This window comes from Mesorhizobium sp. W050 (assembly GCF_054719535.1).
The window spans coordinates 4,157,465-4,215,135 of record NZ_JBTTIH010000001.1; the positions used below are offsets into that span (position 1 = coordinate 4,157,465).

At 62.1% G+C, this 57,671-nt stretch carries 35 protein-coding genes and 3 pseudogenes (1 of these 38 cut by a window edge); 16 read left to right on the forward strand and 22 right to left on the reverse strand.

All coding sequences use genetic code 11. From position 1 onward, the window contains the following. Positions 1-37 precede the first annotated feature (37 nt). The 3 genes from ACYG9Y_RS20255 to ACYG9Y_RS20265 all read right to left on the reverse strand — a co-directional run bounded on the left by ACYG9Y_RS20255 (position 38) and on the right by ACYG9Y_RS20265 (position 3,704). Positions 38-1,165, reverse strand: a complete 1,128-nt coding sequence (locus tag ACYG9Y_RS20255; protein WP_023695155.1) for an NAD(P)/FAD-dependent oxidoreductase — start codon at positions 1,163-1,165, stop codon at positions 38-40. A gap of 60 nt (positions 1,166-1,225) precedes the next feature. Continuing rightward, complete coding sequence (locus ACYG9Y_RS20260) at positions 1,226-2,767, reverse strand: amino acid ABC transporter permease/ATP-binding protein (protein WP_023695154.1); 1,542 nt, start codon at positions 2,765-2,767, stop codon at positions 1,226-1,228. A gap of 94 nt (positions 2,768-2,861) precedes the next feature. Continuing rightward, positions 2,862-3,704, reverse strand: coding sequence for an ABC transporter substrate-binding protein (locus tag ACYG9Y_RS20265; RefSeq protein WP_023738312.1), 843 nt, complete (start codon positions 3,702-3,704; stop codon positions 2,862-2,864). A 213-nt stretch (positions 3,705-3,917) separates the two neighbouring features. On the opposite strand from ACYG9Y_RS20265, the gene ACYG9Y_RS20270 reads away from it, so the two are divergent. Then, positions 3,918-5,012 (forward strand): LacI family DNA-binding transcriptional regulator, encoded by a 1,095-nt coding sequence (locus ACYG9Y_RS20270; protein WP_023667753.1) that lies wholly within the window; start codon positions 3,918-3,920, stop codon positions 5,010-5,012. Between the two features lie 177 nt (positions 5,013-5,189). On the opposite strand, the gene ACYG9Y_RS20275 is transcribed toward ACYG9Y_RS20270, so the two are convergent. The 8 genes from ACYG9Y_RS20275 to ACYG9Y_RS20310 all read right to left on the reverse strand — a co-directional run bounded on the left by ACYG9Y_RS20275 (position 5,190) and on the right by ACYG9Y_RS20310 (position 13,729). Further along, positions 5,190-6,662, reverse strand: coding sequence for an NAD(P)/FAD-dependent oxidoreductase (locus tag ACYG9Y_RS20275; protein WP_245260388.1), 1,473 nt, complete (start codon positions 6,660-6,662; stop codon positions 5,190-5,192). Next, positions 6,605-7,468 (reverse strand): PfkB family carbohydrate kinase, encoded by an 864-nt coding sequence (locus ACYG9Y_RS20280; protein WP_023738310.1) that lies wholly within the window; start codon positions 7,466-7,468, stop codon positions 6,605-6,607. Before ACYG9Y_RS20280 ends, ACYG9Y_RS20275 begins: the two co-directional genes overlap by 58 nt. Beyond that, positions 7,465-8,319, reverse strand: coding sequence for a sugar phosphate isomerase/epimerase family protein (locus ACYG9Y_RS20285; protein ID WP_023738309.1), 855 nt, complete (start codon positions 8,317-8,319; stop codon positions 7,465-7,467). Before ACYG9Y_RS20285 ends, ACYG9Y_RS20280 begins: the two co-directional genes overlap by 4 nt. 21 nt (positions 8,320-8,340) lie before the next feature. Then, complete coding sequence (locus ACYG9Y_RS20290) at positions 8,341-9,201, reverse strand: carbohydrate ABC transporter permease (RefSeq protein ID WP_023667749.1); 861 nt, start codon at positions 9,199-9,201, stop codon at positions 8,341-8,343. Then, positions 9,198-10,157, reverse strand: a complete 960-nt coding sequence (locus ACYG9Y_RS20295; protein WP_023738308.1) for a carbohydrate ABC transporter permease — start codon at positions 10,155-10,157, stop codon at positions 9,198-9,200. Before ACYG9Y_RS20295 ends, ACYG9Y_RS20290 begins: the two co-directional genes overlap by 4 nt. Before the next feature lie 11 nt (positions 10,158-10,168). Beyond that, a complete protein-coding gene (locus ACYG9Y_RS20300; RefSeq protein WP_023738307.1) occupies positions 10,169-11,491 on the reverse strand; it encodes an ABC transporter substrate-binding protein in 1,323 nt (440 codons plus the stop codon). A 28-nt stretch (positions 11,492-11,519) separates the two neighbouring features. After that, positions 11,520-12,533: an SIS domain-containing protein gene (locus tag ACYG9Y_RS20305; protein WP_023738306.1), complete on the reverse strand. Its 1,014-nt coding sequence runs from the start codon at positions 12,531-12,533 to the stop codon at positions 11,520-11,522. 173 nt (positions 12,534-12,706) lie between these two features. Further along, positions 12,707-13,729, reverse strand: a complete 1,023-nt coding sequence (locus ACYG9Y_RS20310; protein ID WP_023686868.1) for a LacI family DNA-binding transcriptional regulator — start codon at positions 13,727-13,729, stop codon at positions 12,707-12,709. Positions 13,730-15,424: 1,695 nt separating this feature from the next. On the opposite strand from ACYG9Y_RS20310, the gene ACYG9Y_RS20315 reads away from it, so the two are divergent. Genes ACYG9Y_RS20315 through ACYG9Y_RS20330 form a run of 4 tightly spaced genes read left to right on the forward strand, consistent with a single transcriptional unit; the run spans position 15,425 to position 21,007 of the window. Next, positions 15,425-16,873: a TolC family protein gene (locus tag ACYG9Y_RS20315; RefSeq protein ID WP_023738304.1), complete on the forward strand. Its 1,449-nt coding sequence runs from the start codon at positions 15,425-15,427 to the stop codon at positions 16,871-16,873. A 37-nt stretch (positions 16,874-16,910) separates the two neighbouring features. After that, positions 16,911-19,043: a type I secretion system permease/ATPase gene (locus ACYG9Y_RS20320; RefSeq protein WP_023738303.1), complete on the forward strand. Its 2,133-nt coding sequence runs from the start codon at positions 16,911-16,913 to the stop codon at positions 19,041-19,043. A 43-nt stretch (positions 19,044-19,086) separates the two neighbouring features. Further along, complete coding sequence (locus ACYG9Y_RS20325) at positions 19,087-20,376, forward strand: HlyD family type I secretion periplasmic adaptor subunit (RefSeq protein ID WP_023738302.1); 1,290 nt, start codon at positions 19,087-19,089, stop codon at positions 20,374-20,376. After that, a complete protein-coding gene (locus ACYG9Y_RS20330; protein WP_023712249.1) occupies positions 20,366-21,007 on the forward strand; it encodes a ribbon-helix-helix domain-containing protein in 642 nt (213 codons plus the stop codon). The genes ACYG9Y_RS20325 and ACYG9Y_RS20330 overlap by 11 nt, the downstream gene beginning before the upstream one ends. A gap of 85 nt (positions 21,008-21,092) precedes the next feature. On the opposite strand, the gene ACYG9Y_RS20335 is transcribed toward ACYG9Y_RS20330, so the two are convergent. Next, complete coding sequence (locus tag ACYG9Y_RS20335) at positions 21,093-22,037, reverse strand: transglutaminase-like cysteine peptidase (protein ID WP_023738301.1); 945 nt, start codon at positions 22,035-22,037, stop codon at positions 21,093-21,095. 323 nt (positions 22,038-22,360) lie between these two features. Between ACYG9Y_RS20335 and ACYG9Y_RS20340 the strand changes: the two genes are divergently transcribed. From ACYG9Y_RS20340 to ACYG9Y_RS20370, 7 genes are all read left to right on the forward strand, one after another. After that, positions 22,361-40,591 carry a tandem-95 repeat protein gene (locus ACYG9Y_RS20340; RefSeq protein ID WP_352609097.1) on the forward strand — a complete coding sequence of 6,077 codons (18,231 nt, stop codon included), beginning with the start codon at positions 22,361-22,363 and terminating at the stop codon, positions 40,589-40,591. Between the two features lie 26 nt (positions 40,592-40,617). Next, positions 40,618-40,986 (forward strand): hypothetical protein, encoded by a 369-nt coding sequence (locus ACYG9Y_RS20345; protein WP_023738297.1) that lies wholly within the window; start codon positions 40,618-40,620, stop codon positions 40,984-40,986. Positions 40,987-41,067: 81 nt separating this feature from the next. After that, the gene (locus ACYG9Y_RS20350; RefSeq protein WP_245260387.1) at positions 41,068-41,778 is read left to right on the forward strand and encodes a lytic transglycosylase domain-containing protein; all 711 of its coding nucleotides are present in this window, start codon (positions 41,068-41,070) and stop codon (positions 41,776-41,778) included. 98 nt (positions 41,779-41,876) lie between these two features. Next, entirely contained in the window at positions 41,877-43,076 is a 1,200-nt protein-coding gene (locus tag ACYG9Y_RS20355; RefSeq protein ID WP_023738295.1) for a type 1 periplasmic-binding domain-containing protein, read from the forward strand. A gap of 354 nt (positions 43,077-43,430) precedes the next feature. Next, positions 43,431-43,796, forward strand: coding sequence for a thermonuclease family protein (locus ACYG9Y_RS20360; RefSeq protein ID WP_245260386.1), 366 nt, complete (start codon positions 43,431-43,433; stop codon positions 43,794-43,796). A gap of 165 nt (positions 43,797-43,961) precedes the next feature. After that, the gene (locus ACYG9Y_RS20365; protein ID WP_023738294.1) at positions 43,962-44,714 is read left to right on the forward strand and encodes a GGDEF domain-containing protein; all 753 of its coding nucleotides are present in this window, start codon (positions 43,962-43,964) and stop codon (positions 44,712-44,714) included. A gap of 77 nt (positions 44,715-44,791) precedes the next feature. After that, positions 44,792-45,808: an IS630 family transposase gene (locus tag ACYG9Y_RS20370; RefSeq protein ID WP_023738293.1), complete on the forward strand. Its 1,017-nt coding sequence runs from the start codon at positions 44,792-44,794 to the stop codon at positions 45,806-45,808. On the opposite strand, the pseudogene ACYG9Y_RS20375 reads toward ACYG9Y_RS20370, so the two are convergent. Continuing rightward, positions 45,695-46,071, reverse strand: a pseudogene (locus ACYG9Y_RS20375) (ABC transporter permease); the annotation flags it as partial. The gene ACYG9Y_RS20370 and the pseudogene ACYG9Y_RS20375 sit on opposite strands and share 114 nt — an antisense overlap. A gap of 15 nt (positions 46,072-46,086) precedes the next feature. Between ACYG9Y_RS20375 and ACYG9Y_RS20380 the strand changes: the two are divergent. Then, positions 46,087-46,377, forward strand: a pseudogene (locus ACYG9Y_RS20380) (GMC oxidoreductase); the annotation flags it as partial. A gap of 152 nt (positions 46,378-46,529) precedes the next feature. Here the strand turns inward: ACYG9Y_RS20380 and ACYG9Y_RS20385 are convergent. Continuing rightward, positions 46,530-46,694, reverse strand: coding sequence for a hypothetical protein (locus ACYG9Y_RS20385; RefSeq protein ID WP_023715648.1), 165 nt, complete (start codon positions 46,692-46,694; stop codon positions 46,530-46,532). On the opposite strand from ACYG9Y_RS20385, the pseudogene ACYG9Y_RS20390 reads away from it, so the two are divergent. Next, a pseudogene (locus ACYG9Y_RS20390) lies at positions 46,654-46,907 on the forward strand (MBL fold metallo-hydrolase); the annotation flags it as partial. The gene ACYG9Y_RS20385 and the pseudogene ACYG9Y_RS20390 sit on opposite strands and share 41 nt — an antisense overlap. Positions 46,908-46,931: 24 nt before the next feature. On the opposite strand, the gene ACYG9Y_RS20395 reads toward ACYG9Y_RS20390, so the two are convergent. From ACYG9Y_RS20395 to ACYG9Y_RS20425, 7 genes are all read right to left on the reverse strand, one after another. Then, positions 46,932-47,675 (reverse strand): ATP-binding cassette domain-containing protein, encoded by a 744-nt coding sequence (locus ACYG9Y_RS20395; RefSeq protein ID WP_023738290.1) that lies wholly within the window; start codon positions 47,673-47,675, stop codon positions 46,932-46,934. 9 nt (positions 47,676-47,684) lie between these two features. Further along, positions 47,685-48,884, reverse strand: a complete 1,200-nt coding sequence (locus tag ACYG9Y_RS20400; RefSeq protein ID WP_023738289.1) for an alanine racemase — start codon at positions 48,882-48,884, stop codon at positions 47,685-47,687. A 12-nt stretch (positions 48,885-48,896) separates the two neighbouring features. Continuing rightward, positions 48,897-49,865, reverse strand: coding sequence for an ABC transporter permease (locus ACYG9Y_RS20405; protein ID WP_023692325.1), 969 nt, complete (start codon positions 49,863-49,865; stop codon positions 48,897-48,899). 35 nt (positions 49,866-49,900) lie between these two features. Beyond that, positions 49,901-50,962 carry a substrate-binding domain-containing protein gene (locus tag ACYG9Y_RS20410; RefSeq protein ID WP_023729114.1) on the reverse strand — a complete coding sequence of 354 codons (1,062 nt, stop codon included), beginning with the start codon at positions 50,960-50,962 and terminating at the stop codon, positions 49,901-49,903. Positions 50,963-51,029: 67 nt separating this feature from the next. Next, the gene (locus ACYG9Y_RS20415; protein ID WP_031253326.1) at positions 51,030-52,091 is read right to left on the reverse strand and encodes a substrate-binding domain-containing protein; all 1,062 of its coding nucleotides are present in this window, start codon (positions 52,089-52,091) and stop codon (positions 51,030-51,032) included. A gap of 31 nt (positions 52,092-52,122) precedes the next feature. Next, positions 52,123-53,376 (reverse strand): M20 family metallopeptidase, encoded by a 1,254-nt coding sequence (locus tag ACYG9Y_RS20420; RefSeq protein WP_023738287.1) that lies wholly within the window; start codon positions 53,374-53,376, stop codon positions 52,123-52,125. Further along, positions 53,373-54,587 (reverse strand): ROK family transcriptional regulator, encoded by a 1,215-nt coding sequence (locus ACYG9Y_RS20425; protein ID WP_023738286.1) that lies wholly within the window; start codon positions 54,585-54,587, stop codon positions 53,373-53,375. Before ACYG9Y_RS20425 ends, ACYG9Y_RS20420 begins: the two co-directional genes overlap by 4 nt. A gap of 712 nt (positions 54,588-55,299) precedes the next feature. Here ACYG9Y_RS20425 and ACYG9Y_RS20430 point away from each other — a divergent pair. Next, positions 55,300-56,646 carry a family 1 glycosylhydrolase gene (locus ACYG9Y_RS20430; RefSeq protein ID WP_023738285.1) on the forward strand — a complete coding sequence of 449 codons (1,347 nt, stop codon included), beginning with the start codon at positions 55,300-55,302 and terminating at the stop codon, positions 56,644-56,646. 329 nt (positions 56,647-56,975) lie between these two features. Then, positions 56,976-57,227: a MucR family transcriptional regulator gene (locus ACYG9Y_RS20435; protein WP_084014281.1), complete on the forward strand. Its 252-nt coding sequence runs from the start codon at positions 56,976-56,978 to the stop codon at positions 57,225-57,227. Between the two features lie 172 nt (positions 57,228-57,399). On the opposite strand, the gene ACYG9Y_RS20440 is transcribed toward ACYG9Y_RS20435, so the two are convergent. Beyond that, positions 57,400-57,671 carry the final stretch of a hypothetical protein gene (locus ACYG9Y_RS20440; protein ID WP_023738284.1) on the reverse strand. The gene runs 277 nt beyond the window's last position, so the window shows 272 of its 549 coding nt (coding positions 278-549); the start codon falls outside the window, past its right edge; its stop codon occupies positions 57,400-57,402.

Sequence of the window (57,671 nt, forward strand, 5' to 3'; positions counted from 1 at the left end):
TGCCACATTACATCCCATTCCGAGGCGAATTGGCAGGCTAAAGTGAAAATCGAGACGGTCGAAAGCTTGCAAGGAGTGGGTGCTCTGTTCCGGTGGCGATCTCGGTTGCAAGCAGTTCGCCGGCAATCAAGCCAAGTGTTGCGCCGCTGTGGCTGAAGGCGACGTAATACCCCTCGATCTCCCGCAACTGGCCGAAGACCGGCTCGCCGTCTCCGGGGATCGGCTTGGGCCCGACACCGTAGCTCTCCAATTCCAATTTCGGATGACCGTCGAGAACATTCGACGCTTCGTCGAGAAGCCCCTGGATGGTCGATGCTTTTACGCGATAAGTCCCGTCCGGATTGACTACCACCTCTTCTTCCGACCAGGCAGAATCGAGCGCGAGGGCGCCATCAGGCGTCGGCCGGATGGCGACGCGCGGCGTGTTGAGCACGGCGCGTAGAGGCAAGTCGACTGGCTTGGTCCTGACCAGCAGCGCGATTGGTGTCCCATCGGCAATACGCTGACCGGCCACGGCGACCATTCGCGGCACATCCGCACCGGTCGCCAGAAGCACCGCGTTGGCGGCGAAGCTGATCCCGCTGGTGGTGGTGACGCCGGTGGCGCGGCCGTTGGCGACGGTGACGGTAGCGCTTCCGGCCTCGGTGACCACCTGGCCGCCCCGCTCCACGAATTCCGCGATCAATATTTCGATCAGCGACGGCAGGTCGACCCAGCCCTCGCCCGCGTTGAAGATCGCGCCTTGAGGCGTGACAGCGCTTGCGCAGACACCCGGCGTGACCAACCTTATGGCGTCCGCGGACAGATGCTGCGCATCATAGCCGAGACGTTTTTCGTGAGCGAAGACATCGGCGATCTCGTTTGAGGCATCGTCCGCATCCCACGTCAGGCCACCGTCGAAACGCAGCCAGGCGGCATCCGGGCATCGCGCCGACAAACTGCGGTAGCGGTCGATACCGATCATGCGCAGGCGATGATATTCAGCCGAGCGCCTGCGCGCCGAATTGATCCAGGCGAGCGAGCGGCCGGAAGCTCCCTTGGCGAGCGGTCCATCATTGACCAGCACGGTCTCGATGCCGAGCCTTGCAAGATGAACGGCCGAGGAGACGCCAAAAATGCCGCCGCCGACAACAACGACCTTGGAAACCTGATGTGATGCAGCCATGAGATATCTTTCACTGGTGGAGGTTGGTTTGGGCGGCCGTCTTGAAGGGCTCATGCGTGATCAAAGCACTTCGGCAAGGAAGTGCTTCAGACGCGGGCTTTTCGGCGTGTCGAAAATCGCGGCAGGCGTGCCGGCCTCGATGATGCGGCCTTCATCCATGAAGACGACCTGATCGGCGACCTTGCGGGCGAAGCCCATTTCATGCGTCACCACGACCATTGTCATGCCGCGCCGGCCGAGATCCGCCATGAGGTTGAGCACACCCTTCACCAGTTCTGGATCGAGTGCGCTCGTTACCTCATCGAACAAGATGACCTCCGGGTCCATCGCCAATGCACGAGCGATTGCCACACGCTGCTGCTGGCCACCGGAAAGGCTCCCTGGACGATGGTGTTTGCGGGTCGCAAGCCCGACGTCGGCAAGGCGCGCCTCGGCGATGCGCTCAGCTTCCTGTACAGGGAGGCCCTTTACCTTGGTCAGCGACAGCATGACGTTTTCGAGCGCGGTGTGGTCGGGAAACAGATTGAACTGCTGGAAAACCATGCCGACACGCCGGCGCAGTTTTTCAGGCTTCATCGCCAGGATGCTCGCACCATCGAGCAACACCTCACCGCCCTTGGGCTCGACCAGGCGGTTGAGGCAGCGCAGCAGGGTCGACTTGCCCGAACCTGATGGGCCGATCACGCATGTGACCGTGCCAGGCTTGACTGCCAGGCTGACGCCTTTGAGAACATCGAGGTCGCCATAGGCCATGTCGAGATCGGTAATGGCGAGACTGCCGCCCTTGAAGCGGGGCAGCGCTGAGCGGGCATCAGAGCCGGCCTCCGAAAGTGCACTGCCGGTGGCGCCCTCCAGTTCGCTCACTTCGGCCAGGCCGCTGATGACGAGGCCTGCCTTTTGCTTTCCGACCCGCAGCGAGTTGTCGATGTAGTTGACCACATGGGTCAACGGCACGGTGATGACGAGATAGAACACGCCGGCCAGAAGCAATGGCGAGAGATTTCCGGTGACCACTGCCTGGTCCTGACCGACACGGAAGATCTCGCGCTCCGAGGCGAGCAGACCGAGGAAGTAGACAAGGCTTGAATCCTTGACGTTGCCGATGAACTGGTTGACGAGGGCCGGCAAGACGCGGCGGATGCCTTGCGGGATCACGATCAGGCGCATGCCTTGGCCGTAGCTCATGCTGAGCGCCCTGCAGGCCTCCATCTGCCCGCGCTCGACGCTCTGGATGCCCGAGCGGAAGATTTCGCCGATATAGGCGCCGGCGATCAGGCTCAGCGCAAGAATGCCGAGCGGAAAGGGCGAAGGCCCGAAGATTTCACGGCCGATGCGGGCAAAGCCCTGGCCGATCAGCAGGATGGTGACGATCGCCGGCAGGCCACGGAAAATATCCGTGTAGACCCGCGCCGGAATGCGCAGCCAGCGCGATTGCGAGATGCCCATGACCGCCAGGATCATGCCGAGGATGACTCCCAGTACCGTCGACGCGGCGGCGAGGATCAAGGTGTTCTTCAATCCGATGGTGATCATGCTGGGCAGCACGTCCGCCATTGCCTGCCAGTCGAGGAAACTGCGCCGCAGGTTTTCGAGCCAGTTCATTCGCCCCCCTTTTGGTTGCGCTATTTACATCGTCCGCATCAAGGACGGCGGCGTAATCCGGCCGCCGGCATGAAAGCCAGCGGCCGGGTACGGTCTACTTCTTGGGAAGATACTGGTCGGGCATCGGCGAGCCGGGGAACCACTTTTCATAAAGCGTCTTCCAGGTGCCGTCCTGCATGGCCGCGTGAAGGGCGGTGTTCAGCGCATTGCGGAGCTTGTCGTTGCCCTTGCGCAGGACAAAGCCGGCCGGCGCGTCAAAGGAAGGAATATTGACCGCGATCTTCAGGTTCGGGTAGCGAAGGCCATAGTCCTTGGCGGCCTCGTAATCGAGGAAGTGGGCATCCACGGTTCCGTTGTTAAGCGCCGAAACGGCGGAGTTGTTGTCGGGGAATTTGACGAGATCGGTTCCGACAAAATTCTTCGCCGCGTAGATTTCCTGGAGCGTGCCTTGTACGACGCCGAGACGTTTGCCCTTGAGCCCGTCCGCCGCCGTGATCGCCTTGTCGGCGGTAAGCACGGAGAGATAGCCTGCGATATACCCGTCGGAAAAGTCGACGGTCTTTTTGCGTGCTTCCGTCGTGCCGATTGCCGCGACCGCGACATCGAAGCGCTCGTTTGCAACGGAAGGCATCAGCGCCGAGAATTCCTGGCCGGTGAAGATCACCTGGTCGGGCTTGAAGCCAAGGCGGCTCGCGACGTTGCGGAACAATTCGATGTCGAAGCCGGTGAACGACCCATCGGCCTGGGTGAAAGCGTAGGGTTTGGCATCGCCCATGGTTCCGACGCTGATGACCTTCGCATCAATGAGGCCATAGGGATTGTCATCCGCGGCGGCCGCTCCTGAAACCAGCCCAGCGCCGACGCACATCGCCATAAGAGCCATTGCGCCGGTTCTGACCGGGCACATCAACGACTTGAGAATTTCTTTCCTGCTCATGTCTTTCTCCACTCTGAAGGTCTGTTCTTCTTGGTATTTCCGTCGAGCCGCCATCTGGCGCGCCGACATGCCCTTGCCGAAATCACGGTCCGTCACGCCTCTCGGCTCCACTCCTTTTAAAGAGACCGGTCTCATATTGCGTGAGACCGGTCTCTTTGTTAATCGTTATCGCCACGTTGACCTCCCGTCAACAACTCTTGTAGTCGTCATCCGATGAAAAGAACCGCCCCCAAGACCCCGTCGATAACGGTCAGCGACGTCGCCCGCGCGGCCAACGTTTCGAAAGCGACAGCCGCGCGCGTGCTCGGCGGATACGGCGTCGTCAGCGACATGATCCGCGCGGAAGTCATGGCCGCGGCCAAGGCCTTGGACTATCGTGCGAACGAGCTCGCCCGCAGCATGACGACCGGCCGCTCCGGCATCATCGGCGTGGTTGTCGGCGACATCGAGAACCCGTTCTTCAGCCTCGCGGTACGCGGCATCAGCGACGCGGCAAAGGCAGCCGGGTTCAACGTCATCCTGGCCAATTCCGGCGAGAAGATCGAGGCGGAAAAGGCGGCCGTGAAACTGCTCATCGGCAAGCGCGTCGACGGGCTGATCGTCACGCCGTCGGAATCGCGCGACATCGCGCACCTGCGCGATATCCACCGCTCGGGCCGACCGCTTGCCCTGCTGGATAGGGCGCTGGCAGATCTGGATGTCGATACGGTCACGACCGACGATCGCGGCATCGCCATGCTGGCGACCCGCTTTCTAGCCGATGCCGGCCACCGCAACATCGCCTATGTGACCGCGGTCGACGCCGAAGGGCACGAGTACCGCGATCTCGGGCAGATCTACACCTCGTCGGTCCGTGAGCGCATCGACGGTTTCCTCACCGTGTGCCGAGAGGCCGGACTTGATCGGCCAGAACGCTTTGTTCGCCTTGGCGCGACAAGCCCCACCGAAACGCGCAGGGTTGCCGGCGAGATGCTGTCGGCGCCGGATCGGCCGACGGCGATCCTCGCCTCCGACAGCGTCATTGCGCTGGAGATCTTCAAGGTGACCCGCGAGCGCGGCCTGCGGGTTCCCGACGACATTTCGCTCATCACTTTCCATGATGCGGACTGGACGAGCGTCACCACGCCGCCCATCACCGTTATCGACCAGCCCGTCTACGCGCTTGGCAAGAGCGTCGCGGAATTGCTCATCCGGCGATTGAAGGGAGATTCCCGCCCGGCGGAAAGGCTCGTTTTGCCGACCGCCATCATTGCACGCGGATCCGTTGGCCCGCCCTCGGATGGAAAGCCGCAAGTGCGCCAAGCATAGGCCTGACGGCGGTACGGCCCACATGAATACGTTAGAACAAGGTCGACGCACTCCGCTTTAAGAATGTACGTCGATCAACCCAGCAAGCACCCTGATCGCAATGCCGCGTCCACCGTCATCGGGACGGCACGTGCCGGCTCATGGTTTGAAGAGCGTGACGATGAGCGAGATGCCCGGCTACTTCTTGCGCCTGCCTGGCTTCAGGGCCGCCAGAAGACTGGTGATCCTGCCGGCGTTTCGGTTGCGGATCTCGGCCTCGTTCTTGCGGCGCACCGCGGCGCGGACAAGCCTGGCGCCGAGATAACGCAACGGCTCGGGCGGCAGCGACATGCGCCGCTCGATGCCGACCAGACCGCTTTCGCTCCAGCGATCCTTTCGCTCGAGCACCAGGCTCGCCAGAATGCGTCCGGCTATCGGCGTCTGCGCGATGCCGGTGCCGTTAAATCCCATGCCGTAGAAGATATTGGGATGATCGCGCAGGTGGTCGAAGACAGGAACGTGTTCAGGCACGCAGTCGATCGGCCCCGACCAGTCATATTCGATCGCCACACCGCGCAGCGACGGGTAGACCCGATGCAGCTCTCGCATATTGTCGCGGCCGTGCTCCGGGCTGCGGTTGAAGCTGGCGCCGAAATTTCCACTGAAGGCGACGTTGCCGCTGCCACGACCGAAGACCACCCTGCCCCCGATGGTGCGCTGGTAGTAGAGCACCTGGGCCTGGGAATCGCAGATCGAGGCACCGTCGCGCCAGCCGATGCTGTCGAGCAGTTCGGGAATGGCGGCAGTGGCAATCACCTCGCTGCCGACCACATAAAGATGCCGCCGCAGTTCCGGCAGCGCCGAAAGCCAGGCGTTGGCGGCAAGCACGATTTTGTCAGCCCGTACCGCGCCATGCCCCGTGCGCACCGTGCATGTCATGCCGGGTTCGATGGCGAGGACCGGGCTGCGCTCGTGGATGATGACGCCGCGTGCCAGTGCCAGCTTGCGCAATCCGATGGCAAGTTTGGCGGGATGGACCGTGCCGGCGGTGGTCTCGACGACGCCGACATAGGAGGCCGATGAACCGGTGCGGCGTTGAATGTCCTCGGCCGTCAGCGGGCTGAAACGGTTTTCTCCAACAGCCGCCGTCAAGGCCACGGCGGTCTCCCAGGCGCCTTCCTGCGCAATGGAGCTTGCGGTCCACAACCATCCGTCCAGCCTCAGGTCCATGTCTATGGTGCCGTTTTGCTGCAGCGCCTTCAGCTCCGCGATCGATGCCACCGTGTCGGCGCACAGCAGGCGCGCTTCCTCGAGACCGACGACCGCACTGATCTGGTCGATTTCGGCGAACCATGAATGGACCTGACCGCCGTTGCGCCCCGAGGCCCCCGATCCGCACAGATCGGCTTCAAGGATGACCACCCGCGTTTGCGGCGCCAGTTCAAGGATCCGCAGCGCGGTCCACAGACCGGTATAGCCGCCACCGACGATCACCACGTCGGCGCGCTCGTCGCCTCGCAATGGCTCGGTCGCAGGGGCGGCGGTAATGTCCTGCAGCCAAAACGACCGGTCAGATGCAAGCGCGACCGCAGGCTGCCGCAAACGAAGTGTACTCACGCTTGGGCTCCCTGCGCATCGACAATGAAGCTGGCATATTTGGCTCGCAGCCAATCGGGTATCGGACGCGGTCTCTGGGGAAACCCGCCGAGATGGGTGCAGGTCTGTGCCGCCGCGATCGACGCCCTGTGCAATGCCTCCAGGGCGCCAAGGCCGCCGAAATGGAAGCCGGCGAGGAAGGTGGCAATAAAACTGTCGCCGGCGCCACACGTATCCACGACATCGACAAGCGTCGCCGGCGCATGCACGACATTCGTGCCATCGTCGAAGTAGGAGCCGCGTCGACCACAGGTCAAAACCACCTGCCTTGCGCCGGCCTTCCTGAGCGCGCCCAGCGACGGCTCGATGGGAACATCGACATCGTCCGGTCCGGACGCAAACAAAAGCGGGACACCGTCGAGCGCCAGCGCCATATGGGCGGTCGATAGATCGATGCTGAAAGGCACATGGTCCGCCACCAATCGTTGGACAAGGTGCTTGTTGGCGTTGGTGCCGAGATGCACCCAGTCGGCCGCGGCGATGACCGCATAATGCGCGGGCGCCGGCATGTAGTTTTCGCCCACACCGAAGGATTCGTGCAGGAACTTCCGGTCGCCGGATTCATCGCGCAGCAAGGTGACGGCCGTATCGCCGCGACGCCGTTCGACGTCGTCGGGGGATAGGCCGGCACCTGCCAGCTCAGCAAGCACCACGTCGCCTTCGGGATCGTTCCCGACGGCGCCGAAATAGCGCGCGGACCAGCCGTTGCGCCGCCATTGCGCCGCGACATTCAAGGCGTTGCCGCCCACCGTCATCAAGTTGTTGGTCAAATAGGCATCAAGGCAATTGTCCCCGACCGCGATAAGCTTCTTCGACGTCATGCCGGCACCGTTGCGCAAGTGAGGTATGGCGCGATGGCGCCAAGGCAGCGTGTCCAGGCTTTTACCGGATCGAGCGCGTAGGAGCCGTTGCCGAACGGCTCGAAGGTGAACTTTCCGGCATAGCCCAGGCGCGCGAGCTCGCTGACATAGTGGCCGAGCGGCAGCGTACCATCCCCCCACACCAGATGCCCGCCTGGTGTGCCGTCGACCAGATGGACATGCGCCAGCCGCGAGCCGAACAGGTCGACATAGCCGGCCACGGTGTCGCCGGCCGTGGCCATGGCGACAGTGTCCAGCACGACGTCGATGTTTTCAGCGCCCACCTCGTCCAGCATTTGGCGCAGGCCTGCCGCATCATTGACGAGGTTGCTCTCGAACCGCTGCAACGGCTCGAGCAGGCAGCGCACCCCGTTTGCGGCGGCGCGCCGGGCGATCTCGCCGATCGAACCGACCGCGCGGTCCCATGCCGGTTGCCGGGGTTCGCTCTCGTAGCCCCGGCCGGGCGTCAGGAAGAGATAGCGGGCGCCAAGCGCCGCGCAGATGTCGGCTGCACGGCAAAACCGCTCGATGCTGTCCTGGCGCAGTGCGGCGTCGCCGGAGGCAATGTTGATTGGATACAACACCTGCTCAGGCGTAAAGCACCAGGCCGACAGCTCGTTGCCGGCGAGTACCCGGCGAACGGATTCGACACGCGCGTCCGTGGCGTGGAACAGGTCCAGATGCTGGGCAATCCCCCACAGTTCGATCTCGCGCAGGCCAAAGCCTCGGATCGTCCTGGCGACCTCATCGAAGGGGAAGTGCTGGAAGCTGAAATTGGCTCCGATCAGCTGATGAGCAGCGAGCTGCGGCATGAAGGCTCCTTTCGGGAATTGTTATTTGCCGATGCCTTCGGCCAAGCCACGGATGAAGTAGCGTTGTGCGGCAAAGAACACGATCACGATAGGCAGCGCCGAGATCGTCATGGCCGCGAACACCACGGCATAGTTGGTCCCGTGGGTTGCCATGATCGACGTCAGTCCGACCGGCAGCGTCTGCACATCCGAGCCGCTCGTGAAGATCATGGCGAAGAGATATTCGTTCCAGGCGAACAGGACGTGCAGGATGACGCAGGAAATGATGATCGGCCGGCACAGCGGCAAGGTGATGCGCCAGAATATCTGACCCTCGCTGGCGCCATCCATCGTCGCCGCCTCGTCGATGTCTTCAGGCAGATCCAGCATGTAGGCGCGGATGAGGAAGGTGGTGAACGGCACACGGAACGCCGTGTAGAGAATGATCAGTGCCCAGTAGGTGTTGTAGAGACCGAGCGCCTGCAACATCTTCACCAGTGGAATGATCGCCACGGTGGGGCTCAGCATCAAGCCGCCCAGAACGATGGCAACAACCAGCGGCTTTGCCGGCATCTTGGTGCGGGTCAGGCCGAAGGCCGTCCAGGCGCTGATCAGCACGGTGCATATAGCCGAAGCGACGGTCACCAGCACCGAGACTGTCACGTAGCCACGCACGCCCTGGTTCCACGCTTGCAGGTAATTGTTCCACGACCAACGGGTGGGCAGGGCGAAGGGATCGCCGAAGATCTGTGCATTGTCCTTGAAGCCGCTCAGCGCCATCCAGATCAGCGGATAGATGACGACGACACCGAGGCAGACCAGGAACGAATAGAGCAATGTCCTGGCTATGACCGACCACACATTGACGTGCCGGCTGCGACCGGCTGCGACCATCGCACTCATAGCTGCACCCGGCGGCGCTTGGTGTACCAGAGCTGTGCCGCGCCTGTGAGCATGGTCAACATGAAGATGACGGCGGCAATCGCCGCGCCATAGCCGAAATTGTCCTCGATGAAGGCCTTCTGGTAGAGCCACGTGCCCAGCACCTGGCTGCTGTTGTTGGGCCCGCCCGCGGTCATCACCATAACCTCGTTGAACACTTGGAACGCGCCCGTGATGGTGACGATGATCATCAACCCCGTCATTTCCCGGGTGAGCGGAAAGGTGATGCTCCACAGGCGGCGAAGCGGATCCGCGCCGTCGATCGTTGCGGCATCGTAGAGGTCGCGCGGGATCTTCTGGATGGCAATGGCGAACAGCAGCGTCGAATAGCCAAAACCCTGCCATTGGCTCATGGCGATGATGGCATAGATGGCGGTGTGCTCATTGCCGAGCCAAGGCATGACGAGCTGGCTCAGTCCAACACGGCTGAGCGCGGCATCCAGCAAGCCGATCTGCGGCTGGTAGATGAAATAAAACAGCAGGCCGGTCACTGTGATCGAGATTGCCGACGGCACGAAATAGACGGCGCGCCACAGCCGGCGCCAGCTTTCGCTTTTCAGGTCCTCGATAATGGCCGCCAGCAGGAACGCGCCGAAGACCTGGAAGATGACGGAGATGAGAGCGTAGAGGCAGTTGTTCCACAGCGCCAGCAGCACGACCGGGTCATGCAGCAGCCGGTCGTAGTTGGCGAGGCCGACATTGGTGACCTCGCCGGTGTAGATGTCCTGGTCGGTGGTGCTGACGATGAAATTGTCGACGATCGGATAATAGACGAACCAGCCGATGAGGATGAGCGCGATCGCCGCCCATCGCAACGACAACAGGTTGGCGAAGCAGGCCCGCCGGCTCTTTGGCCGTTGCGGCCTGGCGACGCCGATGTCGGCGCCGCTGTCCACTGTGTCCGAGGCCCTTGCCATGCTCGCCTGCTTTATTTGGCCGCGGATGCGGCTTTGCGCACCTCGTCCATCACTTGCTCGGGCGTCATCGAGCCGCCCGCCAGCGCCTGCAGGCTGGACAGCCAGACGGCGGCGACGCGCGGTGGGTTGGCCGTATCCAGCCAGGGCATGAGGTATGAGGCGGCGTTGATATCCTTGAGGCCATCGACCACAGCCGCGCTCATGTTCGATTCCGAGGCGCCGCCGATGGTGGCGCTCGGCTGGCCATAGGGTGGCGCAGACAGCACCTGCGCATTTTCCTTCGAAGTCACGAACTTCATGAAATCGATCGCCAGCGGGATGTTCTTCGATGCCGCATTGATCATGTAGCCCTCCGGCGCGCCCTCGATCGACTTGGCGTCACCCTTGGCGCCGGCGGGCACCGGCAGCCGGAAGAATCCGAAATCGGCGGGCTTTAACGCCGACTCCGGCGTGGCGGCCTGATCGAACTCGATGATCTCCTGGTAGTACATGGCCGACTGGGCGTTGGTGAAGGCCTGGAGAGCCGAGGCATAGGATGTGCCGTTGACGCCGGCGCCATCGGTGCAGCGCTCGACAAGCTGGCTGAACTGCTTGAGTGCTGCGATATAGCCTGGGTCGGTGTATTGGGCGGTGGCCGGATCGAAGTCGCGTTCCAGCGTTGCCTGCGGCACGTTGTAGGCGAGCAGCTGGCCTGCAAAGTGGATTGCCGGCCAGGCCTCCTTGTTGCCGAAGGAGATCGGTGTCACGCCGGATTTGCGGATGGCGTCGCAGCTGGTCAGCAATTCCTCGAAAGTGCCGGGTGCCTTGAGGCTGAGCTTGGCGAAGATCTGCTTGTTGTAGCCCATGAACTTGGCATCCTGGTAAAGCGGAATGCCATAGAACTTGCCGTTGTACTGGAACGCCTTGACGGCGGCTGGAGACAGCGACTTGCCCCACTCGGTATCGGCAGCAATGACGGGCGTGAGATCAACGGCGCGATTGCCGCGCACGAAATTGCCACCCCAGCTGCCTGTCCAGGAGAAATAGATATCGGGCAGCGAGTTGGAAGCGACCAGCGTCTTGGTCTTGCCCTTCACGCTGTCGTCGCTCTCCTGGATAAGTTCGACCTTCACATCCGGATGGAGCTTCTCATAGGCCTGTGCCAGGTTGACGAAATAGGGCGACAGCTGTTGCAGCCCGAACTTCGTCAGGACCGAAAGCGTGCCGGTGTATTCCACCTTGGCGTTTGGGTCGGCCGTGACAGCCGGCGAAGCGGCGGAACTGCCGCTTATCGACAACCCCAATGATGATACCGCGGCCACCGTGACCGCCACGATTTGCAGCGAACGTTTCATGGATAGCTCCTTCAGAGGTGAGAGGGGATCAATATTCCACGCGTTTGTAGTAGCGACGGGTGGTCAGCGGGTGGTTGCGCAGCACCTCGAGATGGGCGCTCAGCCGCTCGAGCAAGGTGGCGAGCAGAACCGGCGAGATCATGCCGCGGACCTTTGCGGAGATGCCCGGCAACTTGACCGAGGCCGCGTCCAGCGTGCGAACGCGGTCCGTGTAGCGCTTGGCGAAGTTCTCGACCCGGTCGGCCAGGGGCCGAAGGGCATCTTCGCCCTTGAACACGAAAACGCTGACGCCCGGCTCGACCAACTCGAGCGTACCGTGGAAGAAGTCGGCGGCGTGCACCGGGCGGGTGCGAATCCACTGCATCTCTTCGAGGATGCACATGCCGTAATAGTGTGCCTCCGGCCACACCGAGCCGGCGCCGGTGAAGATGTGATAGGTATCGTCCTTGATTGTCTGGGCCAGTTCGGCCGCCCTGTCCTCAAAGGCAGCCTTGGCGTCGGCAAGCAGATCCGGCAGCAGTTTGAGTTCGGCGACAGTGCCATCAAAATCATCATATTCGCCGCGCTCTTCCAGCAGGGCCAGGACGATCAGCAGCGTCTGCAGGTAGAAGGATTCCGACGAGGTGTCGTCTTCGGCGAAGTTCGTGAAATTGTGGTCAGCCTCCCGTGCGATTGGCGTATCCGAATGGCCGGTGAGCGAAATCGTGCGCACACCACGTTTTTTCAGAAAGACCATGAGCTCGACGCCTTCCTTGGTCGTGCCCGACAAGGACGGGATGACCACCACGGCCTTGCTGTCGAGACCGGCGGGCGGATCGATCACGACCTGCGCCGGATAGGCACCGCTCACCGGGAAGGTGGAACAGCGCTGCGCCAACTCGATCGCGGGCAAGGTTAGAAGCTGCACGCCGCCGGTGCCCATGAAAAACAGCCGCTCGACGCCATCTGCCAGCAGTGTGCGCATCAGTGAGCGAACCTCACCTGCGACGGCGACGGCCCCGCTTTGGATCTTCACGAAGCGGTCCCTATCGAAGTTCAGCATGACGTTTTCCTTGTATTTCGCATGTTACAGGCCTCTAGCCCGCCTTAGGCGTCGGTGGGCCGTCTAGCTCGTTTTCCCGATGTGAGATCGATCTCACAAGCAATAATGGGCACGCAATTTCGCCAATGGCAAGTCCTTTAGACGAAATTCTCCGAAATCGAGGGGTTTGCTCTTTAGCGCACAGCGCGCCGGGCAACCGATCCGCGTACGATCAAGCGGGTCTGAAATCGGGTACGGCGCGGTGCAACCTTTTTGCCGGCAAGCCGCTCCAGCAGGTATCTGGCGGCGAGCGGTCCGATCTCGGAGATGGGTTGCGCCACGACCGTTATCTGCGGATCGGTGAACGTGGCGAGGTTGAAGTCATCGAAGCCAACCACCGACACATCATGCGGAATCGAGAGCCCCATTGAACGCAGGCCAAGAAGCGCGCCTTGCGTCATGAGGCTGTCCACCGTGAACAGTGCGGTCGGGCGATTGCGCCGGCTGAACAGGCGGATCGTGGCTTCGATGGCGTGCTCGACGGTCGAGCGCGATACGCCGATGAGCGCTTCATCGATTGCGATCCCATGCGAGTGGAGCGAGTTTTGGTAGCCAGCCAAGCGTTCCTGTGCCGTAAAGATGCGTGACTCGTCGCGCAAAAGACCGATCCGGTGGTGACCGTTGCCAACCAGATAGTCCACTGCCTCGCGTGCCCCGCCCTCGTTGTCGACGACGACGCTGTCGCATTGCAGGTCCTTTACCACGCGGTCGATGAGCACGATCGGTGCGCCTTCGCGAGCCAGTTGCACGATATGCTGGCTGTCGGTTGCAGACGTTGGGGCAAGGATGAAGCCGCGAATGCTGAGCGAGCGAAGGCTCTCAAGCAGTTCTTTCTCCTGTTCTACATTCTCCTCGCTGCTGGCAATCAGAAGATTGTGGCGGTGCTTGCGCAGTTCCACCTCTATGTCGTGCGCGATTCGGGCGAAGAACGGATTCTGGATATCGCCGGGCACGAAGCCTATGATCGGCAATTGTCCGCTGCGCAGCGCCTGCGCGACGAGGTTGGCCCGATAGCCCAGCCTTTCGGCTGCCTCAACCACGCGGAGCGCCGTCTCGTCGCCAACGTAACCATAGCTGTTGAGCGCCCGGGCGGCCGTGGCGCGCGACACCTTAGCCGCTGCGGCAACGTCCTTTAGTGTGATTCCTTTCTGGGCCACAGGTAACCGTCCTTCTTGGATCTGAACATTGCGTCAGATCATCCTCGGCTCGTCTTGCCGGCATCGTTGTGCGGCATATCGGACGATTCTCAAACTGCGAACATAGCTTTCGCAACTCCTTGCCACCTAATCGAGATACGCGCGCTGTTTGGCTATCTGGAAATTTGATCCACGAATGCACCTACATGTTGTGCAGTCAGTTCATTGCCTTGCACTGCCAGCATACGGCAATGAGTTCACGCCATGGTCCAGGCGGCCTCCCTGGCATCGATCATAACACCGATGGAGACGACTAGCCTTGCCGCCAAACTCGTCCAGCGATTGGAGGCGAGCTTTCAAAAAGGTCGAGCCAGACGCTCAAGGCCCGCTGCACGGAGAGCCATAGGCTGGGAGACTCTGAGCAAATCGGGAATCTGAGTCGCTTGCTCTGAACCGTCGGCATCATGCTGCTAACCGGTTTTGATCCTCCGGGGCTCCGCATGGGCAATAGCGACGAAAATGCTGTCGAGCAGATCCTTGTCGCGGAGGAACTTGCCAAGCAAGGGACCTCGGCCAGTACGCAAAAACGCCCGGCACTCTTGCGATAGCCGCGGAATATGCGGAAGGTCCGTCAGGCGGTCCGTCAAAGGCAATCTCTAAGCACCGATTGTCGCTGATCATCCTGAAAGGATTTGTTTTTATTTCAGCGCGTTACGTCAGATTGGCGTATTTTCGGCGGCGTTTGAGTGGGCCTGAATCATTCCCACTCGATTGTTTATACAGCCTATAACCCATTGAACGACTGTCAGTATTTTCCATCACAGCAAAAAAGTCCGCCACCAGAACCGTCAAAAAATTACCCTTTTGATTTAAAGGAAAAATCGGCGCAAAAAATATTTTGAGGTTTCACCAACTATCGGGATCAATCGGACGATTTTTTGCAGTTTGTGGCGTTCGACAGCCGCGCCCAACACTTTTCGAAATTACCGTCACTGCTCCAGGTGCATTTGCGCGTTTCAAAATCAATGGCTATGGTGGGCCCGGAGGGCGAATGAAAATCGTTGATTTTGTTGAGTTCTTCGTGGGCCAAAATCTGAAAGCTTCCCGTATGCTCCCGCGACCCCGAACTGCCGACCATAGCTGACCTCGTTTTCCAAACCTTGGGAGACCAGGTCCAGAACGTCGGAAATTGGGGCCGGTTGCAGATCGGCAGCTGTGGCAACAGCCGCGCGACCAGCTGACGGTCTAGCGTCTCGATATGGCCGATGAGACTTGGGAAGTACGAACATGCGGCAGCTTGCAGGCAGTTGTAATCCGTGGAACGGATTTACGAGTCGACGCGCCGGATTAGGACGGGCTCACTTGCCTCGAAGTTCATCCTGTTGCCAACCAATTGCCATGTGGGCTCGCAGATGAATATGCGCCCCAGAAATAGTCAGGCTATCTGAGCAGATTGGTTGTAAGTTGCCACTGCGGTCCCTTCCCCGGGGAGCATTCTCCTTTGCCTGCGCGAACCCGGATGGCTGTTGCCAGAAACCGCACCTGAGTATCTTTATGTGCTATTTTTGCTACATTCTTTAGATTTATGGCTTGAACTCAGCGTTTTACCGGTCACTAAATCAATAAGCGCTCACATATTTTGTAAATTTGTGAACAATCACGCTTGAGTTGTAGCGCCCGGGGATAAGGGCGCGGGGAAACGTTGGGATGGGCAAAATGAAAACAATAGTTATGCCGGCCATTGGCAAGCGCCTTGGCCTGCTGACGACGGTCGCCATATTGAGCTGTGGGAATGCTCACGCGCTCACTCTCCAGGAGGCGATGGCGGTTGCGGTGGAGTCCAACCCCGAAATTGGCCAAGCGATCGAAAACCGCGAAGCAATCGAATTCGAGCTACGCCAAGCGAAGGGACTTTATCTTCCCAGCGTCGATGTCGAGGCGTCGGCGGGGGTTCGTCGTCTCGACAATTCCTCCCGGCGTTCGCTGTCCATAGAGGATGACGCGCTCTATCCGGCGGAAGCCGATGTCGTTGTCACGCAGACGCTTTATGACAGCGGCGCAAGGCGGGCGGAACTGAATCGTCAGGCGTCGCGGGTCGACGGCGCATCGTTCCGGGTGCTGGAACGGTCTGAATTCATTGGACTGTCTGTCGTCCAGGACTATCTCGAATACATGCTGCAGGCTTCGATCGTTTCAGAAGCGAAGAAGAATCTGGGCTTTCACCAGGCAATCCTCGGCGACATCCGGCAAGGTATTGCAGGCGGCGCGTTGAACGAGGCTGATCGCCAGCAGGCCGAGGAGCGGCTGTTCGCTGCCAAGGCACGTATGCAGGAGGCGACCGAAGAACTGGAGGCTTCCAAGATACGGTTCTTCAAGACGGTCGGTAAGCCGCTGACCAACGCGTCAAGGCCAAGCGATGTCTCGAGCGCGCTGCCAAGGTCGCTCGACGACGCGCTAGGGCTGGCGCGACAGAACAATCCGCGCGTCCACATGGCCAACAGCGATATCGACGCCGCCGCCTCCCTGGTGGATGCGGCGCGGGCGAAATTCGGGCCCTCCGTCATCGCCGAAGGCCGCGCCCGCGGCGGCTATGACATCGACGGCGACGATGGCGACGCCAGCGACCTGCAGGCGCGGCTGGTGCTGCGCTGGAACCTCTATCGCGGCGGCATCGACAAAGCCAACGAGCAAGAGCAGGTCCGCCGCACCAGCGAGCAGCGCCTTGTGCTGCACCAGGTCCTGCGCGAGATCGAGGAAGCCGTCCGTACATCATGGGATCGCCGCTTCCGGCAGGCCGATCTGGCAAAGACATTGAAGCTTCAGGCTGCCGCCAACGAAAGGCTGGTGGCGTCCTATCGCGAGCAGTTCAAGGTCGGACAGCGCTCGCTGCTCGACGTGCTCGACGCGCAGAACACGCGATTCAACACAGCTACGCTTGCCGACACCGCATCCTACGCGTCGCTTTTCGCGCAGTACCGGCTGCTGGCGGCAACCGGGCAGTTGCTGAAGACCATGAATCTTCAGCCGGCAAAACAGGCCACCGCCTATGCCAAGGCCGAGTTCAATGCGCCTGAAACGGCCGACACCGAAACCTATGCGCGCACGCCGTCGGAGCAGACGAACGATCTGCCTTTCGACATCCTCGCACCGGTAAGAAAGAAGTAGGAAGGTCAAGGACGAACGATAGTCCTGCGGGCCAATCGTGAACCCACAACCCAAAATCCTCTCCCCAAAAGAGGCGTTCAAGGCCTGCTTCTCCGCTGTTGCTGGGTACCTCGGCAGGCCGAGTTCCGAGACCGTGCTGTTTGCCGGCGTGCCGCTGTCAGACACCCGCATCGATATCGACGCCATCCGGCATCTTGCCGAACGCATCGGTCTTGAAATCACGGAATTCAGCCATCGCGACTTTCTTCGCGGACGCATCGACCTTCCCGCCATTCTGTTTCGCGTCAGCCAGTTGCCTGTAGCGCTGCTTGCCCAGACCGAGGACGGTGGATTTACGACCGCTCCCCAGGAAGACGGCCGCACGACAATCAGCAAATCCGAGTTTTCCGGAAGTTATATCAGTGGCGGCGTTTCGTTCTCGATAACCTATGCCAACGCGGTCGAGGCGATGAGCGTCGGTTCTGCGGCCAAGATCGAGCGGCGACATTGGCTGACCGGCACAATGGGGCCGTTCTGGCGCACCTATTCCAAGGTCATCCTGTCAGCGGTATTCATCAATTTGTTGGCTCTTGCCTCACCGATCTTCACCATGAATGTCTACGACAGGATCTTGCCGAACAAGGCGATATCGACGCTCTGGGTGCTGTCGATCGGGATCGGCGCGGTCATTCTGTTCGACCTGCTCTTGAAGACCGCCAGAGCGTCGCTGATCGACTATGCCGGCCGCAAGGCCGATCTTCGCATCTCCTATATGCTGTTCGAGAAGGTTCTGAACTCGTCCTTGTCGGCACGGCCCGGCTCAACCGGCGAATATGCAAATCGGGTGACGCAGTACGAGTTCGTGCGCGAGTTTTTCACGTCGAACACCATCAGCATCTTCATCGACACGGCCTTCGTCTTCGTCTTTCTTGTTGTCATCTATGCGATAGGCGGTTGGCTGGTGGTCATACCGGCCATTGCCTTTGTCGCCTCGGTGATCGTCGGGCTGATCACGCAACGGCGCATCGGCAAACGCGTTGCCGCTTCCATGAACGAGGCTTCGCAGCGCCAGGCCCTGCTGGTGGAATCCATCTCCACGCTGGAAACGATCAAATCGCTCCGGGCAGAGGCGTACCTTCTGCGAAAATGGGCGGAGCATTCCAAGAACGCATCCAACACGTCCGAGAGGATCAAACAGCTTTCGGCTGCCGCCGGCAACATAACCCAAGCCATCCAGCAGATGGTCACCGTCGCTTTGATCGTGGCCGGCGCCTATGCCTTTTCGGAAGGGCATGTCTCGACCGGCGCCATCATCGGCACCGTCATGCTGGCAGGCCGGGCGGTCGCCCCGCTTGGGCAGATTGCGATCACCTTGTCCAGACTTCGCCAGGCGATGCTGTCCCTGCGAATGGTGAATTCGATCATGGCGCAGCCTGAGGATCGGCCGGACACGGTTGGTTTCGTCAACCGCCCCATTCGCAACGGTGCAATGGCATTCAGGAATGTCGGCTTTGTCTACCCGGGTTCCGAAAACGAAGTGCTGACCGGCCTGAATTTCTCGGTGAAGCCCGGTGAGCGGATCGGCATCATCGGCCGCATAGGCTCGGGAAAGACGACCATGGGGCGGCTGATCGGCAGGCTTTTCCTGCCGACCTCCGGCGAGCTGCTGCTGGACGGGATCGACATCCGTCAATATCACCCATCGGAGGTTCGCGCCGCGGTCGGGATCGTCGCGCAAGCCAACGATCTGTTTTCCGGCACCATCAAGGAAAATCTCCTGATGGCGTGCCCGGAGGCGACCGATGAGCAGATCGTCGACGCGGCCAAGGCTGCCGGCGTCGACGACTTCGTCTCCCGCCATCCGCGAGGCTACGACATGAATGTCGGCGAGCGCGGCACCAATCTCTCGGGCGGTCAGAGGCAGACAATGGCAATTGCCCGCCTGTTGCTGACCAAACCGAAGATCGTGTTCCTGGACGAGCCGTCCGGCTCGATGGATCTGGCTTCCGAACGCCAGCTGATCAAGCAGCTCAAAGTGGCTTTCGATCGCAACACGACGCTGATCGTTTCGACGCACCGCTTCAGCATGCTCGAGCTGGCCGACCGCCTGATTGTCATCGAGCAGGGCAAGATCGTTGCCGATGGACCGAAAGACCAAGTGATACAGGCGCTGCAGAAAACAAGCGCCTGACGAACAGAATTATGCGTGAATACAGCACGTCGGGACGTGGTAAATGCTAGCCAGGGAAGACCGTCCGCCGCTTTTTGCATCGGCTTCGATATTCATTATCGGAGCGCTCTTTGCGAGTTCGGTAGCCTGGGCGTCCTTTGCCGAGGTCGATGAAATCGCACGCGGCGACGGCAAGATCATACCGGCGTCGAAGACCCAGATCATCCAGGCCAGCGAGCCGGGCGTGGTTCAGGAAATCGCCGTGACGATCGGTCAGGTCGTCAAGAAGAATGACCTCATCATTCGTCTCGACAACACCTTCAACACTTCCAGCCTTGGCGAGCAGCAGGCCAAGGCGCGGGCATTGCAGACGCGCATTGCACGGCTCAAATTCGAACAGACCGGAAGTCTAGAGGGCGCGTTTCCGTGCCCGCCCGAGATTCAGAAGGTGGCGCCGGAAATCTGCGACAACGAGCAGAAGCTGCTAATCGCGCGCCGCGACAACTTCGAAGTCAAACTGTCGGTTCTCAAGTCGCGCCTCGATCAGCGTGAGAAGGAACTCGACGAAGCCAACGCCAATGCCGATCGCCTCACCAAGAACCTGGCTGTCAGCGACCAGGAGGCGAAGCTGGTCGAAGCGATGGTCAAGAAAGGCCTGATGGCGCGAACCGAGCAGCTCCGCGTCGAGCGCGAGCAGACCGAGCTCAATGGTCAGCTGACGCTTGCCGGAGAGACCATCAAGAAAGCCAGGTCTGCCATCACGGAAGCCAAGCTTCAGGTCGACGAACTTGGCCTCCAGCTGCAACAGGAAGCGCTCAGCGATCTGACGCAGGCGCTGGCCGATCTCTCGGTGGTGGACGAGACGATACGCGGTGCCACCGACAAGGTGGCGCGTACCGATATCCGTTCGCCTGTCGATGGTATCGTCAACACGCTTGACATCAACACGGTCGGCGCCTTCGTCCAGCCCGGCGCGGTCGTCGCGGGTATCGTGCCGACGTCCGAGACCCTGCTGGTCGAAGCCCGGGTCTCACCGCGGGACGTCGCCTTCATCCGGCCGGGCCAGGATGCCCTGATCAAGGTGACCGCCTATGACTTCTCGATCTTCGGCGGCATCGAAGGCAAGGTGTCGAACATCACTGCCGACAGCCTTGTCGACCAGAAGACCGGCGAACCGTACTATCAGGTGCGTGTCGCCACCGACAAATCGACCCTGACACGCGACGGCAAGACCTATTCGATCATCCCCGGCATGATCTGTTCGGTCGACATCAAGACCGGACGCAAGACGATTCTCACCTACCTTCTGAAACCAATCAACAAGGCGCGGGAGGAGGCAATGAGTGAGCGATAGTGCGATCTCCCGCCCGGTCGATCGCGACCGGCTGCTGCCACCGCTGGCGAGTGAGGATTTCGGTCTCGAGTTCCGGGTTGTGGCGCGTGGCGGCACGCGCCGCGGCATTCGTCTGGAGAGGGCGTTCTGGACTTCGCTGAAGCAGATGGCGGAAAGCCGCAAATGCACGATCGGCACACTGATCGAGGAAATTGCAGAGAGCCACGCCAACGCCGGAAACCTGACATCGGCAATCCGCGTAGCCTGCATGCGTGGACTGGCCGACCAGAACGTCACCTTGCAGAGGCTCGCGTCGATCAAGACCATCAACGCCATTCTCGTCGCCTGTCCCTCGCCGGCCTTTGCCCTGGCATCGTCGAAGAAGATCCTGACCTTCAATGCGCCGTTCCAGCAACTGGTGCGGCGGCAATTGCCGGTGGCGCCGAACGAGGACGCGCGCCAGGATCTCAAGCTGGCGCTGGACCTCAATGTCGCCGACATATTCGCCAGGCTCGACGCCAATGGCGAGACGCCGGTCGCGACCGGTTTCGTCATAGGCGCCGGCGACCGCCGCTACCGCGGTCAACTGAGCGCGGTGCGGGCGCCGGTGGTCGAGCCGGAACTGCTGATGGCGTTCGTCTTCGGCGGCTAGAGCAATTCCGGGAAAAATGTGAGCGGTTTCCGTCGAAAATTGCGTCAAACAAGAGATAGAGCGCTCAAGACTCTCTGACGGAAGCTTACGGCTGCACACCTTCACCAGGCGCGACCGTCGAAAGGCCGCCCTTGATATCGGCTATTTGAGCAGAACCGGTCTTCGCGCCATGGATCCACGCGCGATCCGTGCTGAACGAATAGAGCGGTACGTAGGTCGGCAGGTCTGTGTCGCGCGAAACGACGTTGCTCAGGCTGTCGAGAATGAAGACGCCGCTGCCGGTGCTGACCGACAGCACGGCATGAAAGAAACCGCGCTTGCGATCCTGCAAGACGACCAGCGACATGCTCTGCGCCGGGATGCCTGCATGCAGCAGCGCGGCCATCTTGAGGATGGCGAAATCCTCGCAGTCCCCTGCCCGCCGCTCAAGGATTTCCGCGGGCTTGGCCCAGTAGTCGAGCCTGCCGTAAACCGCGCTGTCCTTCTTGTAGGCGATGGCGCGATTTATACTTGAGTTGACGAAGGACAACTTGTCGATGAAGCGCTTGTTCCCGGCTGCCTTGACGATCTCGGCAAAGGCGCTGTTCTTGCGTTCGCACGCGCTGCTCGCGGTACAGTCGACAATTGCCTTGTAGACCGGCGCCCAGCGCGCCGAAACCGGGAAATTGCGCATCGACAGGGCAACAGAACCGAACACGCCGGGAATGATCGCCGCCGTCTGGATCGGGTCGATCCCGGCGGCGGGCAGCGCGATCGAAGAACCACGCTTTTCATCAACGGCAACAAGACCATAGCTGCTGAAAATCATGCCGATCCGGTAGGCTGGAACCGGCTGCCATGGCTGCGGCCGAGCCAGCGAAACGCCGCCGAGACTGGAAGGGGTTTCGATCGCCGCCAGAACTCCAGCGGCAGCGCCGGCATTCACGGCAATTGCTTTCGCGGATGATGGCTGCGGCAGGCTTGTGATCGCCATTGCCAGCAGGAGGAGCCTGAGCCCGGTTATTCCCAGGGCAGATTTTTCTTTTTTCATAACGCCCACCTCTTGACTGTGGACGGTACCAATCTTGTCTCAAATTACTGGAAAGGAAGGTGGATAAGTTTCCTTCAATCGGGAATACCCATTTTGTGTAAAATTTTATTCAAATTTATACTTCTGTTTACCAATCCAGCTCAGCCGGCGGATATCAAACGAGGCGCGGCGCGGCCAATGCATAGCAGATTATATCTTCTGGGTTTACCACGCGTAAAAAATGCCGAGACTTGCATACCAGGATATATGAAATTGATTGCGGGACAGTTGCAAAGCAGAAGTCGTCACTGTCTCTATCCGGGAAATGCCGGAGGGGTTTGGCGATGACGACGAGTAACGATTTGGATACCGTCTCGAATTCTTGGGACGAGCACTCTTCACATGAACATGGCGGCTCGCCATCGCAGGCAGGCATCCAGGTAGCGCAGGCCGCTCAGGCGGCGCCTGCCGAGCCGGTGCCGGTCGATGTCGGCAGTGGCGCACCCGTTCAGCCGGCAGCACCCGCGGAGGCGAAAGCGCCGGCGGCAGCCGCGCCGCATGAATACGTGGCCGACGCCAGCAACATCGTGAAACTTCCGGCGGACGTCTCCATCGACAACATCAAGGTCGACGGCCACAATCTGTTGCTGGAACAGGCGGACGGTTCAGTCATCCTCATCAAGGATGGCGCGCTCAACGTGCCGACCTTCATCATCGGTGATGTCGAAGTTCCGCGCGTGGCCTTGCTGGCCGCTCTTGAAGCGAGCCACGTCGATGTCGCCTTCGGCGCCGATGGTTCCATATCGGCCGGCCCCGGAGGCGCCCCTGGCAGCGCCGGCGGCGACTTCACCATTCCTCCAGGCGGTATCGGCGACGGCTTCGATCTTTCGGCATTGCTGCCGCCGACGGACCTGCAATTTGGACTGCTGAAGCCGCGTGAGCTGACGATTGGGGTCAGGGAAGAAGATACGACGCCGACAATCGACATTGGCTCCGGGTTTGTCGTCAACGAGGCCGCCCTTTCTGACGGGACAGACCCGGCCAGCACCGCCGAGCAGGTTTCAGGGACCTTCAACATCGTCGCGGGCGATGGCATCGGCACGCTTGCCATTGACGGTGTCGACGTGACCAACGGCGGCAGCGTTACCGGGCAATACGGCACGCTCGTGGTCACCGGCAATCCGACGAACGGCTACAGCTGGGTCTATACCCTTGCCGACAACACTCTTGATCATCACGACAAGTTATCGACCGGAACGACCGAGGGGGTTTCCGACAGCTTTGCCGTCGTGGTTACAGACACAGACAATGAGCCGGCCACCGCGACCCTCAATATCGGTGTGCTGGATGACGGCCCAACGCTTTCCGTCCAGGCAACTGTGCAAGCGGGACAGTTGCTTTCAGTCGAGCTCGACGAGACGGTCGGCGGCGACCGCTACAATAGCGGCGAGACTGAAGATGCCGGCGGCAACGCCAACACCGATGACGGCGTTGGCCTGGCCCAGGTGACGACCGGCCTGGCGGGTGGCCTTTCTTCGCTGTTCGCCGCTGGCGGCGTCTATGGTGCCGACGGACAGGGCAGCACGACCGGGCAGTTCGCATTCACCGGCATTCCGGCCGGTGGCCTTGCCACGAATCTCATTGCCACGGACGGCGGGGCCATCACGCTCTTCCTCGAAGGCAGCGTCATTGTCGGCCGCGACACGCAGAACAATCAGGTTCTGACCATCGCGATAACCGGTGCGCCCGGTGCCGAGCAGCTGCAGACCACGCTCTACGAAGCGCTCAACCATGGCGCCGACGGCAACAAGTTCGATTCCGAGCTCAACCTTGCGCTGACCAATGGCGGCCAGGTTCAGCTGCAGTATGAGGTGACGCGCCAGGACGGCGACGGCGACACCATCACAGAGAAGGCGACCGTCGACTTGATCGACGGCCAAGGCTCGGCATTCTCCTTCGACGACGATGGACCAAGCCTAACGGTCGGCGCCCACGATGGAGCCGCTGGCCTGCTTTCCGTCGAGCTCGACGAGACGGTTGGCGCGGACCGCTACAATGGCGGCGAGACTGAAGACGCTGGCGGCAACGCCAACACCGATGATGGCGTCGGCCTGGCACAGGTCAACACGGCAGTATCGGGCGGACTGACCAATCTGTTCACGATCGGCGGCAGCTTTGGTTCAGACGGACCGGGCAGCACGACCGGGCAGTTCGCATTCACCGGCATTCCGGCCGGTGGCCTTGCCACGAATCTCATTGCCACGGACGGCGGGGCCATTACGCTCTTCCTCGAAGGCAGCGTCATTGTCGGCCGCGACACGCAGAACAATCAGGTTCTGACCATTGCGATCACCGGCGCGCCGGGCGCCGAGCAGCTGCAGACCACGCTCTATGAAGCGCTCAACCATGGCGCCGACGGCAACAAGTTCGATTCCGAGCTCAACCTTGCGCTGACCAATGGCGGCCAGGTTCAGCTGCAGTATGAGGTGACGCGCCAGGACGGCGACGGCGACACCATCACAGAGAAGGCGACCGTCGACTTGATCGACGGCCAAGGCTCGGCATTCTCCTTCGACGACGATGGACCAAGCCTAACGGTCGGCGCCCACGATGGAGCCGCTGGCCTGCTTTCCGTCGAGCTCGACGAGACGGTTGGCGCGGACCGCTACAATGGCGGCGAGACTGAAGACGCTGGCGGCAACGCCAACACCGATGATGGCGTCGGCCTGGCACAGGTCAACACGGCAGTATCGGGCGGACTGACCAATCTGTTCACGATCGGCGGCAGCTATGGTTCGGACGGTCCTGGAACCGTCACCGGCGCTTTGAGCTTCACCGGCATTCCGGCCGGTGGCCTTGCCACGAATCTCATTGCCACGGACGGCGGGGCCATTACGCTCTTCCTCGAAGGCAGCGTCATTGTCGGCCGCGACACGCAGAACAATCAGGTTCTGACCATCGCGATCACCGGCGCGCCGGGCGCCGAGCAGCTGCAGACCACGCTCTACGAAGCGCTCAACCATGGCGCTGACGGCAACAAGTTCGATTCCGAGCTCAACCTTGCGCTGACCAATGGCGGCCAGGTTCAGCTGCAGTATGAGGTGACGCGCCAGGACGGCGACGGCGACACCATCACAGAGAATGCGACCGTCGACCTGATCAACGGCCAAGGCTCCGCATTCTCCTTCGACGATGACGGGCCGAAGGTTATTGGCGCCGCCCAGGTCACCGCGAATGTCGACGAAGATGGTCTGCACAACAGCCAGTCCACCGGAAATGCCGACAATCCTCAGCTCGACGGCGAAGTGACCGGAACAAACTCCGCGGTTGCCATCGGTGCTGCCGGCGCATTGAATGCAATCGTCGACTTCGGCTCTGACGGCCCTAATGCGACCTCCGCTTTCGGCCTTGTCACCCAAACCACCCCATCGGATTCGGGGTTTGATTCGAAAGGCGGCAACGTCCTCATCGTCTCCGACGGCACGACCCTGACCGGCTATGTCGATGTAGGCGCCGGTGCCGGCTATCAGGCGGGCACGGATCGTCCCGTTTTCACCCTGACCGTCGGTGCGGACGGCTCCTATGTCTTCACCCTGATCGACCAGATCGATCATCCGACGCTGCCGGGCGACAGCACCGAAAACACGCTTGCCAATGGCGGGATCGATCTCTCGGCATTCGTCGTCGCCAAGGATGGCGACGGCGACACCATCGGACTGGCGGCTGGTACGTTCAAGGTCCAGGTGCTCGACGACGTTCCGCAGATCCTCGCCCGGGACGCCGGCACGACAACCACAACCACCACCGAAACGATCGTCTATACGCTGCAGGCCGGCAACACCGATGTTCGCGGCATGGATGGCGCCGGCAATCACGACATCAAGCTCACCGGCATCGACATCAACGAAGGCGACAATTCCGTCAACACCACGGGTACCAAGATCGGCGTCGGCGACGGCCAGATCATCGACGGATACGAAACCCATCCGCATTTGACCGGCCCCGAAATCGTGACGATGGACTTCGTCAATGATCTTGTGATCACACCCAACGGTCCGAATCCGCCAAGCGTCAGCGACAGCGGCTCGTACGATGTCGCCTCGGTAAAGTTCACGATCGATGTTGCGGAAGCCCAGGGTGTCGAAGCCGCCGTGATGTTCATCGGCGCCAAGGACGGTGGCACATTCGGACCGTTCACCGTGAACATCAACGGTGTGCTGACCGCCGGCACGGCTGTCTTCGAAGGCGGCGTGCAGGTGGGCTATGCCTTCGCCGGCGTGCCGGATGGTGCGACGGTCGAGGTCATTGGCAGCACCCCGTTCGACCAGCTCAAGGTGGGCAACTACAACGATTTTACCTTCGATTCCAACGCTGGCGGGACCGATGCGACCTTGACTGGCGGCAACCCGTTCAAGATCTTCGGCATCGAAGCCAAGATCACGACCGTCACCACACAAACCGAAGTCTTCCGGGTCAGCCACGACGAATCCGCCGGCGTCAACAATGCCGCGGATCCCAATCCGGCCAACGACACCGCGCTTCCCCCGCCTGCCCTGGTCACCGAACCAGACGCACTAGGTTACGCAAAATCTTCAGCCAGTGCACTCGGCCTGTTCAATGCGTCGGTTGGCGCGGACGACGACGCGACGTTCTCCTTTGCGGTGACGGATGCGAACGGCAACCCGCTGGCAAACATCGATTCGGGCCTGAAGACACTCGACGGCCTGGCAATCATGCTCTCGACAAATGCGGACGGCGTTCTCGTCGGTTCTGCCAACGGCATCGACGTGTTCAAGGTTTATGTCGATCCGACCGGCGCGGTCTGGATCGGGCAGTATCAACCGATCGCTCACAATGTCGACGGTTCAAGCACCGCAGCATTTGACGACATCGCGACCGTCGCCGCCGACCTGCACGTCAAAGCCACCATCACCGATTTCGACGGCGATACCAGCACCGCCGTATCCCATGTCGCCTTGAGCATCGAATTCCAGGATGACGGTCCGGTCGCGGTAGATGATCAGGACTCGGTCACAGAAGAAGGGCCGCTCACGGCAGATGGCAATGTGATCACGGGCGTAGGCGGCGCCGACGCAAACGCAACCGACGGCCACGCGGATCACCTCGGCACCGACGGCTTGGGCTCGATCACCTGGGACGGCGCCGATGCCGATCATCATGTAGCAGGAACCTACGGCGAGCTGACGGTGGGCGCTGACGGCAGCTATAGCTATGCGCTCTATACGCAGGCACAGAATCCGACCGCATATGCCGCAGTGCAGGCGCTTTCGGTCGGCGAGAGCCTGTCTGAAACCTTCGACTATACGCTCACGGATGGTGACGGCGACACCGCGCCGGCTTCGCTAACCATAACGGTCAATGGCGCCGATGATATCGTCACCATTTCGGGGCTAACGCCACAAACGGACGGCGGCGATACAGTCGTTGACGAAAAAGGGCTTCCACCTCGCGGATCCGAGCCGGCTGGCTCCGGCGAACTCCAGGACGCCAATCCAACCAACAACTCCGATCATTCGGAGACGAATGGCGGCACGTTCGCTTTCACCTCTCCGGACGGCCTGGGGTCGCTGCAGGTGGGCACCACCAGCATCAGCTATGCCCAGCTCTCGAACTCGGGCGCGGTTCCCATCGTCATTGCGGGCGGCCCGGTCTACGGCACGCTGACGATCACCGGCTTCAGCGGAACAAACGCCGGTGGCACAGTGAGCTACAGCTTCACGCTCACCGACAATGTCGATCATCCAGGCACTGGAGTAGTCGGGGCGGCCGATCAGCTGTTTGCGAACTATGCTGTTGTCGTCACCGATGAGGATACGAGTTCTTCGAGCAGCACACTATCGATTGCCATCAATGATGATGGTCCCGTTGCACACGCCGATACCGACAGTGTTGCGTCCAACCAGTTCACCGCCGAGACCGGCAATGTGCTGAGCGCGGTTGGCACCACCTCGCCGGTCACCGGCATCGACGTCAAGGGCGCCGATGGCGCTGCCGTGGTCGGCGTTGCCGCCGGCAACACCAATCTCGATGTCGACAATGCCGCAACGCTCGGCACCCAGGTCCAGGGCAGCTACGGCAAGCTGACGCTCAACGCCGACGGCTCCTACTCCTATGTTCGCGATGCCGGCACGCAGGGCGGCGTCAGCGATGTCTTCACCTACACCATCAAGGACGGCGACGGCGACACCTCGCACACCACGCTGACCATCGCCATCGGCGATTCAACCCCGACCGACGCCATTCCGGCTGCCGGCGGCGCCACCACCACCGTCTATGAAGCCAGCCTGCCGGCACGCGCCGGCGAACCGGCCGGCTCCAACGAGCCTGCAACCACCGAGACCACTTCGGGCACCATCGGCTTCACCTCGCCCGACGGCCTGACCACCGTCTCGCTGGGTGGCCATGTGCTGACCGGCTCGGCCCAGACTTTTGCCGACGGCACCACAGGATCGCTGACGGCCAGCTATGTCTACAATGCAACCACCGGCATCGGCACCATCAGCTACGCCTATACGCTGATCGACAACACGCTGACCGATCCGTCGAGCACCAGCTTCGCGGTCGTCGTCACCGACGCCGACGGCGACAGCGCTCCAGCCGGCAATCTCGTCATCACCATCGTCGACGACGTGCCGACCGCACACGCCGATACCGACAGTGTTGCGTCCAACCAGTTCACCGCCGAGACCGGCAATGTGCTGAGCGCGGTTGGCACCACCTCGCCGGTCACCGGCATCGACGTCAAGGGCGCCGATGGCGCTGCCGTGGTCGGCGTTGCCGCCGGCAACACCAATCTCGATGTCGACAATGCCGCAACGCTCGGCACCCAGGTCCAGGGCAGCTACGGCAAGCTGACGCTCAACGCCGACGGCTCCTACTCCTATGTTCGCGATGCCGGCACGCAGGGCGGCGTCAGCGATGTCTTCACCTACACCATCAAGGACGGCGACGGCGACACCTCGCACACCACGCTGACCATCGCCATCGGCGATTCAACCCCGACCGACGCCATTCCGGCTGCCGGCGGCGCCACCACCACCGTCTATGAAGCCAGCCTGCCGGCACGCGCCGGCGAACCGGCCGGCTCCAACGAGCCTGCAACCACCGAGACCACTTCGGGCACCATCGGCTTCACCTCGCCCGACGGCCTGACCACCGTCTCGCTGGGTGGCCATGTGCTGACCGGCTCGGCCCAGACTTTTGCCGACGGCACCACAGGATCGCTGACGGCCAGCTATGTCTACAATGCAACCACCGGCATCGGCACCATCAGCTACGCCTATACGCTGATCGACAACACGCTGACCGATCCGTCGAGCACCAGCTTCGCGGTCGTCGTCACCGACGCCGACGGCGACAGCGCTCCAGCCGGCAATCTCGTCATCACCATCGTCGACGACGTGCCGACCGCACACGCCGATACCGACAGTGTTGCGTCCAACCAGTTCACCGCCGAGACCGGCAATGTGCTGAGCGCGGTTGGCACCACCTCGCCGGTCACCGGCATCGACGTCAAGGGCGCCGATGGCGCTGCCGTGGTCGGCGTTGCCGCCGGCAACACCAATCTCGATGTCGACAATGCCGCAACGCTCGGCACCCAGGTCCAGGGCAGCTACGGCAAGCTGACGCTCAACGCCGACGGCTCCTACTCCTATGTTCGCGATGCCGGCACGCAGGGCGGCGTCAGCGATGTCTTCACCTACACCATCAAGGACGGCGACGGCGACACCTCGCACACCACGCTGACCATCGCCATCGGCGATTCAACCCCGACCGACGCCATTCCGGCTGCCGGCGGCGCCACCACCACCGTCTATGAAGCCAGCCTGCCGGCACGCGCCGGCGAACCGGCCGGCTCCAACGAGCCTGCAACCACCGAGACCACTTCGGGCACCATCGGCTTCACCTCGCCCGACGGCCTGACCACCGTCTCGCTGGGTGGCCATGTGCTGACCGGCTCGGCCCAGACTTTTGCCGACGGCACCACAGGATCGCTGACGGCCAGCTATGTCTACAATGCAACCACCGGCATCGGCACCATCAGCTACGCCTATACGCTGATCGACAACACGCTGACCGATCCGTCGAGCACCAGCTTCGCGGTCGTCGTCACCGACGCCGACGGCGACAGCGCTCCAGCCGGCAATCTCGTCATCACCATCGTCGACGACGTGCCGACCGCACACGCCGATACCGACAGTGTTGCGTCCAACCAGTTCACCGCCGAGACCGGCAATGTGCTGAGCGCGGTTGGCACCACCTCGCCGGTCACCGGCATCGACGTCAAGGGCGCCGATGGCGCTGCCGTGGTCGGCGTTGCCGCCGGCAACACCAATCTCGATGTCGACAATGCCGCAACGCTCGGCACCCAGGTCCAGGGCAGCTACGGCAAGCTGACGCTCAACGCCGACGGCTCCTACTCCTATGTTCGCGATGCCGGCACGCAGGGCGGCGTCAGCGATGTCTTCACCTACACCATCAAGGACGGCGACGGCGACACCTCGCACACCACGCTGACCATCGCCATCGGCGATTCAACCCCGACCGACGCCATTCCGGCTGCCGGCGGCGCCACCACCACCGTCTATGAAGCCAGCCTGCCGGCACGCGCCGGCGAACCGGCCGGCTCCAACGAGCCTGCAACCACCGAGACCACTTCGGGCACCATCGGCTTCACCTCGCCCGACGGCCTGACCACCGTCTCGCTGGGTGGCCATGTGCTGACCGGCTCGGCCCAGACTTTTGCCGACGGCACCACAGGATCGCTGACGGCCAGCTATGTCTACAATGCAACCACCGGCATCGGCACCATCAGCTACGCCTATACGCTGATCGACAACACGCTGACCGATCCGTCGAGCACCAGCTTCGCGGTCGTCGTCACCGACGCCGACGGCGACAGCGCTCCAGCCGGCAATCTCGTCATCACCATCGTCGACGACGTGCCGACCGCACACGCCGATACCGACAGTGTTGCGTCCAACCAGTTCACCGCCGAGACCGGCAATGTGCTGAGCGCGGTTGGCACCACCTCGCCGGTCACCGGCATCGACGTCAAGGGCGCCGATGGCGCTGCCGTGGTCGGCGTTGCCGCCGGCAACACCAATCTCGATGTCGACAATGCCGCAACGCTCGGCACCCAGGTCCAGGGCAGCTACGGCAAGCTGACGCTCAACGCCGACGGCTCCTACTCCTATGTTCGCGATGCCGGCACGCAGGGCGGCGTCAGCGATGTCTTCACCTACACCATCAAGGACGGCGACGGCGACACCTCGCACACCACGCTGACCATCGCCATCGGCGATTCAACCCCGACCGACGCCATTCCGGCTGCCGGCGGCGCCACCACCACCGTCTATGAAGCCAGCCTGCCGGCACGCGCCGGCGAACCGGCCGGCTCCAACGAGCCTGCAACCACCGAGACCACTTCGGGCACCATCGGCTTCACCTCGCCCGACGGCCTGACCACCGTCTCGCTGGGTGGCCATGTGCTGACCGGCTCGGCCCAGACTTTTGCCGACGGCACCACAGGATCGCTGACGGCCAGCTATGTCTACAATGCAACCACCGGCATCGGCACCATCAGCTACGCCTATACGCTGATCGACAACACGCTGACCGATCCGTCGAGCACCAGCTTCGCGGTCGTCGTCACCGACGCCGACGGCGACAGCGCTCCAGCCGGCAATCTCGTCATCACCATCGTCGACGACGTGCCGACCGCACACGCCGATACCGACAGTGTTGCGTCCAACCAGTTCACCGCCGAGACCGGCAATGTGCTGAGCGCGGTTGGCACCACCTCGCCGGTCACCGGCATCGACGTCAAGGGCGCCGATGGCGCTGCCGTGGTCGGCGTTGCCGCCGGCAACACCAATCTCGATGTCGACAATGCCGCAACGCTCGGCACCCAGGTCCAGGGCAGCTACGGCAAGCTGACGCTCAACGCCGACGGCTCCTACTCCTATGTTCGCGATGCCGGCACGCAGGGCGGCGTCAGCGATGTCTTCACCTACACCATCAAGGACGGCGACGGCGACACCTCGCACACCACGCTGACCATCGCCATCGGCGATTCAACCCCGACCGACGCCATTCCGGCTGCCGGCGGCGCCACCACCACCGTCTATGAAGCCAGCCTGCCGGCACGCGCCGGCGAACCGGCCGGCTCCAACGAGCCTGCAACCACCGAGACCACTTCGGGCACCATCGGCTTCACCTCGCCCGACGGCCTGACCACCGTCTCGCTGGGTGGCCATGTGCTGACCGGCTCGGCCCAGACTTTTGCCGACGGCACCACAGGATCGCTGACGGCCAGCTATGTCTACAATGCAACCACCGGCATCGGCACCATCAGCTACGCCTATACGCTGATCGACAACACGCTGACCGATCCGTCGAGCACCAGCTTCGCGGTCGTCGTCACCGACGCCGACGGCGACAGCGCTCCAGCCGGCAATCTCGTCATCACCATCGTCGACGACGTGCCGACCGCACACGCCGATACCGACAGTGTTGCGTCCAACCAGTTCACCGCCGAGACCGGCAATGTGCTGAGCGCGGTTGGCACCACCTCGCCGGTCACCGGCATCGACGTCAAGGGCGCCGATGGCGCTGCCGTGGTCGGCGTTGCCGCCGGCAACACCAATCTCGATGTCGACAATGCCGCAACGCTCGGCACCCAGGTCCAGGGCAGCTACGGCAAGCTGACGCTCAACGCCGACGGCTCCTACTCCTATGTTCGCGATGCCGGCACGCAGGGCGGCGTCAGCGATGTCTTCACCTACACCATCAAGGACGGCGACGGCGACACCTCGCACACCACGCTGACCATCGCCATCGGCGATTCAACCCCGACCGACGCCATTCCGGCTGCCGGCGGCGCCACCACCACCGTCTATGAAGCCAGCCTGCCGGCACGCGCCGGCGAACCGGCCGGCTCCAACGAGCCTGCAACCACCGAGACCACTTCGGGCACCATCGGCTTCACCTCGCCCGACGGCCTGACCACCGTCTCGCTGGGTGGCCATGTGCTGACCGGCTCGGCCCAGACTTTTGCCGACGGCACCACAGGATCGCTGACGGCCAGCTATGTCTACAATGCAACCACCGGCATCGGCACCATCAGCTACGCCTATACGCTGATCGACAACACGCTGACCGATCCGTCGAGCACCAGCTTCGCGGTCGTCGTCACCGACGCCGACGGCGACAGCGCTCCAGCCGGCAATCTCGTCATCACCATCGTCGACGACGTGCCGACCGCACACGCCGATACCGACAGTGTTGCGTCCAACCAGTTCACCGCCGAGACCGGCAATGTGCTGAGCGCGGTTGGCACCACCTCGCCGGTCACCGGCATCGACGTCAAGGGCGCCGATGGCGCTGCCGTGGTCGGCGTTGCCGCCGGCAACACCAATCTCGATGTCGACAATGCCGCAACGCTCGGCACCCAGGTCCAGGGCAGCTACGGCAAGCTGACGCTCAACGCCGACGGCTCCTACTCCTATGTTCGCGATGCCGGCACGCAGGGCGGCGTCAGCGATGTCTTCACCTACACCATCAAGGACGGCGACGGCGACACCTCGCACACCACGCTGACCATCGCCATCGGCGATTCAACCCCGACCGACGCCATTCCGGCTGCCGGCGGCGCCACCACCACCGTCTATGAAGCCAGCCTGCCGGCACGCGCCGGCGAACCGGCCGGCTCCAACGAGCCTGCAACCACCGAGACCACTTCGGGCACCATCGGCTTCACCTCGCCCGACGGCCTGACCACCGTCTCGCTGGGTGGCCATGTGCTGACCGGCTCGGCCCAGACTTTTGCCGACGGCACCACAGGATCGCTGACGGCCAGCTATGTCTACAATGCAACCACCGGCATCGGCACCATCAGCTACGCCTATACGCTGATCGACAACACGCTGACCGATCCGTCGAGCACCAGCTTCGCGGTCGTCGTCACCGACGCCGACGGCGACAGCGCTCCAGCCGGCAATCTCGTCATCACCATCGTCGACGACGTGCCGACCGCACACGCCGATACCGACAGTGTTGCGTCCAACCAGTTCACCGCCGAGACCGGCAATGTGCTGAGCGCGGTTGGCACCACCTCGCCGGTCACCGGCATCGACGTCAAGGGCGCCGATGGCGCTGCCGTGGTCGGCGTTGCCGCCGGCAACACCAATCTCGATGTCGACAATGCCGCAACGCTCGGCACCCAGGTCCAGGGCAGCTACGGCAAGCTGACGCTCAACGCCGACGGCTCCTACTCCTATGTTCGCGATGCCGGCACGCAGGGCGGCGTCAGCGATGTCTTCACCTACACCATCAAGGACGGCGACGGCGACACCTCGCACACCACGCTGACCATCGCCATCGGCGATTCAACCCCGACCGACGCCATTCCGGCTGCCGGCGGCGCCACCACCACCGTCTATGAAGCCAGCCTGCCGGCACGCGCCGGCGAACCGGCCGGCTCCAACGAGCCTGCAACCACCGAGACCACTTCGGGCACCATCGGCTTCACCTCGCCCGACGGCCTGACCACCGTCTCGCTGGGTGGCCATGTGCTGACCGGCTCGGCCCAGACTTTTGCCGACGGCACCACAGGATCGCTGACGGCCAGCTATGTCTACAATGCAACCACCGGCATCGGCACCATCAGCTACGCCTATACGCTGATCGACAACACGCTGACCGATCCGTCGAGCACCAGCTTCGCGGTCGTCGTCACCGACGCCGACGGCGACAGCGCTCCAGCCGGCAATCTCGTCATCACCATCGTCGACGACGTGCCGACCGCACACGCCGATACCGACAGTGTTGCGTCCAACCAGTTCACCGCCGAGACCGGCAATGTGCTGAGCGCGGTTGGCACCACCTCGCCGGTCACCGGCATCGACGTCAAGGGCGCCGATGGCGCTGCCGTGGTCGGCGTTGCCGCCGGCAACACCAATCTCGATGTCGACAATGCCGCAACGCTCGGCACCCAGGTCCAGGGCAGCTACGGCAAGCTGACGCTCAACGCCGACGGCTCCTACTCCTATGTTCGCGATGCCGGCACGCAGGGCGGCGTCAGCGATGTCTTCACCTACACCATCAAGGACGGCGACGGCGACACCTCGCACACCACGCTGACCATCGCCATCGGCGATTCAACCCCGACCGACGCCATTCCGGCTGCCGGCGGCGCCACCACCACCGTCTATGAAGCCAGCCTGCCGGCACGCGCCGGCGAACCGGCCGGCTCCAACGAGCCTGCAACCACCGAGACCACTTCGGGCACCATCGGCTTCACCTCGCCCGACGGCCTGACCACCGTCTCGCTGGGTGGCCATGTGCTGACCGGCTCGGCCCAGACTTTTGCCGACGGCACCACAGGATCGCTGACGGCCAGCTATGTCTACAATGCAACCACCGGCATCGGCACCATCAGCTACGCCTATACGCTGATCGACAACACGCTGACCGATCCGTCGAGCACCAGCTTCGCGGTCGTCGTCACCGACGCCGACGGCGACAGCGCTCCAGCCGGCAATCTCGTCATCACCATCGTCGACGACGTGCCGACCGCACACGCCGATACCGACAGTGTTGCGTCCAACCAGTTCACCGCCGAGACCGGCAATGTGCTGAGCGCGGTTGGCACCACCTCGCCGGTCACCGGCATCGACGTCAAGGGCGCCGATGGCGCTGCCGTGGTCGGCGTTGCCGCCGGCAACACCAATCTCGATGTCGACAATGCCGCAACGCTCGGCACCCAGGTCCAGGGCAGCTACGGCAAGCTGACGCTCAACGCCGACGGCTCCTACTCCTATGTTCGCGATGCCGGCACGCAGGGCGGCGTCAGCGATGTCTTCACCTACACCATCAAGGACGGCGACGGCGACACCTCGCACACCACGCTGACCATCGCCATCGGCGATTCAACCCCGACCGACGCCATTCCGGCTGCCGGCGGCGCCACCACCACCGTCTATGAAGCCAGCCTGCCGGCACGCGCCGGCGAACCGGCCGGCTCCAACGAGCCTGCAACCACCGAGACCACTTCGGGCACCATCGGCTTCACCTCGCCCGACGGCCTGACCACCGTCTCGCTGGGTGGCCATGTGCTGACCGGCTCGGCCCAGACTTTTGCCGACGGCACCACAGGATCGCTGACGGCCAGCTATGTCTACAATGCAACCACCGGCATCGGCACCATCAGCTACGCCTATACGCTGATCGACAACACGCTGACCGATCCGTCGAGCACCAGCTTCGCGGTCGTCGTCACCGACGCCGACGGCGACAGCGCTCCAGCCGGCAATCTCGTCATCACCATCGTCGACGACGTGCCGACCGCACACGCCGATACCGACAGTGTTGCGTCCAACCAGTTCACCGCCGAGACCGGCAATGTGCTGAGCGCGGTTGGCACCACCTCGCCGGTCACCGGCATCGACGTCAAGGGCGCCGATGGCGCTGCCGTGGTCGGCGTTGCCGCCGGCAACACCAATCTCGATGTCGACAATGCCGCAACGCTCGGCACCCAGGTCCAGGGCAGCTACGGCAAGCTGACGCTCAACGCCGACGGCTCCTACTCCTATGTTCGCGATGCCGGCACGCAGGGCGGCGTCAGCGATGTCTTCACCTACACCATCAAGGACGGCGACGGCGACACCTCGCACACCACGCTGACCATCGCCATCGGCGATTCAACCCCGACCGACGCCATTCCGGCTGCCGGCGGCGCCACCACCACCGTCTATGAAGCCAGCCTGCCGGCACGCGCCGGCGAACCGGCCGGCTCCAACGAGCCTGCAACCACCGAGACCACTTCGGGCACCATCGGCTTCACCTCGCCCGACGGCCTGACCACCGTCTCGCTGGGTGGCCATGTGCTGACCGGCTCGGCCCAGACTTTTGCCGACGGCACCACAGGATCGCTGACGGCCAGCTATGTCTACAATGCAACCACCGGCATCGGCACCATCAGCTACGCCTATACGCTGATCGACAACACGCTGACCGATCCGTCGAGCACCAGCTTCGCGGTCGTCGTCACCGACGCCGACGGCGACAGCGCTCCAGCCGGCAATCTCGTCATCACCATCGTCGACGACGTGCCGACCGCGACGAATGACACCTGGGGGCCAACGATCACCGGTGCGACGGTCCTCACCGGCCTCCTGACCAATGACAAGTTTGGCGCCGATGGCGTCGATACGGACAACAGTCCGGTCAGCGGTCAGGTGACCGTCACTAACGGTGCTCACGGCACCGTCACCTACAACAACAATGGAACGTTCACCTATACGCCGACGGGCATCTATGTCGGCTCGGACTCTTTCACATACACGATCAAGGACGGTGACGGCGACACTTCGACGGCCACGGTGACCCTGAATGTGCAGACCAACACCGTTCCATCGGGTGGCGGGACTGCATCGTTGACATTGAACGAAGCCGCGCTCGACACCACGCTCGATGCTTCGGCGCCTGCGGATCTCCAAGCCGGGGCCGTGACCGGCACCAACCCAGGCAGCCGCGGCGAGACGGCGCAAGCAATCAGCGGCATCACCTTCACCACGACCGGCGAAGCCATTAATGTTGCATTCGCCAACCCGACCGGCGATCCAAACTGGGTGGCGCCGACTGTTTCTGGCCTAGCCTCTGGATACACAATCAGCTGGGCGCTCGTCGGCAACCAACTCGTCGGCAGTCTGATACAAACGGCCGGCAGCGTGAACCTCGGCGCATTCGTCTATCTGGCGCTGTCAAACACAAGCGCTGGCGCCAACAGCTCGTTGACACCGATCATCACCGCGACGCTGACTGACCAGCTCCAACATATTGCCGGCTCGGGCAACATCACCATTAACGGGCTTCAGGTGGTGGCCACCGACACCAGCGGTGATCATGTTTCCGGATCGGTCAATCTGACGGTACTGGACGACGCTCCGAACGCTTTCGTCGGCGATGGAATCTATTTGCCCGATTCATTGCACTCTACGCTGACTGAGCATCTGAATTTCGCCGCCGGCGCCGGCGCCGACGGCGTGGGGAATGTCGTGTTCAGCGTAACCGAGGGCGCGGCCGTTACAGACGCCAACGGCGCGAGCATCTTCCTCAACGGCGAGCAGCTATTCTATCACATTTCTCCCGATGGACACACGGTCGAGGGTCGGACATCGGCGGCAAATGGCAACGATCTCGGGTTCACGGCAACACTCAACCAGGCAAATGACACCTGGTCATTTGTATTGAACGGCACGATCTTCAATGGATCTCAATTCACGACGGCTGGCGCCACGGCCACCGGCGGCAACAATCAGGTGAATGCGTTCACCACGTTGACCAGCCCGGACACCCCGAACGATCTGCTGGTCACGGCCAACGGTAGCAACACGGTAAATACCAGCACCGGAAACTTCGGCGTTGGCAGCGGTCAGAGCATCGCAAATGGAGAGACGATCCGTTTCGATTTCGTGACGAACGCATCGACCAACGGAAGCCTCGCCGGGACCAGCTATACCGACCACTATGAAGTATCGAGCTTCACTCAAGGGCTAACCAAAGTGGTCGGCGGCACGGTTGATATCAAGATCAGAGCTTTGAATGTCGACAATGACAATAGTTTTGTTGGTGACCTCTCGGGGGAAACCGTAGCCACCGGGATCACGGTTGTCGTTGTGAACGGGTCCGGAGGGGCCGTACCGACAGTGACGTACGACGCGGTGACCGGTACCTTCGCGTTGCATGGAATGGACCAAGGCGACACTTTCACCGTTACGGCAAGTTCGGATCCGTTCAGTGCGGTCGAGATCTCGGGCGCCTCATCGGGGACTTTCAAGCTTGGGGCCGCTAGTTTCGCGACCGCCAACGCGGTTGACCCATTCGATATCAAAATCCCTGTCACAGGAACGGATGGCGATGGCGATACGGCGGCCGGCAGCGTGAGCGCACACCTGTACCCAACAACCTCAACCCTCGAGGGCAGCGGCAGCGCTGACAATCTGGTGGCGACCGCGACAAAGACCACGGTGCTGGGCCAGGACGGCGACGATCATCTGACCAGCATCAATGGACATGATACGATCCTTTCCGGAGGACAGGGTAACGATACCCTGACAGGCCTCGATGGAAGGGATACGCTCGACGGCGGTTCCGGCACTGACACACTTAGCGGCGGATCGGGCGCGGACACCATGACAGGTGGAACCGGTGCCGATACCTTCCTGATCGGGGCTGGGGACTCCACACCAGTCATCGGTGGATCAGGCAACACCGGCACTATCTCCGGCTATGACATCATCACCGACTTCGTTGCCGGCACCGACAAGTTGAGCCTGCCTGGCACGCTCGTGTCAGCTACCGCCGGCGCGGTTGACGGTGCGGGAGATTCCGTATTAACGATCGGCGGAGATACGGTTGAATCTCATTCGGTCGCGAACGGGATCGCCAGCTTCTTCGGGACCGATCTCGGCGGTTCGCCTTTGAATATCACCACAACGTCAGGCGTAGCTGCGGCAGTCCAGTATCTAATGGGCACAGACATCGGAAACGCCGGAGCGACGCTCGCCTTCACGGCGACGATCTCGGGGGTAAATCACACCTTCGTCTACACGCAGACTACCGCGAGCGCAGGCGTCGGAACATTGGTCGATCTTCAGAACGTCACGGTAGCGAACTTGAACACCTTGATCGGCGGATCGATCGATCCCATCATCCTCGATATGAATCATGATGGCTTCGCCTTCTCCGACGTCAGCCATGGGGTCCAGTTCGACATGAATGGCGATGGCACGAAAGAACAGCTTGCCTGGAACACATCCCATGACGGCATGCTGGCCATCGACCTCAACCATGACGGCAAGATCGACGACGGCACCGAACTGTTCACGCCAAGCTTCGGCGGCGGCAACTTCGCAGGCGGCGCGGCGGCACTTGCATCGCTCGACAGCAACCATGATGGCCTCATCGACCACGATGACGCGGCATTCGACAGCTTGCTGATCTGGAAAGACGCCAACGCCAACGGCATAAGCGACGCCGGGGAGTTGTCGAACCTCGCCCATAACGATATTACTTCGATCGGCACGACAACGTCCTCCGCTGTCGGCGAAATCGATGGGCAGACCGTGACCGGCAGTGGGACCTTCCAGATGGCCGACGGGACGACCGGCAACTATGTTGAGGTCGAACTCGACACCTCGCTCGTTGCACCGGCAGAGCCGACCGTCGCTTCCGATGGGACAAAGACCTTCGCCATCGGCTCGCTCGAGGTTGCAGACCTGATCGCCGACTTCCACAACGGCGACCAGCTTGATCTTTCCTCGTTGCTCAAGGGCTTGGCTGGCGTCACCGATCTCGTCGGCGGCGGCTTCGTGGAGATCGCGCAGTCCTCGGCCAATGCGGCCAATGCCGAGGTCAAGGTCGATACCAACGGCGGCGGCGACAACTATCATACGGTCGCCGTGCTGGAGAACTACACATTCCACAGCGCCGCCGATGCGGTGAAGATACTTTACGATGACAGCCACGGCACCAAGACGGACGTGGCCTAAGGGGCGAAAGGGACGGGGTGAGGAGCATGACCAGAATTTTGCGAGTGACTTTCGGGGCCGGGCTGCTGTCGTTATGCGCGACAGGACTGCAGGCTGCCGATATTATCGAAGGGCCGGTGGCCGACTATTGCCGGACCGTCGGCACATCCAACCTGGTGCTGAACGACAACATCGTCGATCTAAAGTCCGAGGTGGTGAAGCTGATGGACGAGTCGGTGGCCGTCGCCAACAGCTCGGAATGGATCAATTCTTCGCGCCCCGCCTTCATCTGGGCGTCGGAAGCCAAGGTCGCCTGCGGCATGGCCTATGGCTACCTCAAGACGAACTACAAGGACGAAGACACCCTCAACAAGTGCGAATGCTTCCACGACCGCATGGTCGAGTACATGAACTGACCGGAAGGGATCCGGCAGTGCCGGTTGGCTGACCCGATGGTCGGCGGACGATTGACGAGGGCGATCGCCGGAGCGATCGCATTGACCGGTTTTGGCCAGCTTGCCACGCAAGCCCGCGCCAACTGGCTGGAACGACCTAGCCTGGCGAGACCAGCACCGTTCGGCTTGAGGCGGCCGGTTCGCTGCGACGCCGCCTCCGAATGGACTCGCGCGACATTCAAGGCGTTTGCGACATGCCAGGCATCGCTCTACGGCTTGGAACCGGTGCTGGCGCACGCGGTGATGGAGATCGAAAGCGGGTTCGATCCCGATGTGCACGGCGCCGATGGTGAGGTCGGGTTGATGCAGGTAATGCCCGCGACGGCCCGAATGCTGGGCTTTCGTGGCTCGCTCGACGAGCTTGGCGCGCCGGCGACCAACATCGCGCTCGGCGTCAGATATCTGGCGCAGGCAAACAGCCTTGCCGCAGGCGATCTCTGCACCACCGTCATGAAGTATCGTGCCGGGCACGGTGAAACCCGGTTCTCCGAACTTTCGGTCCGCTACTGCCGGCGTGCGCGTGCAATCCTGGCGAGAGAAGGTTTTGCGGTGGCCGGGCCATTGCCGGTGGCGACGTTCGGATTCTCCGCATTCCCGACAGCAGGAGACGATGGTGCCCCTGCCCCGGCGAGGCGGATTTGTGTGCGCCGACTGTTCGTGCCGGGCCCGCGATACATGAAATGCGCGGACTATCGAAGCGCCGGGCAAGCCAGAATGATCAAGGCGCTCCGGGCAAGACTTTTCGACGGCTGAGCCATAATCCAGCAATTGCAAAGACGGCGAGGCAAGTCTGCCGTAAGATGAACGGATGAGACCGGGACAAATACCCGGCGGGATATGAGGGAGGCATCATGGATTCTGGCCGGCAGCGACACGGTTTGTGGACGTGGGCGATCGTCTTTGCGTTCGCGGGCATGGTGTCGGGCTGCCAGTCGAAAGGCAGCGTCTCGGACGCGCTCGATCCGGCGGCGATCGCCGCACCCGGAGCGCCGGCCGCCGGCACCGCTGCCAGCCCGGCCCAAGCCACGCGATCGCTCGGCACCGGGTCGACGAAGGTCACGATGCTGCTGCCTTTGTCGGCCCCGGGCAACGCCGGCGAAAACGGCCGGAAGATGCTCGATGCGACCAAGCTGGCGATGGCCGACCTTGGAAATGTCCTGCTCACGATTACGGTCGAGGACACCAAGGGCGACAGCGCGCACGCCAGCGAATTGGCTGTGAAGGCGATCACCACTGGAACCAAGATCGTCATCGGCCCGGTCGAACTCGCGGCCGCGCAGCACATAGCCAAGCTGTCGGGATCGAAGCGACCGCCGGTGCTGGCGTTGGCCGACAATTTCGCTGGCGGCCCGGGCGTCTATGCGGTGCGCCTCAACGAGGCCGACAGCGCGGCCGCGGGCGCAGCCGGCCTGGCGGCCAAAGGCAGCAAGAAGTTCGTGTTGCTCGTTGCGGCGGGCGCGAATGCCAGCGTGGTTGAAAAGCGGGTCGCCAACAGTCTCAGCATCTATGGCGCGACGCTCGCCGTCACCGTTCCGTATCCGGCCGGCGATGGCGGCACCAAAGTGGTCAATGATGTGGGCTCGCTGGTCGAGGCTCCCGATGCCATCATCATCGCCAGCGGCGACGACAATCCGGCGCCGATCCTTGCGGCGCTCAAAACGAAAGGCATTCCTGGAGAAGCAATTGCCGTCGTTGGAACCAACCGCTGGCTGGAACATCCGATGGAGCCGCTGTTTGAAGGCTCCTACATCGCCACGCTCGACCCAACGGAAACCGGCCCGATCGCCGACCGCTTCAAGACGACCTACAATTATCCAGCCGACGCCAATGTCGCCTACGCCTATGATATGGTCGCCCTGACAGCAGGAATTGCAAGTTCGGCCGGGCCTGACGGCTTCAGCAAGCAGGTGCTCGAAAATCGGAGCGGATTTCGCGGATCGACCGGCCTGTTCCGGTTTCGGGCGGATGGCTCCAGTGAGCGATCCATGCCCTTCTATCAGGTTCAAAAAGGTGCACTCAAGCTGGTCGCCAAATCGACATCGGGGTATTGAGGGGCAAGGAACCTTGCTTGAGTTGATGGGCTGGCTGAGGCACAATCGCTTGATAGCGCTCGGAAGCCTGCTCCTCCTGGCCGGGGTCTTGTTGATCATCCGGGCCGCAGATCTGCTTCCGAACAATCGGCCAGCGCCACGTCAATCCATCGATCATAGCCAGGCAATGCGACCACCTCCGAGCGCCGCCAATACGCCATGGCGAGGACGGGCACGCAAGATTGCTCAGGACCTTATCGCGCCGCCACAGCTTGATCCGGCGCAAATCGAACGGGTCGAGCCGCGCCCGCCGCTCAGCGACCTTGGTCTGGCCGCGCCTGCAGGGATGCGAATGCCAAAGATTGGCCAGAGGTCTTGCTTTTCCAACCGGTTGCCACCTCGTCGGCAACCTTCGAATCCATGGGGCGCAAGGTAGTCGTCAGCGGGATCCAAGGCATTGACCTGGACGAGACCTGTTCCTTTCGCGGCGTCGCCTGGCCTTGCGGCCAGCGTGCGCGCGCGACGTTCAATTCCTGGCTGCGCGGCCGGGCGCTGAAATGCGTCGTGCCGCCGGAAATCGATCGTTTTGTCATTGGGGCACCGTGCAGCTTGGGCAGGCAGGATGTCGGCGCCTGGCTTGTTTCCAATGGCTGGGCGACGGCCTTGGCGAGTGGCATCTATGGCAAGGCGGAGGCAGTGGCCAGAGACGCGGAGATGGGGATATTCGGCCCGCCACAATAGCCGACAATTCAGTGTCTTTGCTTTTGCCGCCGTAGCCTTGCTTTTGAAGGCCTGATTTCGGGCCAATGGTAGGTGATTGCGCCATTACTAAAATTGTATGTTTCCTCGAAACTGAAAGTGCAGCACCTTGGCCTTATGACAGCCGATCAGGCGGGAGATTGGCTAATGATGACACCAATGGCGAATAGCTCGCCCCGGCAATGGAAAGATATCGCATGGCTGACTGCCCTGGGTTCGGCGGGAATTCTGCTCCTCTCGGTTGGCCTAAATTATCTGCTTCTGTTCTCGGAAGCCTTGACGCCGTTTGGCCGCAGCATGGTCACAGCGATCCTGTTGCCGGTCATCGTCGGTGGCCCACTTTTCCTGTTCATTGGCCTGCAGCGGACCGAGCTCGTCCGTTATCGAAGGGAACTCAACAAGTCGGCGACCTTTGACAGCCTGACAGGCTGCCTCAACCGGACGGTCTTCACGTCGATGGTCGAAAGGAGAGCAACCAGGCCAAAATCGTCTGGTCCAAGATCTGGCGCCTTCCTGGTCATTCATCCCGAACACATCAGGTCCATCAATCTGCGCTTCGGCCTTGGCTGGGGTGACGAAGCCTTGCGGCTCATAGCCTCGACCATCCAGTCATCGGTACGCAAGGAAGATCTGGTGGGCCGGATCGGAACCTCCATGTTCGGGGTCTTTCTGCCCGGTGCGACAGAAGACGACGCTAGGGAGATCGGCGAGCGTATCCGGGCGCGCGTGGCCCAAGCCTATTTCGCGCCAAAAGGAACCGCGGATACGCTGACCATCAGCGTCGGCGGCGTGGTGTTTGAAAACGAGTTGGAATTCGAGGACATGTTCCGATCGGCGGAATCGCTGTTATCCGGCGTCGAACGCCAGCCTGGATTTCAATTGTCGCACCTCCACAACTAGAGCCTGTCGCGATTTAAGGGATTCAGGATTCCCTTTGGTTTGAGTTCGTGATTCATTGCGGTTGAAAGGAGACCGCGGTGGGCAAGCCGCTACCGCTTGAGTTGCGTCAGCGTGTTGTTGCGTATGTCGATGAGGGGCATGGTCACCGCGAGGCAGCGCGCCATTTCCGCGTTTCGCCTCGCTTTGTGAACAATCTGATCAACTTGCGGCGGCAGACCGGTTCGCTTGAAGCGCGCCGGCAGGGCCATGTGGGCGGCGGCAAGCTTGAGCCGCATGCCGAGTTTGTGCGTTTGCGATTGGCCGAGACCGGCGAACTGACGCTGGATGAGCTTTGCGTCGAACTGGAGGTGCGTGGTGTGAGCGTGCACCGCTCCAATGTCGGGCGCCTGCTCCATCGCCTTGGGCTCAGTCATAAAAAAACTCTACTGGCCAGCGAGCAGCAGCGGGCCGACGTGCGCCAGGCGCGTGAGCTGTGGACCGGGCGGCGAAAGCGCTTCTTCAACAAGGCTTTGGCGCGGCTGATCTTCATCGATGAGACGTCGACCAACACCAAACTGACCAAACGCACCGGCTGGGCGCCGAAGGGCGAGCGCTTCAGGACGCATGCGCCCTTCGGCAAATGGCAGACGCAGACCTTCATCGCCGGGCTACGATGCCACGGTCTTGTCGCGCCGTGGATCGTCAACGCGCCGATGAATGGCGCCATCTTCGAACACTACATCGAAACACAGCTTGCTCCCCAACTGTCGCCCGGCGATATCGTCATTCTCGACAATGTCGGCTTCCACAAGAACGAGCGCGCCGCACAACTGGTTCGCCAAAGGGGCGCTTGGCTCCTGTTCCTGCCGCCATACTCACCCGATCTCAATCCGATCGAGATGGCCTACTCAAAACTCAAGGCGCGGCTGCGAAAGAAAGCGGCCAGAACCTTCGACGCACTCCGCCAAGCTCTCGGCGACATCTGCCACCTGTTCGAGCCAGCCGAATGCAGAAACTTCTTCAAGGCTGCCGGCGGCGATCGCGTAGAGCTCGTAGAAATTGCCGTGCGAGCTTGGCAGGATCGAGCGTGTGTACATTGCGAGAAAGATGGATGACAGCGCCGTCAGCCCGGCGCAGATCACATAGGCGCAGATGATAACCCGGCCGGTACGGATTCCGGAAAACCGCGCGGCCTCTTCATTTTTGCCTACGGCGTAGAGATATCGTCCGAAGGCGGTACGGTGCAGAACGACCTCACCGCCGCCAGCACGAGCAGGAAGACAAAAGAATGAGGAATGGGAATGGAGGTGTAGGCGTTGTTGATAAGAGCCGAGACCAGATCGGTGCGACCGGTGGTGAGATATTCCAGATCCTCGAAGCGGGTTTCGTAGGGCAGGCGGTGATCGCCGAGGAGCTGTCGCCGGGCGGGGCCGCCGACCTTTCCGATCAATCCATAACAGACCACATCCTCGAACATGCCAAGACGGTCTATCACCCCTGCGGCACCTGCCGGATGGGCACCGATGACCAGGCGGTGGTCGACCCGCAATTGCGCGTGCGCGGCGTGCCGCGCCTACGCATCTGCGACGCCTCGATCATGCCGCGTCCCATCAGCGGCAACACCAACGCGCCGGTGATCATGATCGCCGATCGGTGCGCCGATTTCATCCTCGGCAGCGCTTAGCGAGAAACGGGCAGCCCAGAGAAATCCAGGCTGTTTTGAGACGGTGTATCTGTCCAGCGCATGCAGCGACTTTGTCGCGACCGAAACCGGACAGCTTGACGCCGCCGGGCGGCACGGTGATGTCGGCGCCGCCATACATTGCATAGGTCCTATCAAATCGAGACTGGGATAGCGATGCCAACGCGCTGCTGTTGGCCGCCAGAAAGCTGGTGCGGATACGCCTGGAGAAATTCAGGCGATGCAGGCAGCTTCACCAGACGCAGCAGTTCCAGCAGCATCCATGACGGCGCCGAAGTCGCGCCCGGCTTCCAGATCATCGCTGCGCCGGCCACACGCCCGGCCACTCGGTCTACCTCGCAAACTACGGCAAGGAACAGCGCATGATTTCGGGCGACACGATGTATGTGCCAGCGCTGCTGGCGCCGCATCCGGAGTGGCAAGGCAGCTACGACCAGGACGGGCCGATGGCGATCACCACGCGGCACAAGCTGATCGATCGCGTGATCTCCGACAACATCCGGATCTCGGGCGGGGGGCTCTCAGAGAGGTTCCTGCTATTGCTGCTGCAGGCCGGTGATCATGGCAACGATCTCGTTCTTATCGGTCTTCGCGGTCTCGCGAATTCCAATCTGCTTGCCACGCCTGAGAACACAGATGCGGTCGGAGAGCTTGAAGACCTGGTCGAGGCTGTGGCTGATGATCAGGATGCCGACATTGCGCTGCTTCAGCGACTGGACGATAGCCTCCACCCGGGCGGTTTCGGCAACGCCCAGCGCCGCCGTCGGCTCATCCAGCAGGATCAGCTTGCTTGCCCAATGCGTGGCGCGCGCGATCGCAACGCCCTGGCGCTGGCCGCCGGAGAGATCGCGGATAGTGGCGTGGGCGGAGGGGATGCGCACGTCCAGTTCCTTCACCAGTTTCTCGGTCTCGTCGATCATGCGGCGGCGGTCGAGCAAACCGAGGCGGTTCAGCGGCTCGCGGCCGAGGAACATGTTCATGTAGACCGTCTGCTGGTCGGCCAGCGCCAGGTCCTGGTAGACGACCTCGATGCCGTGCGCGCGCCCCATGGTGGCATTCGACATCGTCACCGGTTTTCCTTCGATGACGATGGTGCCGGACGAGGGCGGGTGGACGCCCGAGACGATCTTGACCAGCGTCGACTTTCCGGCGCCGTTGTCGCCGACGAGTGCAACGATCTCGCCCGGGAAAACCTCGAGCGAAAAACTCTCGATCGCGGTGATGCCGCCGAAATTCTTGCGAATGTCGTGCATCTGAAGGATGGGCGCGCTCACCGTCATGTGTTTCTCCTAGACTGGCCAGGCATAGGGTTCACCGAAGCCGTTCTCGATGGTTTCCACTTTCGGATTGTCCGTCGAAATGCCCGACACGCCGACAATATGGGCGCGGGTGACGAAGGCCTGGCCACGGAAGCCGAACACGGCGCTGTCGCCAGGCTTCGGCGCGTTCGCGCCGGCGGCATCGATCATGGCGTAATAGTCGATCGCAGAGGGCGGCGGCACCTCGACGCTGCGCAGTGCCGACCCTGCCGTCGTCGGTTCAGCCGAGACGATCGCCTTGACGTCGTAGTCGGGGAAGATCGGATCGATGTAGAAGCCGCCGCCAAGGCAATAGGCCTTGCCGCCGGAGAGATGCGAGACCTCGGTGAGATAGAGCACCGCCGGCAGCTCCGGCAAATCTTCCATGACATGCAGCGCGGTGGTGCCATGCAGTCCATTGCCGGGCTCGCACTGCGTCGCGCCAGCCTCGGCGAGTGCCGCCAGCATGACACTCGACGTGGTGCCCGGCGCGTTGATCTCAATGTCCTTGCGGCCTGCCTTGGCCAACGCTTCCGCAGCTTTCGCGAGCGTCGCCAGATTGGGGGTCGGCAGCACTTTCCGCGAAGCATGGTCGAACAGCAGAGCAGGGAAAGTGGTGATGCCGGCGAAACGGCCGCCTTCGACGGCATCCAGCCGGTCGGCGACATCGATAATGTCGGCGGCATTGAAACCGCCTTCATGGCCGCGATAGAAGATATCGCCTTCGGCGGCGATGCGGGCCAGCAGATGCTGCACATAGCCGGCCGCCTTGGCGCCTGTTGCCGCTTCCCCAGCCTTGGTATCATTGAACACGGTCCAGTAGTCCGGCTTGAAGGTTTTCGCCGCAGCCGCCGCTTCGAATTTTGCGACCTGCTGGAGATGGCCGAGATGGCCAAGCTTCATGCCTGCCTTGTGGGTGGCGCGGGCGCAAGCCATGTCGACGGCGACCGCGCGGTCAATGCCGCCGCGCATCACAGCCCGGCAGAACGACGAGGAGCGGCCGACCTGCTTGGTCATGGCGAAGATCTTCAGGCCGTTGCGGTTGGCCTCGCTCTTGAGAACCCGCGCATTGGCCTCAACCGTGTCGAGATCGAGCACATAAGCATTGGCCGGCAGCTTACCTTGCTGGTGCAACCGGATAGCTGATTCGATGAAGGCGGGGTTGCGGCGGCGCAGAATCTCGAGAAACATGGATGGCTTCCTTCAGCGGTTCTTTTCGCGCAGCGACACGGCGACTGCGGTCAGGATAATGAGGCCGCGCACGATCATCTGGTCGGAGACCGACAGGCCCATCAGGATCAGGCCGTTGTTGAGCATGCCCATCATCAACGAGCCGACCAGCGCGCCGACCACGGAGCCCTTGCCGCCATTGAGCAGCGTGCCGCCGACGATGACGGCGGCGATGACCGTCATCAGGTCGGTTTCGCCGAGAGTATATTTCGCCGCCTGCAGGCGACCGGCATAGAGCAAGCCGGCAAGACCGGCGAGCCCGCCGCTGATGGTCAGCACGGCGAGCCTGATCCTGGGCACGCTGATGCCCGATACGCTTGCGGCGCGGGCATTGTCGCCGGTCGCCAGCACATGCGCGCCGAAACGGGTCTCGCGGAACACCAGGTGGCCGATGGCCACGGCAATCACCGACCACCAGACGAGTGAGGGGACACCGAGCAGCGAGCCGGAACCGAAGAAGCCGGTGAACGCTTCGTTGGTCACCGAGATCGAGCGAAGGTCTGTCATCGAACGCGAAACGCCGGCGAACAGGCCGAGCGTCGCCAGCGTCACCAGGAAGGAGGGCAGCCTGACATACGCCACCAGCACGCCGTTGATGACGCCGATCAGCAGGCCGGCGCCGAGGCCGGCGACTATCCCTGCCGGCATGCCGTACGCGTTGATGGTGACGGCGGCTGCAAGGGCCGCCACCGCCACGATCGAGCCGATCGACAAATCTATTTCGCCGGCCGACATGACGAAGACCAGGCCGATGGCCATGATCGTCACCGGCGTCGTCTGCAACACGATGTTCGATAAGTTTCGGACGGTGAGGAAGCCGCTGTCCCTCAGCACAATGGCGAAGAACAGGAAGATCGCCAGGAAACCGAGGTAGACGACATATTGCTGCAGATTGAAGCGGCTGGCGAAGCTGCCACCGGCGCTGGTGTTGGCACTGGACATTTTATTCCTCCGGTGGTGAGCGCTTCGCCTCGAGCCTATTTCACCGCGTCCGCGATAGCCGCCGGTACGTCCCTGTTGAGGGACTTCTTCCAACCGTCCTTCACCGTGTCCTTGGTGACGGCGATGGAATCTACGGCATAGAATGGTTCGGCCTTCTTGCCGACCAGAGAACCTGCCGAGGCGCGCGCCAGCGTCACGCCAATGCTGTAGGCCTCGTCGGCGACGAGGGCCGCGATGTTGCCGCCCTTGACCATGTCGAGCGCGGCAGGCTCATTGAGGTCGAGCGTGACAATCTTGGTGTGCGTGTTGCCGGCACCGCGCAAGGCCGAAAGCACGCTCAGCGCCGGTTCGGCCCAGGTGACATAGATGCCGTCCAGGTCCGGATGCTGGGTGATCATCGCCTGGGCGATGTCTTCGCTGCGCGCCGGGTCGGCCATGCCGGCCTCGGCCTCGATCTTCATATCGGGATAGTCCTGCTCGATGGTCTTCTTGAAGGCCTGGTCGCGCTGGTTGGTGACGTAGAAGTCGGCATCGTGGAAGATGTAGCCGATCTTGCCTTTCTTGCCGAGCGCCTCGGCCATGGCGATGCCGGCCTTGTTGCCCATCTGAAAGAGATCGTCGGAGACGATGGTGACATAGTCCCTGCCCTGCTTGTAGCCGGCCGGGGAATTGTCAACGAAGCCGAGCTTGACGCCGGCCTGGCGTGCCGGATCGTAGACCGAAGCTGCGGTCGCCGGATCGACGGGAAGCGACAGGATGATCGACGGCTTTTTGGCCATCACCGTCTCGATATCGGCCTTCTGTCGCGCGGCGTCGAAACCGGCATCGGTCTGCGCCACCACCTCGATGCCGAGGCGCTTGAATTCGTCATGGGCGCCGGCGTTGACGGCGTTGGTGTATTCGCTCATCTCGTGCCAGACGAGGGCGGCGGTGAACTTGCCGTCCTTGATCTGCTGCTCTTCGGCTGGCGTCAGCGTAAGACTGCTCGCCGGCACCGGCTTTTCACCATTCGGTCCTGTGGTGACGCCTTCGGCGGCGAAGGCGTGCATGGCTAGCAGGCTCGCCACTGTCGTTATGATTACAGATGCTTTGCGCATGTCCCGGTTCCCTTTTTGTTGTGTCGAAGAAAGCTCCGGTGCGGCGGGCCGCGCCGGAGCGAGAGCCTTACTTCGCCGCGTCGAGCACCGGCTGCGGCGCGTCGCGGTTGAGCGAGTCCTTCCAGCCCTGCGCGACATTCTCCTTGGTGACGGTCAGGGCCGGGGCGACGACGAAGGCCGGGGTCGGCTGGCCAAGCAGCGACTTCATGCCGGAAGCAGCCATGGCGCGGCCGAGTTCATAGGCCTTGTCGGCGACGAGGGCTGCGACATTGCCGCCCTTGACCATGTCGAGCGCGACCGGCTCGGCGAGGTCGAGCGTGACGATCTTGGTCCTGGCGTTGCCGGCGCCGCGTAGCGCCGACAGCACGCCGTCGGCCGGCTCGGCCCAGGTCACGTAGATGCCGTCGAGATCGGGATGCTGCAAAAGCATCGCGTTGGCCAGTTCCTCGGCGCGGGCCGGGTCGGATATGCCCTGTTCGGCGACGATCTTGATGTCGGGATACACCTTCTCGATGGTGGTCTTGAAGGCTTGGTCGCGCTGGTTGGTGACGTAGTAGGCAGCGTCGTGGAAAATGTAGCCGACCTTGCCCTTGCCGCCGATCGCCTTGGCCATCGCGTCCGCAGCCTGCTTGCCCATCTGGAATAGATCGTCAGTCACGATCGAAGCGTAATCGGTGCCCTGCTTGTAGCCCTTGGGCAAGTTGGACAGGAACACCAACTTGGTGCCGTCCTTGACCGCCTGGCGGAAGGCTTCTGCCGAGGTGACCGGGTCGAGCGGCAGCGCCAAGATGACGTTGGGCTTGGCGGCCAACGCCGTCTCGATGTCGCTGCGCTGGCGGGCGGAGTCGAACTGGGCATCCGTTTTGACCGCAATGGTGATGCCGGCGCGGGCGAATTCGTAGGTGGCGCCGGCGGTTACCGCATTGGTGAAATCGGACGAGGTGTGCCAGAGCAAGGCAGCCTTGTAGCCCTTGTCCTTGAGCGCGGCGATGTCGGCATCGCTTAGGATCACGTCGGCGCTCGGCGTGGCGCTCTCGCCCTGCGGGCCGACCGTCTGTGCGAAAGCTGGGTTGGCGGCAAGCATCAATCCGCCGGCAAAGGCGGCGGCGATCAGTGTCTTCATCGGCATGTCAGTTCTCCCATTTTGCTTCGTTGGTGGTTCAGTCGGCCACGCCGCAATAGCGGGCCATGAAGGCGGCGAAGCCGACTATGCCGGCAAAATATTCCTCGACATCGACGTGCTCCTCGAATGTGTGGCAATTCCTGATGTCGCCGGGCGCGCAATAGACGGCAGGAATACCGAGCTGATTGATGATGAAGGGGGACTCCGACCAGAACGGTGCGCCCTCGATGACGCCGCGTCCGCTCATTGCGCCGGCCATCGCGTCGGACAGCATGGCGACTTCCGCCCGCGTTTCGCCGATCTCGGCAGCGGTGCCGCCCAGCCTGTGGTCGCGGCCGGCGGGGTAGGCGAACTCTACCGAAATATCCGGATCGGCGATCGCGCCGCGCACGGCAGCCTCGATCTCGGCGGCGGCGGTGTCGAGGTCCTCGCCAGGCAACAGCTTGCGGATCAGCGAGAGCGTGCAGCGCTCGGGAACGGCAATGTAGCCGCCGCCGGCAAGCCCGGTGATAAGCAGGAAGCCGCGCCCGACCAGTTTGTGCTCGGCGCGCGCGGCGACCTCATCCGAATGCTTCCAAAGCGCCGTCATCGCGGCATGGCTTGCACGGAGCGCATCCTTGCCGAGTTCTGGCACACCGAAATAGGCGGATTTGCCGGTAATCGAGATATCGGTGATGAAGAAGCCGATCTGCGCCGCATAGACGGCCAGGCGGGTCGGCTCGACATAGATGGTGAAATCGGGTGCTGTGATCTCGCCGGCCTCGATGCGTCCGACGAAGTGCTTGATCCCGGCGGAAATGCCGGTGCCGGGCTGGCCGCTCTCCTCGTCGCCGACGAAAGCGAAGGCGACGTCGCCCTTGAGGCGAACGCCTGCCTTTTCGAGCAGCGCGAGTGCAGCCAGCGAAGCAGTGATGCCGGCCTTGAGGTCGCCTGAGCCGCGGCCCCAGACAGCACCATCAATGATCGGGGCGGCGAACGGATCCTCACGCTCGGTGCCTGCCCAATGCTCGCGCCAGCCGTCGACATGGACGGTGTCGGTATGGCCGATGAACAGCAGGCGCTTTCCCTGGTCGGCCCCCTTGCGCTCGCCCCAGATGTTGGGCCGCCCAGGAAGGAATTCCGTCCTGGTCAGGCCGCTGAGGTCAAGGTCGCGCATCCTGGCTTCGAGGAAGTCGACGAAGTTGGCTTCGTTGCCGGTGATGCTCTCGCGGTCAATGGCGCCGCGAAACAGCGTTAGTGCGTCGTCACGGTCGAGCGCTGCCTGTAGGCGGGCGGTAATATCGTGAGTCATATCGCGGCCTCCTTCAGCGCGGCGGCCTGGGCAGGCGGCAGCGAAATCCGGCCATCAGGCGCGTCGACGCCGAACAGCGTGTTGTGCAACTGGCCAAGGCCGATTGCCGCCGCGCCGATGAGGGCTGCGCGTGCGCCGAGTTCGCTCGCCTCGACCCTGACTGGATAGGGGAAGCATAGCGGCAGAAGCGCCTGCACCCTGGACAGGATTTCGGGCCGCAACCCAATCGAGCCGCCGAGGATAAACTTTTCTGGATTGGCAATTGCCGCGATTGCCGCAACGCCTTGCGCCAGATGGCGGGCAGTTTCGTCGAGCACGGCGAGCGCGTCCTTGTCGCCAAGCGCGGCATTCTCGAATATTGCCGGCACCGAGACCTGCCTGCCGGTGAGGGCGTGGTAGCGATCGGTCATGGCGTGGGTGGCCACCGCGCGTTCGAATGCGCCGGTGCGCAGTGATTCCTCGGCGAAGGGATCGGCGCCGATCGGCATAAAACCGATCTCGCCGGCGGCGTGCCCAGCACCCCGCACCAGATGGCCGCCCAGCATCAGCCCGCTGCCGATGCCGGTGCCGAGCGCGATGTAGGCGAGATTGTCGATGCCCTGGCCTTGGCCGAGCCAGTTCTCGCCAAGCACCGCGAGATTGACGTCGTTCTCGATCATCACCGCGACGCCGAGCGCTTCTTCGAAGGCATCCAGCACATTCATTGTGTCGAAGCCGGCAATGTTCGGCGCCATTAGAATGCGGCCGGTGGCCGGGTCAGGAGCGCCAGGCGCGCCGATGACGGCCAGGCGTATCTTCTTGCGCGCGACGTGCTGTCTGGCCGCGGCATCGAAGGCCAGCGCTGCAATCTGATCGACGACGAACTGGCCGCCGCGCGGATCGGTCGGTGTGGCGGCTTCGGCAAAGATCTGGCAGGCAAGGTCGGTCAGCGCGACCCGCACCTTGGTACCGCCAAGGTCGACGGCGATGATATAGGCTGCGTCGTGGACCAGTTCGTAGGTGACGGCGGTGCGCCCGACATGGCCGCTGGTGCGGCCGGTTTCCTGGACCCAGCCCTCCTGCTCGAGCCCGCGCATGATTTCGGAGATGGTCTGCTTCGACAGGCCCGTCAGCTTGGCGATCGAGGCGCGGGAGATCGGCCCGCCCTGGACGATCGCTTCCATCACGGAGCGCTGTGAGAACTGACGGGATATGCGCGGCAGGTCAGTCACATTGAACTCCGGTTAATTCGTTCTATGACCGAACTTATTATTCGGAACTGGACCTGTCAATGTATGTTCGCGAGCGGCCGTTTTTGCGTACGCGAACATTGATCCGAAGGCAGGATTCAGGCGCGTTGCTGTTGTTCGGCAGAAGATAAATGCGGTCAGCGAATGGCTGGATCAGCTTCTTGAATCAATTTGGCGAACAGCTTCGTAGCCATTGACGAATAACGATCATGCTAGTGTCTGAGGGTCACTGTTTTCTACAGGAGATCAATACAGCGGATGGTTCGCCGGTCCATATCTCTCGTATTCTCTCGTATGGGTCTGTCGAACCAAAGGACGATGAACGAGACTAACTACTGGCTTCGAGAATATTGGTGATGTACCGCGGGTCTGCCTCCCAGTGAATGGCTCAAATGGGGCCGGCAGCGGAACGTCCGCTTGCAGTTTGCAAACGTGGATAGCTACCATACCGCTTTCACTTGCAAAGGCGCGTTTGACGCCAACTGGTCTGGCCCGAAGCCGACATCTCCGTCCAGCATAGTCCGACCATGTTCGGCGCAAGCTGCTCGCTTGAACCGTGGGATAGAATTCCGCCAATTTCAGGCACGTGGTTGTCAGGCGCCTACCGAACTTGACAAGCAGTCTTGCAGGAACTGCGTTGAGCACTGAACGTTTGACCAAGCGCGGGCATCTCCGCCTTGGCTAAGGACCATCAATGTTCACGTTCATGTTTGCCACCGGCATCGAGAACAGCACCCCCACCATTCGACAAGGCCGGGAGCGCGTCGACGAAATGGAAAAATGCCGCTTCTACGAACGATGGCGCACCGACTTCGAACTGGTCCAGGATCTCGGGGTGCATTTCCTCCGCTACGGACCTCCCATCCACAAAACGTGGCTGGGTGATGGACGTTATGATTGGGCATTCGCCGATGAGACCTTCGCGGACCTGAAGGCGAAAGACATTCTTCCGATCGTCGACCTTTGCCATTTTGGCGTGCCGGACTGGGTTGGCAACTTCCAGAACCCGGACTTTCCGACACTATTCGAGCACTACGCCAGGGATTTCGCGATGCGCTATCCGTGGATCCAGCTCTTCACCCCAATAAATGAGATGTTCATCTGCGCCACCTTTTCGGCTCGCTGGGGATGGTGGAACGAACAACTGAGCAGCGACACTGCTTTCGTCACCGCCCTCAAGCACATCGTGAAGGCGAACGTGCTTGCCATGCGGGCGATCCTCGAGGTGCGGCCGGACGCCATCTTCATACAGAGCGAATCCTCGGAATACTTCCACGCCGATTCTCCCGAGGCGGTCGGCAGAGCGGAACGGTTCAACAGCGAGCGTTTCCTGTCGCTTGATCTCAACTACGGTCATGACGTCGACGCGCACACCTATCGCTATCTTCTCGAAAACGGGATGACGGCCGAAGAATACAGTTTCTTCCTGGAGAGCCATCTGCGCAGGCATTGCGTGATGGGCACCGACTATTACCAGACCAACGAACATCGGGTTTGGGCAGACGGAACGACGTCCGGGTCCGGCGAGGTGTTTGGCTATGACGAGATCACGCGGCAGTACTTCAACCGCTACCGGCTTCCCGTAATGCATACGGAGACCAACATCAGCGAAGGCCCCAATGGAGACGAAGCCGTCTATTGGCTGTGGAAAGAGTGGGCCAACGTGCTGCGGATCCGCAACGATGGCATCCCCATCGTAGGCTTCACCTGGTACTCGCTGACGGATCAGGTGGACTGGGACAGTGCGCTTCGGGAGAACAACGGACGGATCAATCCGCTCGGCCTCTATGACCTCGACCGAAATCCGAGGGCGGTGGGGCGCGCTTTCAAGGCGCTGATCGCGAACTGGAATAAGCTGTTGGCCACACAAAGTGTCTGCCTTGCTTTGCCGGTCTTTCTTCCCTCACAGCAGGATGATGCCATTGTTCGCGCGCAACAGGATTATGCGCGCAGCCTGCTCAGCGTGGATCGGGTCGCTGAAGGCTGGACTGAACCACTTGCTGCTCCCCAGAAAGAGGTCGAACCCGATGCGCCTGGATAACAAGACTGCATTGCAACCGGTGCTGCAAGCGGCATTGGACTGGCCATCGCCATGCGGTTGGGCACCGAAGGTGCACGGGTGAGCCGACGTGGGTGGAGGCAAGGTCGAGAAGGCGCGCATCGGTTCGACAAGGGGCGCGCCGGGGGAGGCCGCTATCACGGTGCTGTCGACTTGCGCTCACGCGTTCGGCAGGTTGGTAATAATCGTCAACAGCGCGCCGGCCTGATAATCTTTAAACCCATTGAGGCATTCACTAGAGCGGGCTGGCTGAAGTGCTGAGCGTCGACCTGCTGGGAGCAATTTATTTCGCCGGAAAGGCATTCGCTCATATGACATCTGGCGGCGTCATCGTAACACATATTGAGTGTGCGCGGTCGAGACGAGCTCCGCATGTCGAGCTATACGCCGCGGCAAAGGCCACCCTCCTGTCTCTAACCGAGACCCGACGCAGTTCGCACCTTGGCCGACTGGGCATGAATCCGGACGATTACCGAACCAAATGGAACCTGCCTCGCAATTACCCGATGGTGGCACCCAACTATTCGGGAAGCGTTCCGCATATCGCCTCTAACACCCAGTAGCGGACAGCTCTCGCCTGAGGCGTCAGTCGTCGTTGAAGCGCTCCGGCATCGCATTCGAGACCAAGGCTGGTGCACAAGGATCATGACATCGAATTCCACTCTATACAGGAACAAGTGCCTTTCCTCGAGATTAGGGTTCGACGCCGCAACGGCGTCGAACCCCAAAGGAGACTCACATGAAACGTAAGATTTTGACAGCTACAGCGATCTCTCTCTGTCTCGCCACCGCGGCCTTGGCGCAGTCGTCGGGAACATCCAGCGGCACGAACGGAACGTCCGGCTCATCGGCCGGGTCGGGTATGAGTTCTACGTCCGGCTCAGGCCAAAGCGGTATCCCGAGCGGCTGGGACAGCAAGCTCTCGGGCTCATTCTTCAGCGACGCCAATTCGGGAAGACTTCTGTCGCAGGATGAGATCCGCAAGAACTGGTCGTCCCTGAGCTCTG

Bases quoted from the DNA above. Each gene is read 5' to 3' on its own strand.
- ACYG9Y_RS20265 (WP_023738312.1), bottom strand. From the start codon at position 3,704: ATGAGCAGGAAAGAAATTCTCAAGTCGTTGATGTGCCCGGTCAGAACC.
- ACYG9Y_RS20345 (WP_023738297.1), top strand. From the start codon at position 40,618: ATGACCAGAATTTTGCGAGTGACTTTCGGGGCCGGGCTGCTGTCGTTA.
- ACYG9Y_RS20335 (WP_023738301.1), bottom strand. From the start codon at position 22,037: ATGAAAAAAGAAAAATCTGCCCTGGGAATAACCGGGCTCAGGCTCCTC.
- ACYG9Y_RS20405 (WP_023692325.1), bottom strand. From the start codon at position 49,865: ATGTCCAGTGCCAACACCAGCGCCGGTGGCAGCTTCGCCAGCCGCTTC.
- ACYG9Y_RS20395 (WP_023738290.1), bottom strand. From the start codon at position 47,675: ATGACGGTGAGCGCGCCCATCCTTCAGATGCACGACATTCGCAAGAAT.
- ACYG9Y_RS20260 (WP_023695154.1), bottom strand. From the start codon at position 2,767: ATGAACTGGCTCGAAAACCTGCGGCGCAGTTTCCTCGACTGGCAGGCA.
- ACYG9Y_RS20325 (WP_023738302.1), top strand. From the start codon at position 19,087: ATGCTAGCCAGGGAAGACCGTCCGCCGCTTTTTGCATCGGCTTCGATA.
- ACYG9Y_RS20300 (WP_023738307.1), bottom strand. From the start codon at position 11,491: ATGAAACGTTCGCTGCAAATCGTGGCGGTCACGGTGGCCGCGGTATCA.
- ACYG9Y_RS20400 (WP_023738289.1), bottom strand. From the start codon at position 48,884: ATGTTTCTCGAGATTCTGCGCCGCCGCAACCCCGCCTTCATCGAATCA.
- ACYG9Y_RS20415 (WP_031253326.1), bottom strand. From the start codon at position 52,091: ATGCCGATGAAGACACTGATCGCCGCCGCCTTTGCCGGCGGATTGATG.
- ACYG9Y_RS20280 (WP_023738310.1), bottom strand. From the start codon at position 7,468: ATGACGTCGAAGAAGCTTATCGCGGTCGGGGACAATTGCCTTGATGCC.
- ACYG9Y_RS20420 (WP_023738287.1), bottom strand. From the start codon at position 53,376: ATGACTCACGATATTACCGCCCGCCTACAGGCAGCGCTCGACCGTGAC.
- ACYG9Y_RS20315 (WP_023738304.1), top strand. From the start codon at position 15,425: ATGAAAACAATAGTTATGCCGGCCATTGGCAAGCGCCTTGGCCTGCTG.
- ACYG9Y_RS20385 (WP_023715648.1), bottom strand. From the start codon at position 46,694: ATGATCTGGAAGCCGGGCGCGACTTCGGCGCCGTCATGGATGCTGCTG.
- ACYG9Y_RS20435 (WP_084014281.1), top strand. From the start codon at position 56,976: ATGACATCTGGCGGCGTCATCGTAACACATATTGAGTGTGCGCGGTCG.
- ACYG9Y_RS20305 (WP_023738306.1), bottom strand. From the start codon at position 12,533: ATGCTGAACTTCGATAGGGACCGCTTCGTGAAGATCCAAAGCGGGGCC.
- ACYG9Y_RS20355 (WP_023738295.1), top strand. From the start codon at position 41,877: ATGGATTCTGGCCGGCAGCGACACGGTTTGTGGACGTGGGCGATCGTC.
- ACYG9Y_RS20410 (WP_023729114.1), bottom strand. From the start codon at position 50,962: ATGCGCAAAGCATCTGTAATCATAACGACAGTGGCGAGCCTGCTAGCC.
- ACYG9Y_RS20295 (WP_023738308.1), bottom strand. From the start codon at position 10,157: ATGGCAAGGGCCTCGGACACAGTGGACAGCGGCGCCGACATCGGCGTC.
- ACYG9Y_RS20270 (WP_023667753.1), top strand. From the start codon at position 3,918: ATGAAAAGAACCGCCCCCAAGACCCCGTCGATAACGGTCAGCGACGTC.
- ACYG9Y_RS20365 (WP_023738294.1), top strand. From the start codon at position 43,962: ATGATGACACCAATGGCGAATAGCTCGCCCCGGCAATGGAAAGATATC.
- ACYG9Y_RS20430 (WP_023738285.1), top strand. From the start codon at position 55,300: ATGTTCACGTTCATGTTTGCCACCGGCATCGAGAACAGCACCCCCACC.
- ACYG9Y_RS20340 (WP_352609097.1), top strand. From the start codon at position 22,361: ATGACGACGAGTAACGATTTGGATACCGTCTCGAATTCTTGGGACGAG.
- ACYG9Y_RS20285 (WP_023738309.1), bottom strand. From the start codon at position 8,319: ATGCCGCAGCTCGCTGCTCATCAGCTGATCGGAGCCAATTTCAGCTTC.
- ACYG9Y_RS20255 (WP_023695155.1), bottom strand. From the start codon at position 1,165: ATGGCTGCATCACATCAGGTTTCCAAGGTCGTTGTTGTCGGCGGCGGC.
- ACYG9Y_RS20290 (WP_023667749.1), bottom strand. From the start codon at position 9,201: ATGAGTGCGATGGTCGCAGCCGGTCGCAGCCGGCACGTCAATGTGTGG.